General features: G+C 45.6%; 59 protein-coding genes, 1 tRNA gene, 1 pseudogene and 1 riboswitch (2 of these 62 only partly in view). Of the genes and pseudogenes, 32 read left to right on the top strand and 29 right to left on the bottom strand.

The annotated features are described in order from the left end of the window. Positions 1-92 carry the 5' end (the start) of a glycine-rich domain-containing protein gene (locus BC351_RS22165; RefSeq protein WP_079414992.1) on the bottom strand. Its footprint begins 931 nt before the window's first position, so only the first 92 of its 1023 coding nucleotides appear in the window; it begins with the start codon at positions 90-92; its stop codon lies beyond the left edge, outside the window. Positions 93-202: 110 nt separating this feature from the next. Between BC351_RS22165 and BC351_RS22160 the strand changes: the two genes are divergently transcribed. After that, entirely contained in the window at positions 203-1087 is an 885-nt protein-coding gene (locus tag BC351_RS22160; protein ID WP_079414990.1) for a TIGR01777 family oxidoreductase, read from the top strand. A 58-nt stretch (positions 1088-1145) separates the two neighbouring features. On the opposite strand, the gene BC351_RS22155 is transcribed toward BC351_RS22160, so the two are convergent. Further along, positions 1146-2636, bottom strand: coding sequence for an esterase-like activity of phytase family protein (locus BC351_RS22155; protein WP_079414988.1), 1491 nt, complete (start codon positions 2634-2636; stop codon positions 1146-1148). A gap of 171 nt (positions 2637-2807) precedes the next feature. Between BC351_RS22155 and BC351_RS22150 the strand changes: the two genes are divergently transcribed. Further along, positions 2808-3302 carry a glutathione peroxidase gene (locus BC351_RS22150; RefSeq protein WP_079414986.1) on the top strand — a complete coding sequence of 165 codons (495 nt, stop codon included), beginning with the start codon at positions 2808-2810 and terminating at the stop codon, positions 3300-3302. Positions 3303-3354: 52 nt separating this feature from the next. Here the strand turns inward: BC351_RS22150 and BC351_RS22145 are convergent, their stop codons facing one another. Together BC351_RS22145 and BC351_RS22140 are read right to left on the bottom strand one after the other, a co-directional pair. After that, positions 3355-3576 carry a DUF1450 domain-containing protein gene (locus BC351_RS22145; protein ID WP_079414984.1) on the bottom strand — a complete coding sequence of 74 codons (222 nt, stop codon included), beginning with the start codon at positions 3574-3576 and terminating at the stop codon, positions 3355-3357. After that, positions 3576-3878: a heme biosynthesis protein HemY gene (locus BC351_RS22140; RefSeq protein ID WP_079414982.1), complete on the bottom strand. Its 303-nt coding sequence runs from the start codon at positions 3876-3878 to the stop codon at positions 3576-3578. The genes BC351_RS22145 and BC351_RS22140 overlap by 1 nt, the downstream gene beginning before the upstream one ends. Positions 3879-4119: 241 nt before the next feature. Here BC351_RS22140 and BC351_RS22135 point away from each other — a divergent pair, with 241 nt between their 5' ends. From BC351_RS22135 to ytvI, 3 genes are read left to right on the top strand one after another with little or no spacing between them, the layout of a single operon-like run. Continuing rightward, complete coding sequence (locus BC351_RS22135; RefSeq protein ID WP_079414980.1) at positions 4120-4479, top strand: winged helix-turn-helix transcriptional regulator; 360 nt, start codon at positions 4120-4122, stop codon at positions 4477-4479. Positions 4480-4511: 32 nt separating this feature from the next. After that, positions 4512-5261, top strand: a complete 750-nt coding sequence (map, locus tag BC351_RS22130) for a type I methionyl aminopeptidase (protein ID WP_079414978.1) — start codon at positions 4512-4514, stop codon at positions 5259-5261. A 16-nt stretch (positions 5262-5277) separates the two neighbouring features. After that, positions 5278-6390 carry a sporulation integral membrane protein YtvI gene (gene ytvI, locus BC351_RS22125; RefSeq protein WP_079414976.1) on the top strand — a complete coding sequence of 371 codons (1113 nt, stop codon included), beginning with the start codon at positions 5278-5280 and terminating at the stop codon, positions 6388-6390. 53 nt (positions 6391-6443) lie between these two features. On the opposite strand, the gene BC351_RS22120 is transcribed toward ytvI, so the two are convergent. Then, entirely contained in the window at positions 6444-7226 is a 783-nt protein-coding gene (locus tag BC351_RS22120; RefSeq protein ID WP_158082190.1) for a helix-turn-helix domain-containing protein, read from the bottom strand. A gap of 125 nt (positions 7227-7351) precedes the next feature. Between BC351_RS22120 and BC351_RS22115 the strand changes: the two genes are divergently transcribed. The 4 genes from BC351_RS22115 (at position 7352) to BC351_RS22100 (ending at position 11411) form a co-directional block, all read left to right on the top strand. Further along, positions 7352-9601: an FAD-dependent oxidoreductase gene (locus BC351_RS22115; RefSeq protein WP_079414972.1), complete on the top strand. Its 2250-nt coding sequence runs from the start codon at positions 7352-7354 to the stop codon at positions 9599-9601. Positions 9602-9658: 57 nt separating this feature from the next. Further along, positions 9659-9738: riboswitch (ZMP/ZTP riboswitch) on the top strand. A 59-nt stretch (positions 9739-9797) separates the two neighbouring features. After that, entirely contained in the window at positions 9798-10643 is an 846-nt protein-coding gene (locus tag BC351_RS22110) for a bifunctional 5,10-methylenetetrahydrofolate dehydrogenase/5,10-methenyltetrahydrofolate cyclohydrolase (protein WP_079414970.1), read from the top strand. A 131-nt stretch (positions 10644-10774) separates the two neighbouring features. After that, on the top strand, positions 10775-10954 hold the full coding sequence (locus BC351_RS22105; RefSeq protein ID WP_079414968.1) for a hypothetical protein: 180 nt from the start codon (positions 10775-10777) through the stop codon (positions 10952-10954). A 256-nt stretch (positions 10955-11210) separates the two neighbouring features. Then, the gene (locus BC351_RS22100) at positions 11211-11411 is read left to right on the top strand and encodes a DUF2524 domain-containing protein (protein ID WP_079414966.1); all 201 of its coding nucleotides are present in this window, start codon (positions 11211-11213) and stop codon (positions 11409-11411) included. 42 nt (positions 11412-11453) lie between these two features. Here BC351_RS22100 and BC351_RS22095 read toward each other — a convergent pair whose 3' ends face one another. The 7 genes from BC351_RS22095 to BC351_RS22065 all read right to left on the bottom strand — a co-directional run bounded on the left by BC351_RS22095 (position 11454) and on the right by BC351_RS22065 (position 18638). After that, a complete protein-coding gene (locus BC351_RS22095) occupies positions 11454-11663 on the bottom strand; it encodes a hypothetical protein (protein ID WP_079414965.1) in 210 nt (69 codons plus the stop codon). Between the two features lie 91 nt (positions 11664-11754). Beyond that, positions 11755-12645 (bottom strand): M14 family metallopeptidase, encoded by an 891-nt coding sequence (locus BC351_RS22090; RefSeq protein ID WP_079414964.1) that lies wholly within the window; start codon positions 12643-12645, stop codon positions 11755-11757. 159 nt (positions 12646-12804) lie between these two features. Continuing rightward, positions 12805-13614, bottom strand: a complete 810-nt coding sequence (gene racE / locus BC351_RS22085; RefSeq protein WP_079414963.1) for a glutamate racemase — start codon at positions 13612-13614, stop codon at positions 12805-12807. Positions 13615-13724: 110 nt separating this feature from the next. Next, on the bottom strand, positions 13725-14711 hold the full coding sequence (locus tag BC351_RS22080) for a polysaccharide deacetylase family protein (RefSeq protein WP_079414962.1): 987 nt from the start codon (positions 14709-14711) through the stop codon (positions 13725-13727). Between the two features lie 85 nt (positions 14712-14796). Continuing rightward, a complete protein-coding gene (locus tag BC351_RS22075; protein WP_079414961.1) occupies positions 14797-15216 on the bottom strand; it encodes a disulfide oxidoreductase in 420 nt (139 codons plus the stop codon). A 206-nt stretch (positions 15217-15422) separates the two neighbouring features. After that, positions 15423-16583: a glucose 1-dehydrogenase gene (locus BC351_RS22070; protein WP_079414960.1), complete on the bottom strand. Its 1161-nt coding sequence runs from the start codon at positions 16581-16583 to the stop codon at positions 15423-15425. A gap of 18 nt (positions 16584-16601) precedes the next feature. Next, the gene (locus tag BC351_RS22065; RefSeq protein WP_079414959.1) at positions 16602-18638 is read right to left on the bottom strand and encodes a glycoside hydrolase family 15 protein; all 2037 of its coding nucleotides are present in this window, start codon (positions 18636-18638) and stop codon (positions 16602-16604) included. 168 nt (positions 18639-18806) lie between these two features. On the opposite strand from BC351_RS22065, the gene BC351_RS22060 reads away from it, so the two are divergent. Continuing rightward, positions 18807-19484: a helix-turn-helix domain-containing protein gene (locus tag BC351_RS22060; RefSeq protein WP_079414958.1), complete on the top strand. Its 678-nt coding sequence runs from the start codon at positions 18807-18809 to the stop codon at positions 19482-19484. A 122-nt stretch (positions 19485-19606) separates the two neighbouring features. After that, positions 19607-20722: a phosphodiester glycosidase family protein gene (locus tag BC351_RS22055; RefSeq protein WP_079414957.1), complete on the top strand. Its 1116-nt coding sequence runs from the start codon at positions 19607-19609 to the stop codon at positions 20720-20722. 45 nt (positions 20723-20767) lie between these two features. Here the strand turns inward: BC351_RS22055 and BC351_RS22050 are convergent, their stop codons facing one another. After that, the gene (locus tag BC351_RS22050) at positions 20768-21100 is read right to left on the bottom strand and encodes a YtxH domain-containing protein (RefSeq protein WP_079414956.1); all 333 of its coding nucleotides are present in this window, start codon (positions 21098-21100) and stop codon (positions 20768-20770) included. Positions 21101-21114: 14 nt separating this feature from the next. Next, positions 21115-21561, bottom strand: a complete 447-nt coding sequence (locus BC351_RS22045; RefSeq protein WP_079414955.1) for a DUF948 domain-containing protein — start codon at positions 21559-21561, stop codon at positions 21115-21117. Between the two features lie 173 nt (positions 21562-21734). Here BC351_RS22045 and BC351_RS22040 point away from each other — a divergent pair, with 173 nt between their 5' ends. Next, a complete protein-coding gene (locus BC351_RS22040; RefSeq protein WP_079414954.1) occupies positions 21735-22367 on the top strand; it encodes a bifunctional 4-hydroxy-2-oxoglutarate aldolase/2-dehydro-3-deoxy-phosphogluconate aldolase in 633 nt (210 codons plus the stop codon). Positions 22368-22508: 141 nt separating this feature from the next. Here BC351_RS22040 and BC351_RS22035 read toward each other — a convergent pair whose 3' ends face one another. The 3 genes from BC351_RS22035 to BC351_RS22025 form a co-directional block, all read right to left on the bottom strand. Then, positions 22509-24611 carry a methyl-accepting chemotaxis protein gene (locus BC351_RS22035; RefSeq protein WP_079414953.1) on the bottom strand — a complete coding sequence of 701 codons (2103 nt, stop codon included), beginning with the start codon at positions 24609-24611 and terminating at the stop codon, positions 22509-22511. A 140-nt stretch (positions 24612-24751) separates the two neighbouring features. Then, positions 24752-25384, bottom strand: a complete 633-nt coding sequence (locus BC351_RS22030; RefSeq protein WP_079414952.1) for a helix-turn-helix transcriptional regulator — start codon at positions 25382-25384, stop codon at positions 24752-24754. Between the two features lie 83 nt (positions 25385-25467). After that, positions 25468-25899 (bottom strand): DUF86 domain-containing protein, encoded by a 432-nt coding sequence (locus BC351_RS22025; RefSeq protein ID WP_079414951.1) that lies wholly within the window; start codon positions 25897-25899, stop codon positions 25468-25470. 272 nt (positions 25900-26171) lie between these two features. On the opposite strand from BC351_RS22025, the gene BC351_RS22020 reads away from it, so the two are divergent. Beyond that, the gene (locus BC351_RS22020) at positions 26172-27218 is read left to right on the top strand and encodes an acyltransferase (RefSeq protein ID WP_079414950.1); all 1047 of its coding nucleotides are present in this window, start codon (positions 26172-26174) and stop codon (positions 27216-27218) included. A gap of 13 nt (positions 27219-27231) precedes the next feature. Here the strand turns inward: BC351_RS22020 and BC351_RS22015 are convergent, their stop codons facing one another. Beyond that, entirely contained in the window at positions 27232-27897 is a 666-nt protein-coding gene (locus BC351_RS22015) for a tetratricopeptide repeat protein (RefSeq protein WP_079414949.1), read from the bottom strand. A gap of 174 nt (positions 27898-28071) precedes the next feature. Here BC351_RS22015 and BC351_RS22010 point away from each other — a divergent pair, with 174 nt between their 5' ends. Beyond that, the gene (locus BC351_RS22010) at positions 28072-28332 is read left to right on the top strand and encodes a hypothetical protein (RefSeq protein WP_079414948.1); all 261 of its coding nucleotides are present in this window, start codon (positions 28072-28074) and stop codon (positions 28330-28332) included. A 20-nt stretch (positions 28333-28352) separates the two neighbouring features. Here BC351_RS22010 and BC351_RS22005 read toward each other — a convergent pair whose 3' ends face one another. After that, complete coding sequence (locus tag BC351_RS22005; protein WP_079414947.1) at positions 28353-28739, bottom strand: hypothetical protein; 387 nt, start codon at positions 28737-28739, stop codon at positions 28353-28355. Between the two features lie 60 nt (positions 28740-28799). Beyond that, positions 28800-30620: an ABC transporter substrate-binding protein gene (locus BC351_RS22000; protein WP_158082189.1), complete on the bottom strand. Its 1821-nt coding sequence runs from the start codon at positions 30618-30620 to the stop codon at positions 28800-28802. A gap of 111 nt (positions 30621-30731) precedes the next feature. Here BC351_RS22000 and BC351_RS42365 point away from each other — a divergent pair, with 111 nt between their 5' ends. Next, positions 30732-30884 (top strand): hypothetical protein, encoded by a 153-nt coding sequence (locus BC351_RS42365; RefSeq protein WP_158082188.1) that lies wholly within the window; start codon positions 30732-30734, stop codon positions 30882-30884. Here BC351_RS42365 and BC351_RS21995 read toward each other — a convergent pair. Beyond that, on the bottom strand, positions 30862-31377 hold the full coding sequence (locus BC351_RS21995) for a VanZ family protein (RefSeq protein ID WP_079414945.1): 516 nt from the start codon (positions 31375-31377) through the stop codon (positions 30862-30864). The genes BC351_RS42365 and BC351_RS21995 overlap by 23 nt on opposite strands. A gap of 15 nt (positions 31378-31392) precedes the next feature. Beyond that, the gene (locus tag BC351_RS21990; protein ID WP_079414944.1) at positions 31393-31680 is read right to left on the bottom strand and encodes a hypothetical protein; all 288 of its coding nucleotides are present in this window, start codon (positions 31678-31680) and stop codon (positions 31393-31395) included. 210 nt (positions 31681-31890) lie between these two features. On the opposite strand from BC351_RS21990, the gene BC351_RS21985 reads away from it, so the two are divergent. The 3 genes from BC351_RS21985 (at position 31891) to BC351_RS21975 (ending at position 32866) form a co-directional block, all read left to right on the top strand. Beyond that, positions 31891-31963, top strand: a tRNA-Ala gene (locus tag BC351_RS21985). A 325-nt stretch (positions 31964-32288) separates the two neighbouring features. Continuing rightward, entirely contained in the window at positions 32289-32552 is a 264-nt protein-coding gene (locus BC351_RS21980) for a type II toxin-antitoxin system Phd/YefM family antitoxin (protein ID WP_079414943.1), read from the top strand. After that, positions 32549-32866, top strand: coding sequence for a type II toxin-antitoxin system RelE/ParE family toxin (locus tag BC351_RS21975; protein WP_079414942.1), 318 nt, complete (start codon positions 32549-32551; stop codon positions 32864-32866). Before BC351_RS21980 ends, BC351_RS21975 begins: the two co-directional genes overlap by 4 nt. A gap of 461 nt (positions 32867-33327) precedes the next feature. On the opposite strand, the gene BC351_RS21970 is transcribed toward BC351_RS21975, so the two are convergent. Next, positions 33328-34305, bottom strand: a complete 978-nt coding sequence (locus tag BC351_RS21970) for a toxin Cry1Ac domain D-VI-related protein (protein WP_079414941.1) — start codon at positions 34303-34305, stop codon at positions 33328-33330. 461 nt (positions 34306-34766) lie between these two features. On the opposite strand from BC351_RS21970, the gene BC351_RS21965 reads away from it, so the two are divergent. Next, the gene (locus tag BC351_RS21965; protein ID WP_079414940.1) at positions 34767-36029 is read left to right on the top strand and encodes a P1 family peptidase; all 1263 of its coding nucleotides are present in this window, start codon (positions 34767-34769) and stop codon (positions 36027-36029) included. 1164 nt (positions 36030-37193) lie between these two features. Here the strand turns inward: BC351_RS21965 and BC351_RS21960 are convergent. From BC351_RS21960 to BC351_RS21950, 3 genes are all read right to left on the bottom strand, one after another. Then, complete coding sequence (locus BC351_RS21960; RefSeq protein WP_079414939.1) at positions 37194-38924, bottom strand: ABC transporter ATP-binding protein; 1731 nt, start codon at positions 38922-38924, stop codon at positions 37194-37196. A 349-nt stretch (positions 38925-39273) separates the two neighbouring features. After that, on the bottom strand, positions 39274-40161 hold the full coding sequence (locus BC351_RS21955) for a fructose bisphosphate aldolase (protein ID WP_079414938.1): 888 nt from the start codon (positions 40159-40161) through the stop codon (positions 39274-39276). Positions 40162-40312: 151 nt separating this feature from the next. After that, a complete protein-coding gene (locus tag BC351_RS21950; protein WP_079414937.1) occupies positions 40313-40972 on the bottom strand; it encodes a TetR/AcrR family transcriptional regulator in 660 nt (219 codons plus the stop codon). A gap of 280 nt (positions 40973-41252) precedes the next feature. Between BC351_RS21950 and BC351_RS21945 the strand changes: the two genes are divergently transcribed. The 11 genes and pseudogenes from BC351_RS21945 to BC351_RS43540 all read left to right on the top strand — a co-directional run bounded on the left by BC351_RS21945 (position 41253) and on the right by BC351_RS43540 (position 50180). Next, on the top strand, positions 41253-42104 hold the full coding sequence (locus BC351_RS21945) for an SDR family NAD(P)-dependent oxidoreductase (RefSeq protein WP_079414936.1): 852 nt from the start codon (positions 41253-41255) through the stop codon (positions 42102-42104). 51 nt (positions 42105-42155) lie between these two features. Then, on the top strand, positions 42156-42746 hold the full coding sequence (locus BC351_RS21940) for a zinc-dependent alcohol dehydrogenase family protein (protein ID WP_244209135.1): 591 nt from the start codon (positions 42156-42158) through the stop codon (positions 42744-42746). Between the two features lie 25 nt (positions 42747-42771). Continuing rightward, positions 42772-43935: an SMP-30/gluconolactonase/LRE family protein gene (locus BC351_RS21935; protein ID WP_079414935.1), complete on the top strand. Its 1164-nt coding sequence runs from the start codon at positions 42772-42774 to the stop codon at positions 43933-43935. 236 nt (positions 43936-44171) lie between these two features. Further along, a complete protein-coding gene (locus tag BC351_RS21930; protein ID WP_079414934.1) occupies positions 44172-45662 on the top strand; it encodes an alginate lyase family protein in 1491 nt (496 codons plus the stop codon). 86 nt (positions 45663-45748) lie between these two features. After that, a complete protein-coding gene (locus tag BC351_RS21925; RefSeq protein WP_079414933.1) occupies positions 45749-46120 on the top strand; it encodes a hypothetical protein in 372 nt (123 codons plus the stop codon). An 883-nt stretch (positions 46121-47003) separates the two neighbouring features. After that, complete coding sequence (locus tag BC351_RS21920; protein WP_079414932.1) at positions 47004-47162, top strand: asparagine synthase; 159 nt, start codon at positions 47004-47006, stop codon at positions 47160-47162. A 99-nt stretch (positions 47163-47261) separates the two neighbouring features. Next, positions 47262-47765, top strand: a complete 504-nt coding sequence (locus BC351_RS44395) for a CBO0543 family protein (protein WP_079414931.1) — start codon at positions 47262-47264, stop codon at positions 47763-47765. Positions 47766-47874: 109 nt separating this feature from the next. Continuing rightward, entirely contained in the window at positions 47875-48135 is a 261-nt protein-coding gene (locus BC351_RS21910; protein ID WP_079414930.1) for a hypothetical protein, read from the top strand. 146 nt (positions 48136-48281) lie between these two features. After that, complete coding sequence (locus BC351_RS21905) at positions 48282-48803, top strand: cupin domain-containing protein (protein ID WP_079414929.1); 522 nt, start codon at positions 48282-48284, stop codon at positions 48801-48803. A gap of 117 nt (positions 48804-48920) precedes the next feature. Continuing rightward, positions 48921-49436, top strand: a pseudogene (locus BC351_RS43545) (TerD family protein); the annotation flags it as partial. Between the two features lie 15 nt (positions 49437-49451). After that, on the top strand, positions 49452-50180 hold the full coding sequence (locus tag BC351_RS43540) for a vWA domain-containing protein (RefSeq protein WP_244209137.1): 729 nt from the start codon (positions 49452-49454) through the stop codon (positions 50178-50180). Between the two features lie 71 nt (positions 50181-50251). Here the strand turns inward: BC351_RS43540 and cysI are convergent, their stop codons facing one another. The 3 genes from cysI to BC351_RS21885 all read right to left on the bottom strand — a co-directional run bounded on the left by cysI (position 50252) and on the right by BC351_RS21885 (position 55255). Then, positions 50252-51973, bottom strand: a complete 1722-nt coding sequence (gene cysI, locus BC351_RS21895) for an assimilatory sulfite reductase (NADPH) hemoprotein subunit (RefSeq protein WP_079414927.1) — start codon at positions 51971-51973, stop codon at positions 50252-50254. A gap of 37 nt (positions 51974-52010) precedes the next feature. After that, entirely contained in the window at positions 52011-53834 is a 1824-nt protein-coding gene (locus BC351_RS21890; RefSeq protein ID WP_079414926.1) for an assimilatory sulfite reductase (NADPH) flavoprotein subunit, read from the bottom strand. A gap of 248 nt (positions 53835-54082) precedes the next feature. Further along, positions 54083-55255 carry an MFS transporter gene (locus BC351_RS21885; RefSeq protein WP_079414925.1) on the bottom strand — a complete coding sequence of 391 codons (1173 nt, stop codon included), beginning with the start codon at positions 55253-55255 and terminating at the stop codon, positions 54083-54085. A 131-nt stretch (positions 55256-55386) separates the two neighbouring features. Here BC351_RS21885 and BC351_RS21880 point away from each other — a divergent pair, with 131 nt between their 5' ends. After that, entirely contained in the window at positions 55387-55725 is a 339-nt protein-coding gene (locus BC351_RS21880) for a winged helix-turn-helix transcriptional regulator (RefSeq protein ID WP_079414924.1), read from the top strand. A gap of 123 nt (positions 55726-55848) precedes the next feature. Next, on the top strand, positions 55849-57355 hold the 5' portion of the coding sequence (htpG, locus tag BC351_RS21875) for a molecular chaperone HtpG (RefSeq protein WP_079414923.1). The gene runs 374 nt beyond the window's last position; the window shows 1507 of its 1881 coding nt (coding positions 1-1507); the start codon lies at positions 55849-55851; its stop codon lies off the right edge, out of view.

Here is a 57355-nt window from a genome sequence, read left to right as displayed (position 1 = left end):
GGCAGTTCCGATGCTCGATAGCTCGGTATGGATCTGCCTAGGCGGTTGCGCCTGGGCGTTTTGGATGATTTGCGGAAAAGAAAACGAAACATGGGCATCCCTCCTTTTTTCCAATATAACACATATCTGTTAACCGTAGAATAACGTTCAATGGAAAACATTGTATGAAAGACCTATAATGCTTGTAAGGAGGTGCGGAATTATGAAGATAGCCGTAACCGGCGGAAGCGGATTTATTGGCAGAAGATTGATCGCTCATTTGCAGCTGCAAGGCCATGAATTAATAAATATTTCACGTTCTCCAAAAGCTGTCGACCCTGCTATACGCACGGTAACTTGGGATCAATTGCAGAGCTCGCCGCTGGAACTTGAAGATCTGGATGCCATCGTCAATCTTGCCGGGGAATCCATTAATCAACGTTGGACTGCTAAGGCCAAGGAACGCATTGTTCAATCTCGCATCAAAGCAGCAGAGCAGGTAGCTCAGTTAGTTGAACGGATGGCCAACAAACCGAAGGTTGTTGTCAATGCGTCCGGGATGTCGATTTATGGAACGTCAGAAACGGCATCCTTTGACGAACGAAGCCCTCATCATCAGGTCGATTTCTTGTCAGGGGTCACCCAGCAGTGGGAACAGGCAGCAGATCGAATCCAAGGAACGCGAATCGTCAAAGTGCGTGTAGGACTTGTGCTGGATGGAAAAGAAGGAGCATTTCCCAAAATGGCGATGCCCTATAAGCTTGGGGTCGGCGGCCGCATAGGCAGCGGCAAGCAATGGCTCTCCTGGATTCACATTGAAGACATGGTGCGGTTGATTGACTTTTGCATCCAGCATGAAGCGATTGTCGGGCCTGTTAATGCCACTGCCCCTCATCCGGTTACCAACAAGGAATTTGGCCAAGCACTTGGGAAAGCGATGCATCGGCCAAATGTATTCCCGCTCCCTGCCTTTGTCTTGAAGCTGATATTCGGAGAGTTGTCGACACTGCTCTTAAATGGCCAAAAGGTACTGCCTCGTGTACTGCTTGAGCATGGATTTTCCTTTAAATTCGTAACGGTTGACAAAGCACTTACCGATATCGTCTAATACATAAAACCCAGATCTGCGAGCTAAGCTCAGTGATCTGGGTTTTGCTTTGAATAGCCTATTTGGCGGTGAGGTCGTCTGAAACTTGAATCAGTTGCAACTGCGTTGGAGCCCCCGTTAAGGTTAATACCCCTTTATCATCATAGCTAATCCCAAAATCGTTGTCGTTGACAATCGCAATTGTATTCTTATCCACAACCGTCAAGCCTTCGATTTTCTCATATGGGTAACCCAACTTCGCAATATCAACGATCAGCTCTTTGCTGACAGGCTGAATGCCTTGATCTTTGAGCTGCTGAATAGAGAGACTTTCCAGGTTGTTGCTGATCTCTTTGCCTAAAATATTCGTAGCTTTAGAGAAATCGGATTTGTAGATACGTTTCAGCTGCGCATCAGCGCCTGCGTTTTTATCCCGCTCATCGACGAGAAGCACATCACTGGACAGCGCGGACAAGTCACTGATAACGATATCCTTTTGGTTTACTTTTACAAATATACCGGCTTGCTCTGCCACGTACACGTATTCACCAACGATTTGCTTGGTGGCAATATCCATTTTGAGAATACGCAGATTCCGGGAAGCCTCGCCTGTTTTCTTATCCGGGTTCGCCATTGGACTTTGAATGGACGTATATAGGAACTTGCCATCAGGAGATATGGTTATACCCTCGAAACCACGATTGGAAATACGTTTATTGTAAACCTCTGGAAGAGTGTCAAAAATCGGAATTTGGGCACCCGCTTGCACTAATTTCTCCTTAGAGCCCTTGGGAACATAACGGCCCAGAATTGTGCCATCGCGTTTAACTTGAAGAATAGAAGGACGGTACTCGTCCGAAATCCAGAAAGTATCATCTGAAGGGCTATAAGCGATGCCTTCCAAATCCAAACCATCCGGGTCATACGGAAGCTTCGTTACACCTTTCTCATCATAAGGAACTTCATCGGGTCCAACCAAGTTTGGCAAGCCTGTTATGTATTTGCTATTGGTGACTTTGTCGAGTTTCCCATCTGGAAGTGAGAGTTTAATCGTTTCCAGAATTTCAATAGCTCCGTTCGAAATCTTGAATTTATATAAGCGAGGTGTATAGTTCTGGATAGGGAATGTACGTAATTTATCTTTGCCAACTTCACCGTTTGGACCACGATCCGCAAGGGTATAAAAAATATCAGGCGCATCTTTCGGTAAATGAACGAGTCCTGAAAAGCCGCCTTCTTGAATACCTTTTTCGAGAACTGGAGCATTCTTCCATTCGAATTTACCAGTAACTTTGGGAATATCTTTTAGAGCAATCGTTTGATTCCATTCATTCCATTCAACTTGCTTCTCCAATGCCTCGCCAATGGTGCGAAGCGGAACGTAGGTGCTGCCATCAATAACGACAGGATCTTTATCGAGTGTAAGTGTTTTGCCGCCAGAGGTCAGTTGAAATTTGACAGCAACAGCCTCGAGCGCTGCCGGGCCTGCCGACACCACCGTTGTTGTGGAGACTGCACCAAGTGCAGCCAATACGATAAGCAATCGTTTCCTTCTAAAGAATCTTTTCATCTTAACCCTCCGTTATCTATTCAGCGTTTACTACGATTAGCATATAGCTTTTTTATTCGCTGGATGTTAATGGAAAATCAATCTTTTGTAAAATTTAAAATAGTCTTTGCAATCCCTTGAAAAGTTGTGTACAATTAATTTGCACAAAATAAATAAGAGAAGGTGATCCTTTTGAACGTTCATCAATTTTCAGCTCGGACCAACCGCGGCGAAGAAAAGTCTCTTGCCGACTACAAAGGTCAAGTGCTCCTTATTGTTAATACGGCAACGAAATGCGGACTCGCGCCTCAATTCAAAGGACTCCAAGAGCTCCATGACACCTATAAAGATCAGGGCTTCAGCGTGCTTGGCTTTCCATGCAATCAATTCAAGGATCAAGAGCCCGGTGATGACGCTCAGGTTGAGCAAACTTGCCAACTTAACTTCGGCGTTAACTTTCCACTCTTCTCCAAAATCAATGTAAACGGCCCTGACGCTCATCCGTTATATCGTTTCCTTAAACAGCAAGCCTCCGGCTTATTTGGCTCAGGAATTAAATGGAATTTCACGAAGTTTCTCGTCGACCAAGACGGCAAAGTGCTGAAACGCTTCTCTCCTACGACTTCGCCCAGCAAAATTGAAGGTCAAATCCGCAAATTGCTGGAGAAATCAGCCGTTCACGCCTAAAAAAGCAACAACGAAAAAAAGCATCCTGTCCATTAATGGAAGGATGCTTTTGCTATTTCACATATTTTTTGGCTTTTTCGATGACTTCATCTTCAGTTGCCGCAGTCACATAGCGGCCGTTAATAAAAATAAAGGCAAATCGGGAACAGGGGCCGCAATAGGATTTGCACGCTACTTTGACCTCAGTCTCCGGAGCAATGACGCCAATTTTGGAAATGGCGGACTTGACTTTCATGTGTTTGCATTTATCACAAATGCGAATATCATTACGCATTAGTGATCTCCGTGGTTCCCCTTGCTTGGGTTCGTAATCATGAAGCCTTCTTCTGGTGTGTAGAAGTAGTCAATGCGGATACCATCCAGCAACGGCTCATTTTTGTCCAAAATTACATCAATTCCTTTATCCGTGCTGACAAGGACGTCATTGTCTGTTTTATCGTCAAGACCCAAACCGTAGTGAGCGTGATCACCGTGGGAATGTGTCACTTGTACACGAACCAATAACCCTTTGTTTTCTTCTTTATCAAGCTCCAATTGAAGTACTTTTGCTGCATTGCGAGAAATTTTGACGTTCATATGTACACATCTCCTGAAACTATAATTTTATTTCTTATTGTAAAGAATCTAGGGCACGAAATCAACCTTTGTCCTAGGATCTATCTAGAATAACAATAGAATGGAACAATAACCGCAACTCTTGCTAATTCGTGGCACGAACTTTAAAATACATAGTAGTGAAAACAAATGACACTAAATACAGGCAGGTAACTTACTTACCCAGATGTTAGTGTTGCCAAAAATGAAAGGAAGCGATCTTATGTCAACCCTAGAGAATGAAAAAGTCGCTCCACTCAGCAATTATGTTCCCAAAGTACCCAAAGAGATCGAATGTTCCATTGAGCGGACACTGGAAGTTATTGGCGGCAAATGGGCATTTCTCGTGCTTCGCGAATTGTTTTGCGGGACGAAGCGATTCGGTGAGCTGCAGCGTCAAGTCACAGGCATAAGTCCCAAATCATTAACCGATATCCTTCGGCATCTTGAGGAGCATGGCGTATTGGAACGAATGGCCTACCCGACAGTTCCTGTTACGGTGGAATACACACTGACACCAAAAGGCGAGGATTTGCATCAAATATTAAAAGAAATGAAGCTATGGTCAGCAAAATGGACATAATGAGACCATATCGCTAGAGGAGCTGGACACACATGATTACCATCAAAACAAAAGAACAAATTGAAAAAATGGGCAGAGCCGGACGCATCTTGGCTGATTGCCACAAAGAAATTGCCAAAATGATTCGCCCTGGCATCACTTCCTGGGAAATCGATCAATTCGTTGAAGGCTTTCTGGCTAAAAATGGCGCTACCCCTGAGCAAAAAGGCTATCACGGATATCCCTACGCAACCTGTGCATCCGTCAATGATGTAATTTGCCACGGTTTCCCAAAGAAAGAACCATTAAATGACGGTGATATTGTCACCATTGATATGGTCGTGCGCATTGATGGCTGGCTGGCAGACTCGGCTTGGTCCTATGCGGTCGGCACGATTTCGCCTATTGCTGAAAAGCTGTTGAACGTAACAAAGGAATCTCTCTACAAAGGCATTGAGAAAGCGATTCCCGGCAACCGGATCGGCGATGTTTCCCACGCTATTCAAGTATACGCTGAATCCCAAGGCTTCTCTGTTGTTAGAGATTTTATCGGTCACGGGATCGGCTCAGAAATGCATGAAGAACCGCAAGTTCCTCATTATGGACCTGCTGGCAAAGGGCCGCGTATTAAAGAAGGCATGGTTTTCACGATTGAACCGATGCTTAATGTCGGCAAATTTCATTCCAAGGTCGACGCGGATGGGTGGACAGCTCGTACTTATGACGGAAGCCTTTCTGCTCAATATGAACATACCATTGCCATTACGAGTGAAGGCCCTATTATACTAACCGAACAATCATGATGCCGGAGGAACAAGCATGCTTTCTTTTTACAGGAAATATTGGAGAACAGCCTTTGACATTGCTCTCATTGTTCTAACCGTTTATCTCTTCATGCTCTTGTTCAGCTATTTGTATCGCATTGCAACTCCTATCTTTCTGGCTCTGATCATTTTTATGATGATCGAGCCGTTTGCTAGGTTTTTGCATCGAAAGGGTATGCGCAAATCAATCGCTTCGGCCATTTCAACCCTGCTCTTCGTTCTTATTATTTTGGGAGCGCTCGCAGGTGCAGTCGTTATTTTCACGAGCCAAATCATGAGCCTTGTTGATAAAGTCGATGATTATCAAGCCATATTCAACGATCAGATCGTAAATAAAATCAGTGAATTAAATGACCGCTTCCAGACCTTGCCTCCCGATGTCATTACGAAAGCCAAAGATTATGCCGGGCAGTTCGCGGGCAATGCCTCCAAATTCATCATTGCTTTCCTATCTGGATTGGTCGCTTCACTGACTACTTTCTCAACCTTCATGTTCAACTTCATCGTCGGTATTATTTTGGCCTACTTCCTCAGTATTGAAATTGATTCTTGGAAGCGCCTTGCCGGTGAAAACACACCCAAAACCTTTAAGACCGTTTTCTTTTTTCTCAAGGAAAATGTGGTCAAAGGGATCGTCTCCTACATAAAAGCACAGTCCAAATTGATCTCTTTGACGTTCATCGTTATCTTTATTGCACTGCTCGCGCTTGGCGTTAACAATGCGTTCTCCATCTCGCTCTTATCCGCCATTTTCGATGTGCTGCCGCTGCTTGGCGTTTCGACCTTGTTCATTCCTTGGATCATTTATCTGTTCATTGTTGGTCAAACAACCTTGGCGATTTGGCTTAGCGCTATCCTGCTTGTTGTCATCATGGTCAGACAAATCATGGAGCCCAAGATTACAGGTGAATCACTTGGGGTATCGGCATTTACGACGCTGGCCTTCATGATCGTTTCGCTTTCCTTGTTTGGATTTGCGGGCGTTATCTTGTCTCCAGTTCTAATCATTCTTATCAAAGCTCTACATACGCAAGGCTATTTGCAGCGCTGGATTCGCAAGCCGGAAGACGAATATGTCGAAGGCAGCCTGCCGTATAGCGGACCTTAACATGAACCAAGCCTCGGTGGCCAGATAACTGGCAGATCGAGGCTTTGGTTCGTTTATACACGATGCCTGCTGCGATAAACGGAAGGCGCCATGCCAATCTTCTGCGTAAACACACGGCTCAAATAAAATCCGTTTTCATAGCCGCACTTGGCTGCAATAGCGTCCAAGGTCAATGTGGACCCCTCCAGCAAATGACGTGCCCGCGCTAGACGAATTTCATTGAGAAATTCCGAGGGGGTTTGGGCAAAAGCCTTGCGAAACTTGCGGGTAAGCTGCACAGCGGTCAGACCTACTCTTTCCGCTACATCCAGCATAGACAGGCTTTCGTAAGCATGATCCATAATAAACCTGCGCGCATGCTCCATCAACTCATCGGTTTCAATGAGCGCTTTCTGTTGGCTGGATTGCTCTATTCGAACCATCCGAAGCAAATCCATCACCATATGCTGCTTATGCAGCGTGATTTCCTCGTCCCAGCCCTGCAGCTGCCTCAAGTAGCGATAATCCGAAGCCAATCGCTCTCTATCCTGAACCGTCAGCTTGCCTTGCCATTCACCTTCGTATTCCGAGCTGCGATCCGACAGCCATACAAACTGCAAAAAGTGAAACGACAAAGGACCGCAGGTTTTCCTTCCAAAGGGAATGCGCGGAGGACAAATCACCAAATCGCCAAAACCGGCATCCCCCTCATGTTCCCCGATCTTGTACTCGAATCGTCCTTCCTCCACCGCAAACATCGTCCAGCTCGAATATTGATCAACATCCAGCATAAACGCTGTCTTCTGGTGCCAGTACACATGAGAAATGAGCTTCATCGACATCTCATGCAAGGCCATCTTGCCGCACCTCCGAGAATATGAAATAAAGTATATGCTCATTGTAACTCTCTGCATGTTAATTGGGAATGGGATCTTATAATATGAAATCAAATACATTATATCATTCAGTGAGGTGCTCAAGCATGAAGCATGAAATCGTTTCATCGGATATAACCGTTGTTGGAGGCGGATTAGCAGGAGTCTGTGCAGCCGTTGCTGCCGCGCGACTAGGTCAAACTGTTTCACTTGTTCAAAATCGTTCCGTCCTTGGGGGAAATGCCAGCAGTGAAATCAGGGTTTGGGTATGTGGCGCTACCTCTCACGGCGTTCATCGAAATGCACGGGAAACAGGCATTATGGGAGAAATGTTTGTAGAGAATCAATACCGCAATATCGACGGCAATCCCTATATCTGGGATCTGATCGTCCTTGAGAAAGTCAAAGCTGAGAAAAACATAACTTTATATTTGAACACGGATGTCCATGAAGTTGACGCGGATGGGGATGAATCCAATCGCACCATTCGCTCCGTTACTGGCTGGATGATGGGGTCCGAAAGACGAATCCGCTTCGATAGCCGGGTGTACCTTGATTGTACGGGAGATGGCCTCGTCGGCTTCTTAGCCGGGGCGAAATTCCGGATTGGGCGGGAAGCGCAAGAAGAATTCCAAGAGGAATGGGCACCACTCGTTCCCGATGATATTACACTTGGCAGCACGCTGCTGTTCTATACGAAGGACGCTGGCCGTCCGGTTAAATATATCGCACCAAGCTTCGCCAAGGATATCACCCAGACTTCAATCCCCATGAAACGCGTCATTCGCAGCGGCGATAACGGCTGTTCTTACTGGTGGATTGAATGGGGCGGTGAACTGGATACCGTTCATGATAATGAACGGATACGCGAGGAGCTTTCCTCTGTTATTTATGGCATATGGGATTATATCAAAAATTCCGGCAAATTCGACAGTGACAACCTGACCCTTGAATGGATCGGTTCCGTTCCGGGGAAACGGGAATACCGTCGTTTCGTTGGGGACTACGTGCTGAATCAGAACGATGTCATCGCGCAGGAGCTGTTCGAAGACCGCGTCGCCTTCGGCGGCTGGTCCATTGATCTGCACCCGCCGCAAGGGATGTATGCGACAGCCAAAGGCTCCAAGCATATGCATATGGACGGCAGCTACCATATCCCGTTCCGCTCCCTCTACTCCGTCAACGTGACGAACATGTTGATGGCAGGGCGCAACATCAGCGCGTCCCACGTGGCCTTCGGCACGACGCGCGTCATGGCGACGTGTGCCGTCATCGGCGAAGCCGCAGGCACAGGAGCCGCGCTCTGCGCGGCCAAGGGCATCTCGCCCCGCGAGCTGCACGACGGCTACTTGAGCGAGCTGCAGCAAACGCTGCTGCGCCAAGATGCCGCTGTGCTTGGGCTGAAGAACGCGGACGCGGATGATCTTGCGTTAAGCGCTGTCGCAACAGCCTCCAGCACCTTAACGCAGCTTGCGCTTGAGCAATCCGCTTCGGTCATGCCGCTGGCTGCGCATATTGCCCTGCTCGTGCCGGCTGACCCATTCATAGACGGCGTTGAGCTGCTTGTAGACGCGTCGGAAGCAACCGAGCTGACTGTTGAGCTCTGGAGCACAGGGAAGCCGCAAAACTACGTCCCTGAAGCTCAGGTGACGTCTATCCAAATCCCTGTGGCACAAGGCTCCCAGCAATGGGTGAAAGCCGCGCTGGCGTGGCACCCGGATTGCGCACAGAACGCTTTTATCATTCTAAGAAGCAATCCCGCTGTTTCTGTTCATTTGTCGGCTTCGCCGCAGACTGGCGTTCTTTCCTTTAAATTTGCAGGAGACGATCAGGAATTGGCTGACTTCGGAGATATGCATCATCATCAGCCTGTCGTCGATTGGAACCAAAAAGACTTCGTTCGCAGCCCGCTCTGTTTCCGCTTGCTTTCGCCTACCTCAGCGTTCACAGCGGATAAAGCGACTGACGGCTACAAGCGCCCTTACGGAGGTCCGCATCTCTGGTCATCGGCAGCGCTAAGCACCTCAGAACCGGAATGGCTTGAAGTCAGCTGGCCTCAGCCCGTTAGCATTCAAACTGTACTTCTCACATTCAATGATGATGTGAATGAAGACCTGATCAACCTGCATCATCATCGAACCGAATTCGAAATTATTCCTGAGCTGGTCAAAGATTACAAACTGCAAGCCTTCATCAACGGAGATTGGACCACTGTCGCTGAAAAAAGCAGTAATCACACGCGCAGCCATACTCATAAACTGCCCGCAGCCGTGTCAACAGATCGTCTTCGGGTTCTGGCTGCTGCAACGAATGGCGCGAAGCGCGTCGAAATTGTAGAAATCCGTTGCTACAGTTGAACAAAACTCAAATGACTTGCCTTTTCCATAAGGCACATTTATGATAAGACTAATCGAAAGTTGATGTGTGACTGGCGAAGCATGGATACCCATGAGGAAGCACATCGATGCAGCAGCCGTACGCCTGGGCAAAGGTAAGGGGATCATCCCCTTGCCTTTTTGTGTTTTATCAACATTTGAAAGGTTGTGGAGAACGATGTATGCACAAACATTAATTTTGGATGGAAATCGCGTTGCCAATCAGATCAAAGAAGATCTAGCGGCAAGAGTTGGGCAATTAACAGCCAAAGGGATACAGCCTTGCCTGGCGACGATTCTCGTTGGAGATGACCCTTCATCGGAAACTTATGTACGTATGAAAGGCAATGCCTGCAGAAGGCTTGGAATTCATTCCAGACGCATCCATCTTGATCAATCAACTACGACAGATGAGCTGATTGCCGTGATTCAGGAACTCAACGAGGATTCACAAGTCCATGGCATTCTGCTGCAGCATCCCGTCCCTCATCATGTCGATGAAAGAGCCGCCTTTGAAGCCATTCAGCCTGAGAAGGATGTGGACGGCGTAACCATGCTCGGCTTCGCCCAAAATGCTTTTGGAATAGCCAGCTTCCCCTCCTGTACCCCGGCAGCGATCATCGCGATTCTCGATCATTATCAAATTCCGATTGCCGGCAAGCATGCCGTCGTTATTGGCCGCAGCCCTATTTTGGGAAAACCTGTGTCCCTTATGCTGCTCAATAGGAACGCAACCGTGACGATTTGCCACTCCAAAACGGAAGGACTCGAACATCTCGTTCGGCTAGCTGATATCGTCGTAGCTGCTGTCGGCAAACCTGCTTTTGTTCAAGGAGATTGGATTAAGCAAGGCGCTGTTATTCTTGATGCCGGATACAATCCAGGCAATATCGGAGATGTCGATTACGAAGCTTGTCTCCCCATCGCCAGTGCCATCACACCCGTGCCAGCCGGAGTCGGGCCGGTGACCATTGCTATGCTTTTGAAACATACGATTGACGCCGCTGAAATGACAAATCAATAGCAAGGAGATGCGACATTATTTTCCTTAAAATAGGTCTTAATAACCCTTGTTTAACCTGACATGATATGTTATATTAAAAGTGCGACAAATCAAGGTTTTCACTTCAAAAAGTTGACATAGGAGTGATGAAAATGGGCCAAAATTCCGTTCAGATTCTGCAAGGCGAAGAATTAATTCGTGTGGAAATGACTGTTAAGGAAGCGCTTGCTTTAACAGGCGCTAAATTCAATCAGAACCACAAGCTAGAAACAGATGCCATCAAGAAGGTCAAACAATCGTTAGAAGACAAGCTGCTGACTCCCAACCATTAATCTTATATACCTTTACGGCACATCGCCCTGATTGAACGATTTCCATCGTTCGCAGGGCTTTTTGTTTTATTTGTATCAAAATCAACCGAATGCTTATACTAATTCTCGCACTACCCCAACTTACATCCTAAGGAGTGAAGATCATGTCATCCGATCACAAACAGCAAGGCCAAAGCAGAAAAAATACGACAACCCGTACACAGGATCAGAAAAGCGGCAAAGGTCATAAATAACAATCATTTAGGAGGGCTAACCGATGCTTGATCAGTTGGAAAGCAATTACGATTGTGCCAACGCAGGTGCTGATTTGCACAGTTTAAAGCAAGAGCTTGAGCAGTTCCAAGGTCAAGCCGCCAACTCAGACACAGCGCAGAAAGAACAGCGCAATCGTCTCGAAAACCAGATCCGTTTCATCGAAAACAAATGTTCTATTACCCGTGAGCATAACCCGCAATGAAGAAAAGTCCATGCCTTTGCTTAGAGGGCATGGACTTTCCTATTAGTTTACTTTTCTGCGTGTCAAAATACACGGAACCCCTTTACCCAAGGCCCCTGGCTGCGACATCATGGATAAATATCGAAGTCCTCTCGTACAGGGCGTTTTGCAAACTGCGCAAGTGGACGATTCTACAAGTCTCATCGTGTACTGGACTCTGGACGAAAGCTCTTTCTTCTTGGTTACCTTGCCCTTCCCTTTAGGTGGTGCCATCTCCCACGCCTCCCAACTGTTTCCTCCCTTCAGTATATGAAGCTTGGGCTGAACGGTTCTTAGGAGGCATGGTCAAGTTCAAGCGACTTGTCTATTGATTGACAACTTGCAGGTCCATAGCTGTCAACAGAATCGGAACAAGCTCTGCGTAAAGCAAAGCGAAAGATTCCACGGGCAAAGGATTTTCTCCGCAGCCAACTTCAACCGTGAAGCCAGGCTTGCGAAAATGCTGGATGAACCAATCTTTGTACCCCGCGTCACTGTCGGAGAGCTTAACGGCTTGGTAATTGCCAGCTAAGGATAGCCGCTCGGCAAACATCTCGGACTCTGGAGGCTCATAGCCGCGGTAATTCCAATAAATTTCTCTCCCTTGTGTATGCAGCGCTACAACAATTTCAAAGGGATGAATTTCCGTGAACCTCACCATGGCTACCGCCTCCGGCTCGCTAAGTGGCGCTTCACCACCGTAGTCCCGCGGTCCAGGACCCTGCTGAGCTCGGCGTGCAGCCTCTTCCTCCCAGTAAGCCGGGAATTGGTCATTCAGATCCACACCGCGAATATTGGCCTTCCAGCTGCTGAAATCCAAGGAGCCTCCGTTCCACTCCAGCAATTGTTCCCGATGCGGATGTTCTTCGCTAACGCCATGCAGGACAAGATCAACCCCATCTGGATTCACCATAGGGACCACCCAAAGCGAATATTCAGAGAGGAGTCGTCTCACATTGCTGCCGTGCCATGCCGTTCCTCTCGCATACGAGCAAGCCAGATCCTCTACGAACTGCATGATCAGAGGAGTCGTTATCCATTCATTCGCATGAATAGCTGCATTCATATGAAGCTCCCTTGCTCCTTGACCGATTCGGAGAGCCGGAATACTTTTCCCCATCACACTCTCACCCATAACACCTACTTGAATAAAAGGATAAATCTTGCCTAACCGATGCAATTCCTCACACAGTGTCTCATACCCGTATCCTAACATGCGACCACCTCACAGCTCTGTTATCTCATCTTCGTAGGATATGAATATGCCATTTGGCTTAGAAACATGCGGTTTCAACTTAATCGCAGGCTTTTCAGCTTTTCAAGCGATTGAAAAAAAACCTGCATTTCTGCAGGTTTCAACGTTGACATGACTATTTTATATAATCGTAGGTACCTGCCAAACAACTGGAGTTATGGAAATCTGCTCTTTGAGCCAGTTTTCAGCTATTTTCTTAAATAGCTCCGGCTCGCCGCTGCAAAAAAATTGATGAATCGGCAGATGCCCCGATGTGGCAAGCAAATTGCGATGGTAGAGGATCGTGCTGATTTCTCTCGCCGTCTCATCTGCCGAAGAAATCAAGGTCACATTCGGGCCCATCACACTGGAAATAGCATCCGTCAAAAAAGGATAATGCGTACAACCCAGGATCAAGCAATCCATCGGCTTGCCGACTAGCGGTTTCAATGATTGTTCAACAACCTCCTGCGACCGATCAGCATCGAACAACCCCTTTTCCACAAAAGGAGCCAGCAAGGGGCAAGCCTCGCTATACACTTGGATGTGCGGCGAGATTAAGCGCAATGCATGCTCATAGGCTTTGCTTCGAATGGTTCCATCCGTGCCAATGACCCCGATGATCCCGCTTCTCGTATGCTTGATCGCTGCTCTAGCCCCTGGTGAAATGACCCCCAGCACAGGAATCGATACCCGTTCCCTAATATCGTCAAGGGCAACTGCTGTTGCCGTATTGCAAGCGATAACAATCATTTTGGGATTAAATTGAATTAAATAATCAACGATTTGCCTCGTGAATGTCCGCACTTCTCCGGCAGATCTAGGACCGTAAGGACTTCGCGCTGTATCTCCGAAATAAATGACTTTTTCTTGCGGCAATTGTCTCATGACTTCTTTGACAACAGTTAATCCTCCGACTCCGGAGTCCAGTACGGCTATCGCTTGCTGCACACCTATCCGCTTCCTTTGCCGCTTAATTAAATACGGAACCACATGGATAGAATATGAACGTACAAGCTGAAAGGTACCTAGGTGAAGAACTCAGATTTCTGACCTGTCGTCTACTTTTTAGGCTCAAGCTCATTCACAAGCGCAAATTCATAGCCTTTTTTCTTGATCTCTTTGCAAATGCGTGACAGCGCCTGCATATTTTCCTCAGAGCCCTGATGCATCAAAATCACATTGCCATCATGCAAATTATTCATAATGTCATTGTAAGGATCTTCTGCCCCATTCTCTCTCTTCTCCCAATCACGCATAGCCGTTGACCAGAATACGGACGTATAGCCCATGCTTGAAACCAAGCTTAAATTATGCATGTTGTAGTGTCCATAAGGAAAACGGAAGTATTTCTCGACTTCTTTTCCCGTCAATTGTTTATACAAGACTTCAAAATCCGTAATTTCTTTCCGAATTTGATCATCGCTCATCTCATTGAAATCATTGTGCGTCATCGTATGGTTGGCAATAAAATGACCATCCGCGACAAGCTTTTTTAAGTAATCAGGATTCTTCTTAATGTTGTTTCCAGAAATAAAAAAGTTAGCCTTCACACCGTTTTCCTTCAAGGATTTCAGCATCAAATCCACTTCGATCAGGGGTCCACCGGCATCAATGGTTAAATACACCTTCTTTCCGGTGCCTACCCATACGGCTTTCTGATCAGCAGTGAAGGATTTCGTTTCTTTGGGGAAATCAGGAACTTGTCCGGTTTTCTTCTTCATATAGTACCAAGAGTAAGGTACCTTCTCGGCTGAGGAAGGCTTCGGAGTAGCGCCAACTACTGCTGATTTGGGTGTTGCCGTAGGCACCGGAGTTGCCGTTGGCTTCGGCGTCTGCGTCGGATCTGGTGTGGCTTTAGGCGTCGGCGTAGGTGCCGCAGTTGGTTTAGGAGTTGGTGTTGGTGTCGGAGTTGCCGCCAAGGTTGCTTTTGGCGTTTCGGTTGGAGCTGGATTGGAAGCAGAGGAAAGCAGGCTTTTATCTGCACAACCGATCAATGTTGCGCTAAGAACGATCAGTAGTGCAGCGCTTTTGGTAATTCGCGTCATAGTAGCACCTCGTTATAGAATGAATACATCGGTATTCATTTCGACAGCACTAGACAAATTACCTGCCTATTGGAAGAATTTCGTATTATTTCGTGGCGCGATACGTCAAATATTGGAGGATGCTGATTAAAATGAATGCTGTTCCAGCAAGCATTGGAATCGTAATGAAACCAAGCCAATTCAAATAATCCACATCACAAGGCACAGGACCGCATCCCGTCGCTGATTCATGAAAAATGCCCGATTGCAGCAAGACATGGTAAATCGAAATGCATGCTCCCCACAGGGTCAATGGCAGTACATAAATCGTAAGTTTATAATCTCTGCGTACAGCTGCAATTCCTAAAATGACGGCTAAAGGATACATCAAAATTCGTTGATACCAGCATAATTTGCAAGGTAAGAAATGCATAATCTCTGAGAAATAAAGGCTTCCTAAGGTAGCAATTAGGGCAATTAGCCACGATAAGTGCATACCATTGTCTCTTAACCATTTGTTTGACATCTGAGTTCGTCCTCCCCTTCCTCCTTATTATAGAAAAATATAGAAAGGAAGTCTAACCTGACCGGCCGAAATTCAGCCTTTCAGCTGCTCGGTCGGATTCTCGTTACCCAATGTTTACGGCGAGCGAGGCTTACAAGGACGTTAAACAACTGTAACAACAGCAAAAAAGCGGCAAGCAGGCCACCCGCGCCCACCCGCCGCTATAATTATACAGAGAAGCTATAAGCTGCTTCTTCCGTCTGTTTCACGAGCTCCCGCCACTGCTCAACAGGTACGATATCAACGACTGCTTTGATCGGTATGCTGGAGAAATCCAGCTGCGGCACGGCGTCCAGCTTCATCCGATTCGTGACCAGCCGGTCCAGCCAGCCGGGATAGTTCTTCTCCATCAGCTGCAAGCGATAGATGGCTGTTTCAAAATCTTTGCGCGCAGCGTTGACGGAACCAAGCACGCATTTATTCTCCAGCACCATGCTCTGATTGAGCATGTCAGATGAAATCTCCAGCTTGCGGTCCGCTGGCGTAACCCCCAGCAGCGCCAACACGCCGTTGGGCGCCAGAACGGCCATGGCCTCGAAGGCAAGCGGGCTGAAGCCCGTGCATTCGAGAATGAGATCCAGCGGCTTGCCGAGACGCTCGGCATATGCCGTTAATGTTGCAGCAGCGCCCGCTGCGCCTGACTGCTGATACATGCCGCCGCTGTCCTTCACAAGCTGCGCTTGCAGGCTGTCCTGCGGCGACATGGACCAGACATAGACCTCAAGCCCAAGCAGCCGGCAGGTCATCGCGGCAAGCAAGCCCAGAGGCCCTGAGCCGAGAATCAGCGCTGACTTCGGCTCCCAGATCAGCCGCTGCTGCACGCGCAGCACCTGATCCCATACTTTCTCTACGATGCTTTGCGGCTCGACCAGCATCCCATGCTGGAGCAGGTCCAGTGGAACCTGCACCAAGTACCGCCCTTCTTCCTTGTAATACTCGGATAGGAAACCGTTCGCCCCTTTGATGCCGCGTTCGACATACTCCCCAGTCTGGCAGAAGTCTGAATGTCCATTGCGGCAGTTCACACAGTTTTGATTGCGGCAAGGCCTCCTCACAATCGCCGTCACCAGATCGCCTTTGCGGAAGCCGCTGTCCGTCCCAGCCTCGGTAATGACGCCAAGTGATTCATGTCCTGTGGTCAGATCATCCTCTCCTTCCGGAGGAACGCCGTATTTCTCCTTCAAGATCTCCTTGTCTGTACCATCCAGCCCCACGGCCAGCACCTTCACGATGACCTCCTGAGGATGTGAAAGAACGGGATCCGGCAGGTCTTCGATCTCGATCGTGGGATTGCCCTTACGCAGGTTTTTGACTCGAATAGCTTTCATTTCTCCCTCTCCTCCAAGCTAGTGATTGACCGGTTCGAGTACTTTGTCTTCACTTGCATCTACGCCTGATTCCACCTCTTTGGACGTCAGCTTTTTTAATTTGGACAAGTATTCCTGTGCCACCTTAATGAAAGAAGCATGCGACCAAGTCAACGGCGAAACCGACATCGGCTCTCCAGAGAACGGGTGCACTTGTTCAGCCATAACGCCAGAGGGCAGCGCATGATGGATTGCCCATCGCATCAAATTTTCAGCTTCCACAAGGTCCTGTACCGTCTTAGCCGTGGCTACCAGCCATTCCGCATACCAAAGCGTGCATATAAACCAAGGGTTCCCCGGAACCTTCGCAACATCATTGGTCACTTGATGATAATAGTCGTTCTCATAACGCGCGATCCCGCCAATATCAGTCTGTACCCACAATTTATCTTTCAATGCCTTCATTGTAGAAAGGAGTCGCGGATCCTCCAGCTGAAGCAGGCCGAAGTCAAATAGCGCATACATGCTCATATCCATGGTATAATCGGGAATATATTTATTTTCCTCATAGCTCCAATACAAGGCTCTTAGGAACCTATTCTGTTCGGGTGCAAACAGCTGCTGCTCAGCAGATTTCTTCACCAATTCTGCGATATCTGCATAATACACAGCTCGTGCTTTATCTTCGTGAAATTCGGCGAAGCGAGCGGCAGCTACCAAGCCTGCGTAGACGGAGGAAACCGTGAAAGCAAGCACACCGTAGCGCTCCTCCCAAAGGTCATAAGAGGGCAGCGGAAGTCCGGAAGCATCCCGATAATGCACGAGGAAATCGGCCGCAGGCTTCACCAATTTCTCATAATCCTCACGGGACTTATCGAGTGTGCCTGCCAGCTTATGATGGTGCCACAAGGTGTACAGCACCAGTGCAGTCTCGTCCTCTTGAATAGCAAGCTGCTTCTTCCCTTGTCCGTCTACCCAAGGATGCCAGCTTGAACCAACGGAGCTATCCGGGTTATATTTATGCATCAAGTATCCTTCCGGGGTGAGCACCTTCGAACAGAAATCGAAAAAATTCCGAGACAATTCATGATAACCGGCACGATCCAGCGCATGCGAGACTAAAGCACCGTCACGAGGCCACATATACGAATAGGTATCTTTGGCGAATTTTAAAATGTCGGAATCATTCGCTGCGATAATCGCTCCCCGATTATCCACATTCGTTCTTGTAATCAGCAGACATCTTTTATAAAATGATTCCAAATCAGGCTTCAGCAGCGATAATTGATGTGCATCCTGGTTCACCCATTTGACCCAATGCTCGTGTGTTCGCTGTAGAAACACCTGTGGGGTTGTGGTGCGAAGCACCTGTTCCAGCCGCTCTACTTCCTGCTTTGTTTTCCCGAAACAAATCCAAAACCAAGCTTCTTTCGAACTATTGGCAGGCAGTTTCAACGTCAATTCGATGATGCCATCCACAGAGCCCTGTGCGATAGGGTTCCCTCCCAGATGGCCATCTTCCGCATCACGCCATGTTCCTTCCAGCCCATGAATGCCTTTTTGTCCCGTTGCATAACCGCTTGGAGTCGGTTTCTCGTTATCCGGCGACAAGCAGGACAGTGACATATATCGGTGCCCCTTGTAGAAAAGGAGCGAGTTTAGTTCCGGATCATAATAAATGGTATCACCGACGCCATTCCCATAGATTTGCAGATCCAAATGGAAATAAAGTTTGATTTCTCGTTCGACATCTAAGTGATTTTCAACCTTCACTTTTCGCACAAATGAATTTTGCTGAACATCAACACCATCTCGAATTCCGAAATTGAGTCCAAGCCTTTCATGGCTGCACTGCACATCGGTAACAAGCGAATCCTCTAGATAAGTCAGTTTCTTAGACACCTCTGGATGGTCAATCCAGAAAAAACCTTCCTGACACCAAATGCCAAAATGTGAAAGATGATCGCTAGATTGATTCTCTTGACCTACTAAAGGGTAATACATGTCACGAATATTATAAGCAGCATCAAAATTAATAAGCACATTCCCATTTCCGATAGGTAAATCTCTTGCCATACGATCAGCCTCTTTCCAAGATGTTGCTACTAATTTACCATTTGAACCGTCTAAATATGCACGCAGGCATTTGAACAGGAAATTGAGGGAAATAGCACCAATTGGGCTTTAGACATTTTCATTTCACGCAAACTCAATTACAATAAGAAGTATATGGAGGGATTCACTATGAAGCAATTAGAAGGATTCGGTAAATTTTTGGAAAGCTTGCGAGGTAAGATGTCATTACGTGAAGCAGCCCACAAAAGCGGACTTTCACATGCCTATATTAGGGACCTTGAATTAGAGCGAAATCGTTCGACGAATGAGAAAATCAACCCTTCACCAGTCACATTAAAAAAGCTGTCGGATGCCTACAACATTTCGTACACAGACCTTATGGCCAAAGCGGGTTATCTGGAAAATGAGCAGGAACTCATGTCTGGACAAGCTGAGCTAGCTGAACAAGAGCAAGTCGCTATGTCAGATGCTATGTATATTGAAGTCACGTCCAAAGAAATTATCTTTCATACACGACTTGGCCAAATCAACAAAAGTGTGAACTCGCTGCTCGATTTCAGTCTTTTTCTGGATCAGCTTGATGAACAAGGCTTCAAAAAGATGGATACCGATTTATTCGTCAATCTGAATTTTGTGCAGAAATATGTGGAGCGGGAAGGCAAGCTCTATTTCGATCCGCTAGGTATCGGCAAATATGTCGTTATCGCGGCGATAAGACAAAAAAAATATCACGATCTGCTCATTCGCAGTGTCGCAGCCAATACAGGCAAGGCTCTCGAGTTTCATTACGACCGCAATACGGGAACGACAGATGCAGGTTTCTTTCCATTAAAATTTCCTGGCTAAAATTATATTTACAAAAAAAGGAGAAACGTTTCAGTGCAATCTGAAACCTTTTCTCCTTTCTTTTCGTCTAAGTATAGGTGTGGTTAAATTGATTTTTGGTAGAGAGGATTGGTACTGCATACATGACTGTCCAACAAACCGCTTCCCCGCCGTCTCGTCTAGCGAGCAATAAACGGAGAAGACCCAAAGGCTTGAGGTTTTTCGTATATACGATTTTAAGTTTCGCTTTCCTTGCTGTGTTATCGCTTTGTTGGTTTTTCCTGACTGCCTCAGGCTCCAATGTACGATTGATGATGGCGGATACGTTGATTACAACCCAACACCGGGATTGGGCCAAATATTTGATAGGTTCAACTGAATTGCAGAAGCGTGTTGAGGCCTATTGGAAAAGTTTCGATGAAATGGGAGATGAGAAAGATAAAGGGATTGTACAAATCCCGTCAAGTCCAAATGCCCAAACCCCTGTAACTGTTAAAAAGGAATTAGTTAAAATTGAGCCTATTTCCGGCACCAATTTCAAAGGACAGCTTGTCACCATTTCCGACCCCAAGAAGCTGCGAATTGCCGTACCTGAGAAGGTCGGCAAAGGCGAAAAAGTGTCCTCCATGGTGAAGAGAACCGGAGCGATCCTTGGTGTGAATGGCGGCGGCTTTATCGATCCCAACTGGGAAGGCAATGGATTTCAGCCAGAAGGCATCGTGATGTCCGGAGGCAAAATCTTTTACAATGACAAAGGCATGAACGGCACGGTGCAAGTTGTCGGCATTGACAAAGAAGGCAGAATGATTGCCGGCAAGTATAAAATCTCTGAGCTGGTGGACATGGGCGTTCAGGAAGCTGTTTCCTTTAGCCCGCGGTTCATCGTCAATGGTGTTGGACAAATTAAAAGCCAAGCCGATGGCTGGGGCATAGCTCCACGAACGAGTATGGCACAAACCAAAGACGGCTCTATTCTGTTCGCTATTATTGATGGCAGGCAGAAGCATAGCATTGGCGCAACCTTATATGATGTGCAGGAAATATTCCTTGAGCATGGCGCGGTAACAGCAGCGAACTTAGACGGCGGAGCTTCAACCGTACTCGTGCATAATAATGCTATTATCAATAAACCTTCCAGCGAGTATGGGGAACGTTATCTGCCCACAGCATGGCTGCTGTACGATCATCCCGAAACGGCTCCCATCAAAAATGTGTGGGAAGGCCTCGATATTCGCAAAATTGATCCATCGAAGTGGTAAATCCAAAACCTCCGACGCCAGAACGGCATCGGAGGTTTTATTGTTCTAGCGATTCCCTACAATAACCAAATCTTCAGCAGCCTCAGACGCTTGAATATCATCAAGCTCATCTTCATTTTTTGCTTCTTTCCACGAACGAACCGCGTCCACAACACCGGAAGCCGCGTCTTTCGCTTTTCCGACTACACCTTGTGTCTTTTGGCTCACTGTGCTGGCAATTTGGACGGTTTTATCACTTACCACTTGCGCTTGCCCGGCAATGTCGCTTCTTAGCTCACGACCCGATTTGGGCGCGAATAAAAGTGCAGTTGCCGCTCCAAGTACGCCGCCTACTACGGCTCCGATGAGAAGATCTTTTCCCTTTTTTTCATTGGACATGTAACATCCACTCCTTAATGGTCTGATTTGGCATTCCGATGCGCCTGCCATCTTTGCCACAGCTCGAAGCCCGTCGTTGTCCACTCCATGACGTCTTGAATACGTTTCTGGTGGGTATGTACTACCTTTTCCGCACCATGAATAGATTCATTCATCAGGTGTGTCGCTTTGCGAATAACAGAAGCGACATCCCCTATAGAGGCTCCTGCATTCTCGATGGATTGAATCGTTGGCTCAAGTGCAAGCACTTGCCTATGCACCTCTTCAGTAAGTTGCCCCGTTTGCTTCAAAAGTTGCCCTGATTGTTCCGCTGTGGCGATTACATGCTGTTTGATTTCTACAATGGCGTCATCCAAATGAACAATCGTGCGTTTCGCCGCTATTAGGATTCGTACAGCAAATCCAATAAGCAGGATGAAAGCAAGCGCTGAACTGACCAGACTGATCTCGATCCAAGACATGACGAGCACCTCCTATAAGCTTAAAAAGCGGCGTGATGCGTGTCGGCTTCTAGACGAATGCCTATGAATTACTACAGTATAAGTAGCAGCAGCTTGTTTTGACACAAAAAAACTGGAAAAATTTCAGGGACCTGTCATAATGAAAAACAAACCATACCTACTGGAGGAGAAACATGAACAGAGAGCAAGGACTTAAAGAGATTGAACGCACCCGAATCATAGCCATCGTACGCGGGGTCCAGGAGGCACATATCCAAGCAGTCGCAGAAGCGCTCCTGAAAGGCGGCGTGACCGTTATGGAAGTTACACTGAATACTCCCGGTGCCCTTCATATGATTGACTCGCTGCAGCAGCACTGGGGGTCTCAGATGTACATCGGAGCTGGAACTGTACTCGATCTGGAAGATGCGAAGAAAGCCGTTCAAGCTGGTGCTTCCTTTCTGGTCACCCCGAACATGGACGAGGATGTTATTCGTTGGTCCAGCGAGCAAGGCATCCCGATTTTCCCTGGGGCTATGACACCGACAGAAATCGTTAAGGCCTGGAAAGCAGGCGCAACCGCTGTTAAAATCTTTCCAAGCGGGAGCCTTGGTCTCACTTATATCAAAGAATTAATGGGGCCTCTGGACCACATTCCGATGATTGCTGTGGGCGGTGTTACGGAGGATAATATTAAGCAATTTCTGGATATCGGCTGTTACGGCTTAGGCATCGGCGGCTCACTCATCAACCTGAAGGAAATTGAAGCAGGTCGTTTCGAGTGGATCACGAATAAAGCGGCAAGCTTGCTCGCGGCATCCAAATAGAGGCAGGCGAGTTTAGTAGATACTTCCTTGCTTGCTGACACGAACTCATATATATTGCTGCCTCGCTTGAGGCAGCTTAGTCACAAAAAGGCTGTCTCCCAAGTAGAAAACGACTTGAGAGCAGCCTTTTTATCTGCATGCTTAAACCTTAAAGCGGGAAAGCAAATCAACAAGCTCCTGTACAAGGTTGCCTAAGGCTTCGGCGGAAGCGCCGATTTCCTCCATCGTAGCCAACTGCTCTTCTGAAGCGGCAGCCACATTCTGAGCATTGCTTGAGGAGCTTCTGGCGATGCTTGCCAACTGCTCCACAGTAGCCAAAACCTCTTCCGCACTTGCTGACATTTGCTCCGAAGCTGCTGAAACTTCCTGAATTTGTCGGTGCACTTGATCCATTTCTGTTGTAATTGCAGCGAAGATGTGTCCGCTTTCCGTTACAGCTTGGACGCCTCTGTTCACTTCGTGCGTGCCCTGATCCATGCTCTTCACAGCTAGCTTCGTATCCTCACGGATTTCGCTGATGAGCTCGACGATTTCATGCGAAGCCGCGTTCGATTGTTCTGCAAGCTTGCGAACTTCAGCTGCAACTACAGCAAAGCCTTTTCCGTGCTCCCCAGCTCTAGATGCTTCAATCGCCGCATTCAAAGCGAGCAAGTTGGTTTGTTTGCTTATCGTCGAAATGATGCCTATGATATTTCCGATGGCTTCTGAGCGATCGCCTAGGCGGCGGATGACTTGCGAAGATTCATCAACTCTGTCTCTGAGCACCGTCATCTGACGAACAGCCATCTGAATATTCTCATTCCCTGCTGCTGTTTTCACTCTCACTTCATCTGTAGAATCAGAAACGTGAGCCGTCGATTCAGCAATTCGCTGTACGCCTATCGCCATTTCCGTCATCGCGCGCGAGGTTTCTTGCGCATCGTTCAATTGTGTTTCGGATCCGGCAGCCATCTCCTGAATCGAGATCGTGATCGTTTCCGCCGCTCGGCTTGTTTGCTCGGCACTTGCCGTAAGCTGCTCCGAGGTGGCTCCAACCGACATGGCATGCTCAGTGACCGTGTTGATCATAGCACGCAGCTTGTCGACCATTGTGTTGAACTGTTCGGACATCATTCCGAATTCGTCCTTGCTATGGACGGTCAGTTTCTCGGTAAATTCTCCTTCTGCCAGTTTAACGGAAAGGTGGCTTACCGCACGAATAGGACGAAGCACCAGCATTCGAATAATGAAGTACAGAATGACGGCAAGTAGAATCAATGCCGAAATAGCAATGACTAAGGATAGCGTGAGTTCATCATAAAAAACATTCAGAATCATCTTCTTGGCAAAGATTGTTTCCATAAACCAGGTCTGATCAGAGTCCTTCAGAACAATCGGCGTGAATAAATGGAGGTCTTGGCCGCTGCTTCCCTCCATATATACGGATAATTTACCCTGTTTGACACCATCCAACACGGATGCAGCTGCCGGGTTTTCATTATAGTTTTTGGTTACTTTATCCGGTGAGGTGCCATGAGCAACGTAATTGCCCGCTGACGAAATCATGGTTGCATAGCCGCCCAGCGGCTTCAGTTGTTCAATTTGTTTCTGCAGCTCGCTAAGTGCTATATCTGCGCCTATGATCCCCACGAAATTTCCCTGCTTATCCAAAATCGGCATAATTAACGACGTTATCAAAACATTTTTTCCACTGATCGGATACAGATAAGGCTCAATCCATGTATTTTTTTTCGTTTTCTTGGCGATTTGGTAGTAGTCCCCTGCACCGTCTTTCTCATAATCAAGCAGCGGCTGCACGTCGATTTTATTATCAACTTTAACAACATAAGGAATAAAACGGCCCGTGCTGTCATCGTACGGCTGTTTCTTTATATTCGCCGCATCTTTTTTATCAAAAGCATTAGGTTCCCAAAGCGTATACAAACCCAGAATATTATCATGCATCCCTAGCTCAGTAGTTAGCATTCTTACGACGGCTTCACGTGTCAGTGACTTCGTCATGCTTGCATCCAAAACCACTCCGCGAAGTGCCGATAAAGTAGAGATCGTTCCATCTACTTCTTGTTGAAAACCTGTTGATACACCTTCAGAAGCATGATTCGCCTCCGCCTCTCCTTGGCTTAGGCTCGTACTGTAGATTTGTTTGAGATTCACGCCAATCAAACTTCCAAATGCCAATAAAAGCACCAGACCAATGCCCATCCCCAATTTAAAGGACAACTTCCGGTTACGCAGCCACATCATGCTAATCGCCCTCTCTCTAATAAACCATTTTTAACTTTTATCGACATTTCGACAATATTTTTGAATAGTTGTGCACAAATCAGTTTGGAAATGACAATAAAAAATAGCCGCCTACGAGAGCATAACACTCAGGTAGATGGCTATTTATTTTGGGAGATGATATATAAACATTTGTTGCCGCCTTTGGCTAAACATTCCGTTCGCTCCACATTGGCATCAAGCAAATTTTGAAATAAGGCTAATTCACATCTGCATGCTTGTTGAAACACGTTAGCCACTTGTGTGATGGGGCAGTTATGCTCACTGAACACAAACTCGCCTTCTTCCACTTGTGACCAATCCACCATATAGCCATTCTCATTCTGAATGAGTGCTAGCTCGGCTACCCGTTCTTCCAAGCTTTTGTCCTGCATTCTTGATGCGTAGCGGGACTGAAGTTTGTCTTGCCTGCCTTCGAAAAGGCGATCAATCTTCTCATTCCCTTCGCCTTCGAGCAGTTCATCCAATAAGTCTATGGTAAGCTGCATGTATTTCTTGGGAAATAATTCATCTGCGAGCGGGGCTAAGGTGTATACGTTTGTCGGTCTACCCATCGCCTGCCGGACAAGCTTTGTTTCAAGCAAATTATCCTTCTCTAAGGCATGAATATGGCGTCTGACAGCCATCTCCGTAATCCCGAGCTGCTTGGACATGTCATGAACACTTAATGGTCCCTGCGTTTTGAGCATAGAAAGAATCACTTTTCGTGTGGATGTTTCAAGTGCTGCATTCATTTGCTCACCTGCCTTCGGACTGTTGTTAAGTCTCATTTTACAGCAACATGCCCAATAAGTAAATTAAGAAACAACTATGTATGTTATTCCAGTTCACTCTTGATAAATGCCCGAACACTTGCAGCAAATTCCTCAAAAGCCGCCGGGATGATCCGAATTAACGGATTTAATTCCTGCCGATTCCATTCCACGTACTCCTGGACTAGCGGCTTTCTAAGCTTCACCAGTTGCAGTAGAGTTTCCTTCAATGGCTCTGAATAAGCGCCTTCTCCGTGCACAATTTCCACAATATCCTCATAGCTGCTAGCATCACGTAGAATAAAAGCATCAATCAGCAGACTTCCGATATCCGTCACCGTTTCAATAGCCAGGTGCAGAACACGTTCTTGCGCAAGCTGCCATACAAGATTATTGGTGCCTTGATCCCACTGATGCACCAATTGGCTGCTCGCCTCAGCCAGCGCAGACAGGAACTGAATTCTTTGATCAATTTGTTCATGATTAATAAAATACATAGGGCTATCTCCGTCCTCTTTTTCGCCATTTCGTCCAAATCATCATTGCAAAAAAAGTAATAATGACCAAAAATATTAGCAATACCGCCTGCATGACATATTCATAACTCACGTTCGTTCACCCTCTTGATCTCGCTTGTTTCAATCTCCTATCAGTTTATCGCGGGAGCTATTAAGCGTCAAGCAAGCGAGGTCCACTGTGATCTATTGTTGTTTCTCTCATTTCTTTCATGTTACAGTGAAAAAAGTGAAAAAAGGAGATTCTACAACTTATGTTATCCAGACCCAAGCTACCTGAAATCGACAATGTGCGTGCGTTGGCTATTATTGCCGTTCTTCTTATTCATGGAACCTCAAACGCAACTCTGCTGCCAATCGGCACCGCTTCGCAAGCTTTATTTCTCATTTTGAACAAAACCAGCTTATTCACCGTTCCCTTGTTCATCTGGATTAGCGGTCTCGTCCTATTCTACACCTATTTCGACCGCTGGGAGCCGGGCATGGCAATTGCCTTCTGGACCAAGCGCGTGCGAAAAATCCTGATTCCCTATGTTGGTTGGTCATTGTTCTACTACCTGTTCAATCAATTCATGTTTCATGGAAAAATCCATGTTGACCCTGTTTACTTCATCAAACTATTGGTATCCGGGAATGCCAGCTATCATCTTTATTATATGATTATTATCGTGCAGTTCTACCTGTTGTTTCCATTGTTGATGACGGCCGCAAAGCGATTCCCCCGATTCCGCCAAAGTCTGATTCCACTTGGGATTATCCTTCAAATCTCAGGGTACAGCTTCCATCATTGGGTGCATCCTCTTCACGAATACACGTCTTTGTTCATCAGTTACTCGGCGTTATTCGCATGCGGGGCTTATGTCGGGATTCACTATTCCGCGGCAGTTTCTTGGTCCAATCGCTATCGTGGCTGGCTTTGGAGCATCATGCTGATAGCCGGAGCCAGTTATGCCTCAATGCTGCTTCTTCACCAATATAGCCTGATTTCCCTTGAAAATACATGGTACGAGCTGGCGCTTCTAGTCTATTGCTTAGCCATCCCGCTTTGCGTCTTGCAATGGGCTCGCAGACTCGTCTCTAAGGGCTCGTCGTTGAGCCGATTGATGTCGGCCTTGGGCGCCGCGTCTTTCGGGATCTATCTCTTGCATCCCGCGCTCTTAACCCTCTGGGATCGTCTAGCGCCTGAGCAAGGGACGATCCTGCTCTATGACCTTCACACGATCTCGTCCGTTGCGATCGGACTGTTTGGTTCTTGGCTGCTCGTTAGGTTGTATACCAATAAGAAGAACCTGAGGCGCTGACCTCAGGTTCTTCTTATTGGAACCGCGCCAAAAGCGCCCAACGCCGCTGCTGTCTGCGGCTGTAGCGCGGCAGGCCGCGATAAATATCCAGCGCCTCCCGATAGGCTCGCTTCGCGTCTTCCGTGCGGCCCATCTGCTTATAGAGCTGGCCTAGCCTGTAGTAAGCTTCGACCGATGAAGAGTGCAGGTCGCGGAACTGCTCGATGAAGCTGGCAGCTCTCTCCGGTTCCCTAGGAGCCAGCGCCTCGCCGAGCCGCAAATATGCTTCGCCAAATTTGACACGCGGATTAAGCTCTACGGCTTCAAGCATCAACCTTTCGCCTTTGCTCAGATCACCCAGCTTTAAATAACACAGCCCAATTTCGTAATGCACATCAGCAGAATCTTCCATGATCGTAAGCGTTTGTTCCAAGTAGGGAAGGGCTTCCCGATACTTTTTGCGTTCAAGTAAAATTCGAGCTAATTCAAGCTTCGCAGATGTATTATGCGGATTTGCATGCAAATCGTTTCGCAATCTTGAAGCACGTCGGCTTAGCTGAAATGGCTTAAATATATTTGGCGTTAGTCCGATAAATCTTCTATCTAACAGATATAGAATCACGAGTAGAATAAGAAGTGCTAGAAACGGATTGCCAACAAGACGCCATAACAAACCAAAAGCCAAAAATTTGAGTAACACGGTAATCCCCCTTTCAACTTCCTAATACTACCATATTATGAGGGCATTGGTCATCCGATCCATAGAAAAAAGCACCGACTTTACCCGATGCTGACCTCATTAACTTTGAATAACTTACGAATCGCAGCTGTCCCCCGCATATGATATAATGAAAAGAAAAAGGGAGTTACCTTCATGAGCGATCCACGCAAAGAGCTTTGGCACAAAAGAAAACAGCTGGGCAGATCCAAATATTTAATTCTATTCGGCCTGCTCCCTTGGGGCATCGGACTAACGATAGTAACCAGTGTTATCGAAATCATCAGTTTCAGGGAGCTCAATCCGGTTTGGATTCCCATTCGTTTACTCGTCTTCTTCTTTATTGGATTCTTCGTCGCCAATGCTCGGTGGCATGCAATGGAAACCCGTTACGAACCGTATGTAAGACGACCCTAAATGGTCGTTTTTTTCATTCTCTAGTGTAAATAGGTTTGATCCTCTACATCATCTGTATGAAAGAGAGATGCCGTTCGACTGAGCTTAAAATGCTCTTCCAAATCCGTACGAATCGAGCCAACGGCTAGGATCTCTTCTTTAAATTCCTCTCGTTCCACCCACTTATTGTGAAACAGCTCCTCGGACACGTCCTGAAACGCTTCATGCAAATTGTTATCATACCAATCGATTTCACTCGACGCCTCTTTGCGGTACACATGTCGCAGGTCGAAATCATGATCGGCTGTTGCCGCAAATTCAGCAAGCAGCAAACCATGGATACCATCCGCTTTGACCTCAACATCCACGCACCGCACATCATTTCGCTCTGTGAAACGCACAATGCTGGCTTTTTTTATTTTACTCATGATCCTTACCCTCCAAATGATTTTTTCATAAAGAGAGTATTTCCCGTTTTTCAGCTTTTATCAACCGCTGGGGGCGAACCATATTTTCCGAAAATCAACCCAGCCCAAGTCATTTATACTCACTCCTTTAATCGAATCATGATAAGTCGTTTGCAAGGAGCGATGGAGAACAAATAGGAAGGACTTCTCTTCCTGCAGAATCTCAACTAGCTGATGCAGCTGGCAAATGCGCTCTTCTCTGCTCGGATTCACAAGAATTTTCTCAATTTCCTGATCGACCCAAGCCATGCGTTCTTCGCTCAAATGGGCACGGACATAGCTATTGCTTTGCTTCAGCGTCTGAATAATATGAAGATCATACTCGCTTTCCATACAAATATGATAGAAAATCAGATCCGCTTCCATGATCGTATCGAGCTTCATCATCTCCGATTTCTCACGAGTCGTCAGATGAATGTGAATGCCTGCTTTGGCACATTGCTGGCATATCCATATCGCATCTTCATTATTGTTGCTATAGATGTACATCTCTAGCACTTCACCGCTATATCCCATCTCAGCAAGCAATCGTTTGGCTTCTTCTACATCCGTCCGATAAGGAGCAGCCGCTCCAATCAAGGTAGGCAGAAAGCTGCTCGCAGGTGCCTCTCTGAAGCCGCCGAGCTCTTCAATCATCCTTTCTCGATCTAGGATAAGATCAATCGCTTGTCGAAAGAACGGATGCTGCTGAGGGCCTTCTTTACTCTGATTGAACGTGAGGAGACTGCACCCTAGAATAGACTGCTCAATCTGGTGCCATTCCGAATCCTTCCCAACTGCTCCCACGGGTTTACGGGAATTCGTATGATCACAAAGTACCTGCACCGTGTCCCAGCTTGGACCCGCTTCGGCCAAATCGTGAGGCAAAAGCCATATTTCCACTTGATCCAAATGAGGCCTGACGCCAAAATAGCTGTCAAAAGCACGCAGCTTACAAATATAATCATCATTGCGTTCCAGCCGGAAAGGCCCTGTTCCAATCGGCATCCTTCCGAAAATCTCCTCATTATCGCGGCAAATTTCCTCAGGCAAAATCGCTAAAGACGAATGTGATAATTGCTGTAAAAAGAGAACATTCGGCTGCTTCAGCTCAATCGCTATCGCACTCCGATTAAGCACAGTCATATTCTCGATGCTTTCCGTCATCCAGCCTTGGCTTGCAGCCGCACCCAGCTCCTTGATCCTGGATATGGAATAATAGACATCGGATGCCGTCATTTCTCGGCCATGATGGAACAGTACGCCTTTGCGCAAATAAAAGGTGTAGTGCAAACCGTCTTCACTAACTTCCCAGTAGTGTGCCAAATGCGGCTCAACCGTCAGCGTCTGCGGATTATTCAGAACCAAAGTGTCGAAAATCTGATTCATAAGATGGCTGTCAAAAGCAAAAAACGAATAGGCTGGATCCAAAGAGACCAGCCACTTGTACACAGGAAAACGCAGCGTATCCTTATAACGTTCCTCGTGCTCAACCGCGCGATAACCAAAAAAACTGAATAGCCAATCGATGAAAGAGTCCTGCAACGCCTCTCCCCTGCCCAATTGGTGTATCAGCTCAATCGTCCCTTTATAATCTCCCTGACTCGCTAAAGCCATTGCCTGTTTCGAAATCATATCCTCAGCAGAAACTAGAAACGTCAGCTCCGAAACGTTGCCTCTACCTCTTCCAGGCTTCCAAGAAATCCAATTTTGATCACTCATTTTTCTCAGCAAAAGCTTCACATTCCGCGTTGAACAATACAACCGATCCGCTAATTCATCTAACGTAATAGGCTGCGGCACCTGTTCAACCCCATGCTCAAAACCTGCCCGAAGCTCTAAGAAATGGCTCAACAGCTGCATAATCCAACTCCTATCCGTAAAAGGGGAAATCATTAAAGTGAATTATACACTTTTTGTTCCCCTTATTCTAGATGTAAACTTAACCTAACAGGAAAAGAAAGGAATGTGATCATGATGCAACCAACAGACTTATATGTATCGGAAAAATTAATGCAATGGCAGCAGCAGGATTTAGAAGCTGAAGCTCGCGAGCTTTGGAAGTTTAAATCCATCAAAAAAAGAAAAGTGTACATGCTGCTAACTAGCTTATTCTTCTTCGTTTAATCCATTTGCGGATCCCGACAACCACGAGGATGACCAGAACAGCGAGAACAACGCCAATGGAATCAATCGCTACATCAATCGCATGACCCGTTCGACCATCGACAAAAGTTTGATGCCATTCATCGGATGCCGCGTAAAGCACCGAAATGATTGAGGAGGTGAGCAGTGCGATGACGACTTTAACAGGCTTCGCCAAGAGCGCTAAGGACCAAAGCAGGGCTAGGATAGCGAATTCGCTAACATGCCCTGCTTTTCTTATGAAGAACTCGATTGCACCAAAGGGGTCCTCCCAAGTTACCGATTGATGATCATAAGTAAAATTCAAGTGTGGTACACTCATTTTCAACTGGTCCGCAGTGAATTTGGATTCTAAAAGCGGACGCAAGCTTTGCTGCTGATACGTTTCCGCCGACTTAAAAAAAATAAACGCCATCCAAAGGACGGCTGCAATGAGAAAAACATAAAAATATCTGCGGGAAGCTGCATGCTGCATATCCAATTTGTCCCCTTACGAATTCAATTTCTTACGAATGCTGAACAAAGCAAAAAATTCGATCACCATCAGATTTACCGCTGAAACTCCATAGAAAGCCATCCCAAACATCATGTAGAATGTATCGGAAGTCACTGATTTCCACCAGAGTGCCGCAGCAAGCGTTAACACAATATTTAAAGCTGTTGTTATCCAGAATGAGAATCCTAAGCGATTCGTTTTCCGCATGAGCCACACGCCAATCACAAACGGGATTACAAAAGCAATCCCCAAGAAAGTCCAATACAATACTGCGTTCGACACGTTCCGTCACTCCTACACGATCAACTAGTTTATTTTCTTAGCGTAGCATGAACATGCGGCTGAAAACAACGTTTACTGCTGATTGCAACAGAAACGTCAAATGACTAACGCTAGAAAAATAGGAATAATAATTTTCTTCATCAAGGGCTTGCCTGAGGCGACTAATTCATGTATAATACGAAAAGTCGACATTATTAATAACGACATCGCGGGGCCTTAGCTCAGCTGGGAGAGCGCATCGCTGGCAGCGATGAGGTCAGGGGTTCGATCCCCCTAGGCTCCATACAGAACGAAAAGAAAGAACATGTCATTGGGCATGTTCTTTCTTTTCGTTCAAGGAGCCCAGGGGAGAGAACCCCTGAGGGTTCGCCCGCGCGGACGGAGCGGATGAGTAATCTTCGAAGAATAACTTCACATACAGGAGCACGGCGGCTGAATCTACCGCAAAGGTTGTCCTCGTCGATTTTGCTTCGTCAGCCATTTAGATTAGGATTCGGACATCTCTTGATTTTGTTCTTTTAACATATAAACTAAATAAGGCTTAATGACCTTGAGCCCGTATCGTTATTTTGATAAAATAACGATATAATGTCCTAAGGAGAATTAATATGCCACATATTCGACCAAGTTCAGATCTAAGAAATCATTACAACGAAATATCCGAGTTTTGCCATAAATATGATGAACCTGTCTACATTACGAAGAATGGGCAAGGCGATTTAGCTGTAATGAGTATTGAAACATACGAGAAAATAGTTGGAAAGTTCGAACTGTATAAACTGCTGGATGATGGTATAGATGAATCGAAAAAGCAAAAGGTACGACCTTTTCATGAGGCACTTGCAGACATCGAGAAGGGAATTTCGGAGTGAGCCAAAAATATCGTTTAGTGATCACTGAGCTGGCAGAAACGGATCTGCGGAACATCGCCGACTATATCGCAAACGAATTACTGGAACCGACGACGGCGCGAAAAATGATTGCCAAAATCGCTGAAGCCGCCTTTCAATTGGAGCTAATGCCTTTTAGAAACGGTTTAGTTCGCGATGAACGATTGGCAGCATATGGCATCAGACATATACTCGTGGACTCGTACATCGTGTTCTATGTCATCTCAGAAAAAGAAGAAACCGTTACAATTATTCGGATTCTTTACGGAAAGAGACAATGGAACAGCTTGCTCTAAGCTTTTTTGTAGTGAACGGAGCGGATGAATAAACTTCAAAGAATGACTTCACGTGTAGTAGCACGGCGTCTGAATCTACCGCTAAGGTTATCTTCGTCGACTTCGTTTCGTCAGTAAGTTAAATCGAGATTCATACATCCCCCTAGGCTCCATAATGAAAAAGAAGCATCACAACCTATTGGTTGTGGTGCTTCTTTCATTTGGCGCCGTGGGGAGCGAACCCCGGGGGGTTCGCCCGCGTGGACGGAGCGGATGAATAAGCTTCGAAGAATAACTTCACGTGCAGGAGCACGGCGTCTGAATCTTCCACTAAGCTTGTTTTCGTGAACTATGAAAAAAGGCAAAAACCTGATTTCAAGAATAGCTTGATATCAGGTTTTCGCCTTTAATTTATGGAATGTGCGAGATAAGAACGATCTAGATATACCGTTTAGTATAAGTAAAGGATGTGATTGATCTAGTTATTTCTTGGAAATATCCTTATAGTAAACCACTTCTTCATTTGATATCATTTCTACTAATTTTGGCGAGGCCCAATATCGACCATTATATTTAACAACGTCGCCCGATGCCAAATACTTCAACAGTGAGACCGGATCCCCTGTGCTATATTCTGACCAATCTGTTAGATCTAAGGTACCATCAGCTTTCTTTGATGGGGAAGATGATTTGCCAGAGTTATTATTTTTTAATTTGTTTGCATCAGCTATAGCCTTAGCTTTTGCCTCAGCCTTAGCCTTAGCGGTTGCTTCGGCTTCAGCTTTTATCTTTGAATCTATATACGAATCAGTTAGTTGAATAAATGACAATAAACTTTCTTTTGCTTTATCTTGTTTAATATCATTTATTTTTGCTTTAGCATTATCAATTTCTGTTCGGGTAATGGATTCTTTTACAGTGGATTTTTCTGATGATGTAAATAAAGCATCAACCATCCTTGTTGCAGTTAAAATTTGTTCTTTTTGAGTTTCGGCATCATTAATTTTAGTCATCATTTCATTTACAAAGGAAGGCTTATCCGACTTTAGTGTATCTAACTGGTCTTTGTAGGACTTAATGTCAGCTGATTCAATAATTGCGCCATTTTTATCGAAAAGTTTATCTATATTCTGTTTTACAGAGAACATCTTCTCCACATAACTTATGTCAAAAGAAGCTTGATTGAGTAATATGGAAGCTTGGGGTGAAAGTTCTTTATTATTAATATTTAAAAATAAGTCATTTGTACTTTTTATGATATCATTGTTAACTTGATCTGCAAGATTCATTTTTTGGTTGTCATTATAAAGAGAATTTACCTTCTCTTGAATCGTTGAAATGTCTGCTATTATAGCCATTTCTTTCTTCGCTTTATCATCTTGAATTTCCCAAATGAAGAAACCCGAAATACCTCCTACTAGTAATAAAGCCACAATCGAAATGATTATTGTTTTTTTCATGCGAAATCCCCCTAGTCTTAAATAGAATTGTAATATATGCCATTTATTTGTTCAAGTTTTATTGTCAGTCTGGTTTTGTGGCGGATAAAGAAAAACCGTTGTTTAAGCACATCTGGCACTTTCCATTAACTCCGGTAGAGCAAAACTTTTGAATCTGGAAATGTCCTGCTTCATTACACGGTGAATAAATATTTTTTTCACGGAGCAGTGAAACTAACCTACGAGGGAAAGCGCATCGCTGGCAGCGATGCGGTCAGGCGTTCGCCCGCGTGGACGGAACGAATGCTGATCAGTATCGGGCATTAAAAGAGCGGCGCTCGATGCCATCCACAACTATTTTAGATGGAAAAATGTTGGTTTTTATCAGAGCACATTTATCATCACAAACATACTATTTATAGGTGAACGTCATCCAATGAGACTTAAGCAGTACCATTCTGCATGAAACCGGAGTTGAAATCATGGATAGAAAAAAATCAAAATTAACCACGAAAATCATACTTCCAGCGGATGCATGGTATGATGAGAAGCGCAAGAACGCAGACAAAGTTAATCGATCGGCGAAATATTGGGGTTTTCCAGTTCGATTGAGGAATTCAGGGATTTACCAAGGCAAAGGGGTACCTGAAAAATACAACAAAATTTTTTTCAATAGTGAGAACTATCCCGAGAAGGCAGTATATCGAGAAGATCACAGCATACTTAATCAACCGATTGGACCAAGTGCCAACAGTTTAATTGGTCAGGGAATAAAAGTTCATGCCAAAGGGAGTATTACCGATGTTCCAGGTGTCCTAGTGGGGCACGCAGAGGATAAAAGCGGTCGTACCGGTTGTACGGTTATTTTGTATCCTGAAGGCGCAGTTCCCGGCGTGGATGTCAGAGGCGGTTATCCGGGAACGGAACAGACAGATGCGATTAAGCCCGGAACTGCAACGGACCTCATACAGGGGGTTCTTCTTACGGGCGGCAGCAACTTCGGTCTTGCGGCAACAGCAGGGGTCGTGAACTGGCTTGCAGAGCATGGGTACGGTACCCCGACAGGTGTTGGACCACTCCCTACCGTGCCTGCGGCTGTTATTTTTGACCTTTATTATGCGAAAGGCTCCCCTAGGCCTGACGCACAGCTTGGCTACAAGGCAGCAAAAGCTGCCAAGGCCGGTTCCGTGGCGCAAGGCAGTGTTGGTGCGGGAGCTGGTGCGACGGTAGGGAAAATCTACGGTACGCCGATGAAGGGTGGAGTTGGAACCGCCTCTTGGCAAATCCCGGGCGGGCCTATAGTAGCCGCTATTGTAGTAGTCAATGCCCTTGGAGATATTTGGGATCATGACCATATCATAGCCGGGGCGCTCGAGCCTGATGGTAAATTCGTTAACCAAACCAGGGCAATTCTTGAAGGAATACCACCAATGCCAAGCTCGATACGAAACAGAAGCACAACAATCGCTGTAATCGCAACTACTGCCAAACTAGACAAAGCTGAGGCTGGGAGGATAGCGACACTCGCCCATGACGGAATGGCGCGGGCGATTTCCCCGGTGCATATTCAAGCTGACGGGGACACTATTTTCTGCATAGCTACCGGAACCGATACTAGCGGGCTAATTGGTAATGCTGCCGTGACCGCAGTCGGCACAGTAGCAGCGGTGGTGCTCGAACAGGCCATCGTCAGAGGAGTAAAGGCAGCCCAAGCACAAATTAAACATCAACAAAGTACGAAGTGAAATGATGTTTCAGCCCCGTATGATTTATCCGAAGCCGTATGGAAGAAATCAACTTAGTCTGCCTTCATTAAATGAGGCTTCGATCGCAGCAAACTGTTCGGTAAACATCTCAAGATCTTCATGTATCATGATCTTGAGATGTTTGATGGTTGTAAAACCGACTACGACGGGAGAGCGCAGACGGAGCGGATGAGTAGGCTTCGAAGAATCTTCACGTGCAGGAGCACGGCATCTGAATCTAACGCTAAGCTTGTCTTCGTCGATTTTGCTTCGTCAGCCATTTAATCAAAATTCAGACATCCCCTAGGCTCATAATGAAAAATAATTTCGGCAGGCTCAGCGCGGGTTCAGTGCTGTCTCCCTCCGGAGACAGCCTTTTTGGCAGGCTCAGCATGCTTTCGCGGGGATGCAGCCTGTTTCGCGCGTTGAGACTGCTTTTTCGGCAGGCTCAACGCGGGTTCAGTGCTGTCTCCCTCCGGAGACGGCCTTTTTGGCAGGCTCAGCATGCTTTCGCGGGGATGCAGCCTGTTTCCCGCGTTGAGACTGCTTTTTCGGCAGGCTCAACGCGGGTTCAGTGCTGTCTCCCTCCGGAGACAGCTTTTTTGGCAGGCTCAGCATGCTTTCGCGGGGATGCAGCCTGTTTCGCGTGTTGAGACTGCTTTTTCGGCAGGCTCAGCGGGGGTTCAGTGCTGTCTCCCTCCGGAGACAGCCTTTTTGGCAGGCTCAGCATGCTTTCGCAGGGATGCAGCCTGTTTCGCGCGTTGAGACTGCTTTTTCGGCAACCGCAACTGCAACACTACTGCCAAATTACACTGGAATAACTCCAATGTTATCGGGTTTGGGAAGAGGAAATTGCTCCTTTGACTGGAATTTATCCAGTGAAATACAAAAAACGACTTCCTAGAGGCCACAAACCCAAATACCACTGGAATAAATCCAGTGGTATCGGGTTTGGGAGATAGAAATGCTCCTTTGACTGGAGTTTATCCAGTGAAATGCAAAAAAGGCCCATCTAGAGGCCAGCATCTCTCTTCTTTCATACGAAGTAGGCTCCGCCCATACGGAAAGAACCCCTGTAGGCTCCGCCCGCGTGGAAAGAATAACTACACATGCAGAGGCTCCCCCCTTCTGCGAAAGAGAGAGCCCGTCATCATTTAAATATATTCAAAACTGCGTGGCATACAAATTTGCGTACACGCCATTTCGCGCAAGCAATTCATCATGCGTACCTTGTTCTGCAATACCGTCCTCCGTCAATACGATAATTCGCCCTGCATTGCGGATTGTAGAAAGGCGGTGGGCAATTATGATAGTTGTACGCCCTTTAGCCAGCAATTCTAACGATGCCTTAATGATTTTTTCGCTCTCGTTATCCAGTGCGCTTGTCGCCTCATCCAAAATAAGAATGGGTGGATTTTTTAAGAATACGCGAGCAATGCTTAGCCGCTGCTTCTGTCCGCCGGACAGTTTGACACCTCGCTGGCCAATCTCGGAGTCATAGCCATTTGGCAAGTTCATAATAAAATCATGGGCATTAGCGTGCTTGGCTGCTGCGATAATTTCTTCATCGCTGGCTGCTTGATTTCCATAACGGATGTTATCCATTACCGTCCCCGCAAAAAGGAAAACATCTTGCAGTACAAAACCAATTCTTTTTCTTAACGACTCTAGGTCGATATTACGGACGTTGATCCCATCTATTAATATCTCTCCGTCTATCGCATCATAAAAGCGAGGGATGAGCGAGCATAATGTCGTTTTACCCGCACCAGACGGACCCACTAAGGCAACATACTCACCTGGCTGGATACGAAGCGAAATGTTCTGTAATACTCTGTCCAAATGTTCTTCATAATAAAAGGAAACTTGTCTGAACTCGATCTCCCCGTGTATCTCCGGCAGAATTATGGCATTCGATTTGTTTTCGATTGACGGCTTCAAATTCATGACTTCCATAAAGCGCTGAAAGCCAGTGACTCCTTCTTGAAGCTGTGTGCTCATATGGTTCAGTCGTTGAATTGGCTCGATCATAAAACCGATATAAAGTAAAAAAGTAAGCAAATCCGGTAAATCTAAAGCAGCGTTGACGATACTGGCACTGCCAAAGATGATCACCGTAATCGTAATCAATTGAATAACGGTTTCAAAGCTATTGTAAAAAAGCGCCTCAGCTTTATACGTGATCTTGCGGCTTTCGAAGAAACGGGCATTTGCCTGGTCAAACTTCCCTATCTCTACGATCTCGTTGGCAAATGATTTTACATCACGGATACCCGAAAGACTATCCTCGACCTGAGCGTTTACATCCCCGATTCGCTCTTTGTTTCTTCTTATTGCCTTGTTCAACCTTTTATTAAAATACAAAGCTAAGAGGCCTAGAAACGGTAAGAAACAGAATACGGCGATCGTTAATGGCGCGTTAATAAAGAACAAAATACTAAATGCTCCTACAAAGCGGACGAGATATTTCATGTAATCTTCCGGACCATGATGGTACAGCTCGGAGAGCAGCAGCAGGTCGTTCGTTATTCGAGACATGAGCCGACCTGTCTTTTCTTTATCGTAAAAGCTATGGGGAAGCTTTTGCATGTGAGCGAATAGTTCGCTGCGCATGTCACTTTCCATGCGAGCGCCTATTTCATGGCCTTTGTAGTCCACAAAGTAATTACCGATATTCTGGATCGCGACTAAAACTAGCATTAGCCCTCCAACCCAATACACTTCATTAAGCGCAGTTGATAAATCTCCTTCCAGAACATCTTTCGTAATATACCGAACGAGCAGCGGAAACACCAAGGTCGCAACTGATGTGATTAAGGAGCAGGCCAATACTGAAATAAACATGCTTAAATACGGTTTGTAATATGAGAAAAATTTATTAACTGTAGGACGCATCGAATTTCCCCTTCTTTGTGTTATTTAAAACACATATAAGGGATATGCTGTTTATGACTAAAGAAAATGTTTCCCCTTATATGTTTGCATGGTAGAATTCATCATTTTTTTCATGTCAATTCCTCCTTGTTTTTTATAATCCCATCGTAAACCATTCCATTATTAAAACTCATGGTCTTATTTGGTTATAGTTAAACTTTCACCAAATAAACAAACTACTCCACGATCATTGTCGTGGAGTAGTTTGTTATTTGGCAATTGTTCTTAAGTTATCGTCGTTTTTTTCGTATTCGCAATCGCTCCGCTAGCCATCCAGTAGTTGCTTGGCATTTCGAATCGTTTTATCACTTTATTTGATAGAGGCTTCATAAATGTCTTCAATGGTTTTGGAAAGCAACGCGTTGAATTCATTGTCTGTTTGTTCGGCCGTTAGTCCCTGCGACAAGGCACGCGAGAAACTGGCGATCAATCCATGATTGTGTGCCAGCTTCTCATTCGCTTCCGCTTGCGTGTAGCCGCCTGACAAAGCTACAACCCGGAGAACATGTGGATCCTCCATTAAGTCGCTGTAGAAATTGTTTTGTGTCGGTATGGAAAGTTTCAACATGATTTTTACGTCTTTGCCAAGTTTGGATAGTTGATCGAAAATCTCAACTTTTAATAGTTTTTCCGATGCTTCCTTATCCGCGCTATTGATATCAACTTCCGGTTCGATGATCGGTACTAGCCCCATCTCGGCGATTTGATGACCGATGGCGAACTGTTGCTCAACGACTTTTTTGATTCCGGCAGGATTGGCTTCCTTAATAAGCGAGCGCATTTTCGTCCCGAAGATATTTCGCTCAGACGCCCGCTTCAGAAGGTCGTTTAAACCAGGAATAGGCTTCATAAGCTGAACCCCGTTTTCAAGATCGGCAAGCCCTTGATCGACTTTTAGAAAAGGCACAATGCCTTTCTTCTCCCAAAGATAATCGGCTGTAAATTGCCCGTCAATGGAACGGTCCATGGTGTTCTCAAATAAAATTGCACCCAAAATGTACTTGGAATCAAAAGCGGTACTCTTAATAATGCGCGTTCTCATCTCGTGCACCAAGGTATACATCTCATCTTCATTGGAATAGCTATCTTCCTTTATGCCATACTGCAGCAGAGCCTTAGGAGTACTTCCACCGCTTTGGTCCAAGGCCGCTATAAAGCCCTTTCCCGTTTGGATTCGATCCAATTGATTTGTATTCATGGATATGTTTCTCCTCCTATTTCATGGACTGAATTGCCTCTTGAATCTTACTTATCAATTATATCACTTCTAGTTGCAAACATACATTTTAGGCATGCAGGAGAAACAGAACCCGCAGACAGCAGTAAACAACAACTATACGAAACGTTCTTTAGGGACTCTCAACGGGCAACAACGAAGTAACAATCAGAGACAAGGTTTGCCTGTAGACCGCATAGGCTGATTGTACATCTCCTAAGTGTCCACCCATGTAAAGATGAATAACGCCGTGGAGCGAGGCCCAGACTATTCGTACAATGGATTCCGTGTCATAATGGCCAGGAATCAGTCCTTGCTCTTGGGCATGGCTGATTACGGTTATTAATTGGCGCATGGCTGTTACGGTACCTTGTACACTTGCCTCGTCCGGTTTGAAATCAGCAAAAGCACCTCCGAACATCAGCTTATAATAGCTGGCGTAACGCTGCCCGAATTGCCAAAAGCTTTCACCTAAATTCATCATATGCTGTACTGGATCAGCAGCTTGCGGCGTCGCCTCGAATTCAGCTGCCAGAAGCTTGCAGCCATCCAGATACAACTGCTGAGCCAAGCCCTCTTTATTAACAAACAAACTATAAATAATTTTTGTCGAGCAACCCATTTTCTGCGAAACTTTACGCACCGTAACGGCTTCCGGCCCCTCTTCTTGCAAAAGCATTGCCGCAGCATCAACAACGAGTTTGCGGAGATTTTCAGTATTTTGCAAGCGAGCTTCTTGGTAGGTTTTCAACACTCGCGAGTTCGCATTGGAAGAGATCTCTTGACCGCTCATAATCATCACCTTCGGTTATCGTGTTTGCATCAGGAAACCAATTTCCTGACTCTCTTGCAAGGAATTTTATATAGTTGTTACGCAGTTGTCAATGAGACATTAGATGTTCAAAGACTATATTGACTTTCTAAAAAAAGCGAGTTACAATCAAACCATTAAGAAACACTGTTACCAAATAGTACGATACTACTTATCTTTCTCTGGTAATGGAAATTTCTCTTGGTCAAATGGTAACATCGTTTCTATATTATAACATAGTATTTAAAAGGAGAATAGAACTATGAAAATTCAAGGTAAATGGGCGCTAATCACGGGAGCTTCTTCTGGTATAGGAGAACAATTCGCAAGACAACTGGCCAAACAAGGCAGTCATTTGGTACTCGTTGCCCGATCAGAGAGCAAGCTTGAGAGCCTGGCAGATGAGCTTACAAAAATGTATGGCATCAAAGCCGAAGTTATCTCTATGGACCTTTCAAAAGAAGGAGCGCCCAGCGAGTTATATCAGCAATGTCGACGTTTGAAAGTAGATATCGACATGCTTGTCAACAATGCAGGCTTTGCTACACATGGTTATTTCGAACAAGTGTCAGGTGAGCGTCAACACGAAGAAGTTATGCTCAATGTCGCCGCTGTTGTAGATATGACCCACTTGTTCTTGCCGGATATGTTACGCAATGGCTCAGGTGCAGTTATGAATGTGGCTTCAACCGCCGGATTTCAACCGCTTCCCTATATGGCCGTATATGGGGCAACGAAAGCTTTCGTTCTATCATTTACTCAAGCTTTATGGTGGGAAAACCGCGACCGCGGCATTAAATTCTTCGCACTTTGTCCCGGTTCGACGGACACCAGCTTCTTTAGTGTTGTAGGAACGGAAGAAGCTTCCGTCGGAAAGAAAGACACGCCGGAAAGAGTCGTAGAGGTAGCACTTCGCGCGTTAAAGGAAGGGAAAATGTACGTCGTTCCGGGTGTGCAGAATTATATCGGGGCGCAGTTATCGCGATTCATCACACGCAAGCAAGGTCTTCGGCTTGTTGGAGGCATGCTTCGTCCACGCGGAGGCTCCGGCAATAATAACAATTATAAGAATCTAGGTGCTCACTCTGATCTTGCAGGGAGGACAACTCGATGAAAGCTGTACAACTGACAAACGGCTTCGGCTTTGAGGGAGGAAGCCGCCACCTTGCCGATCGCGGCATTAACCGCATGGAGCATGTTAATTGAATACGGTGGTTTGCAAGCAGGCGATACCGTGCTGTTGCAAGGAACAGGCGGTGTTTCCATCTTCGGGCTTCAATTTGCTCTTATGGCTGGAGCACGAGCCATCATCACATCGAGCAGCAACGCCAAGCTAGAACGAGCAAAAGCTCTCGGTGCATGGAAAACAATTAACTATTCGGAAGTTCCCGATTGGGATAAGGCAGCGTTAGAATTGACTGGCGGCGTCGATCACGTTCTGGATGTTGGAGGAGCGGCTACGATGGTAAAATCCATAAATGCGCTTCGCATTGGAGGAACCTTGAGTATGGTCGGATTCTTATCGGGCTTGACCATTCCGGAATACGATGTCACCAGTATTTTGCAGAAAGCCGCAACTGTTCGCGGCAGTCAAGTCGGCAACCGACATCACTTTGAAAAGATGAATCGAGCGATTGCCCATCATCATTTACATCCTGTCATCGACCATGTATTTCCACTGGAACGAATTGGAGATGCATTCGCGCTCTTGGCTGAAGGAAAGCAATATTTCGGTAAAATCGTAGTTCAAATCTAACTTAAAAGACATAGGAGGCGCTTTAATGCCAAACTCACAAGTTCGCTCCGTTAAATCAACTGAAGGCGTGAATCGCCCTCAACGCTCACAGCGCAAAATAGTACGTAGATTTATGTTATCGCTGCTTATGTTGCTTCTTCTTGGAGTGATCGTTTTCTTGCTTGTGCCTTCACCGATCGAACCGGCAAAATGGTCCGTGCCAATCGCCCCCTCTTTGCAGGAACCAGGCCCATGGCAAAAGAACAATAAACTCAGCTCGGCTCAGCTCGTTACTGATGCCCCTCAATCCCCGGAATTCATTACATTCGATAAGGAAGGCCAGCTATATACAGGAGATTCGGATGGGAAAATTTATAAGGTTGCTTTCGATGCGGAGGGCAACCCGCAAAAGGCTCAAGTGTTTGCAGACACCAAAGGAACGCCCAATGGGCTTAAATTTGACGTTAATGGAAATTTGATCGTTACTGATATCAAGAAGGGACTGCTGTCTATAAACCCATCCGGGAGTATAGAGGTACTGGCCGATCAAGTGGACGGCAAGCCGATCTATTTAGCTAACGAGCTTGATATTGCCAAGGATGGCTCGATTTATTTTTCCGACACCTCGAACTATGGCCGCGTGACTTTCAGAGAAATTGCCGAGAACAAGCCGCACGGACGTTTGCTGAAGTATGATCCAATGACCAAGCAGACGACTGTCCTATTAGAAGGGCTCTATTTTGCAAATGGGGTAGCGTTGTCTAGTGAGGAAGATTATGTGCTTGTAGCTGAATCGTATCATTATCAGTTGACTAGGTACTGGCTGAAGGGCCCGAAGAAGGGGACATCTGATATTTTCGCAAGTAATCTCGCAGGCTTCCCCGACAACATTACACGAGACGATCAAGGTCGTTTCTGGGTCGGTATTTTCACGACACGCATTTCTTTTGTAGATCAGATGCACCGCAACCCTTGGTTGGCCGGTACCATGGCCAAATTGCCGGAGTCGCTGCTTAGCGGCGCAAGTGCACCGGCGAAGCATGGACTTGTTGCGGAGTTCAGTCCGCAGGGGGAACTCACTGGAAGTTGGCACGACCCAATAGGCTCAGTGTACGGCGTAACTACGGCTGTAAACCATAACGGATATTTATATATAGGAACGGCTCCTGGAGGAAGCCAAGGCGTTCATCGCGTGCTATTAACTAAATAATGCTAGAGGTGGTTACCTTCGGGTATCACCTTTTTTTCATATGGAGGATAAATTCATACTCCCCCCTTGCCATTATGACTCGCGAGCAAATGGTTGTGAAACAAAGAATTCATAAATTTACCCATATTGATATTGAAAAAACACCTGTCAGCGCCCTTTAGAAGGAGATAGTATTGACATTGCAAACGCTTTATTATTTTACAGTCATTATTATCTTTTATTAAGGGAGTGTATGAATGAGTAAAAAGTATTCTTTTAAACATGTCGCTGTCTCTTTTTTATGCGGATCATTGTTCTTCTCTGGGATTGGTCTTGCAGCTACAAACTCGGCCGACATTAGCTTGCAAAAGTTGAAATTAATCGTGAACGGGGTAAATAAAAGCGCTCCAGAAGGTTTGTACAACAATCAGGGTGACTTAGTGCCAGAAACATTGATGTACCAGAATACTACGTACGTTCCTATTCGGCTGATCGGAGAACTGCTTGGCAAAAGTGTTGAGTGGAAATCCGACAGCAGATCCATCATGATTGGAAGCAACGCCGTTGATCCAAGCAAAAACAAAGTGGTTTTGGATACTTCCAAACTGCTTACTTTAGATGCAGACACATTGAATGAAGCAAAACGCAAATACTTGGCGGGAGATTCATTTATTACACAAAGCGTAAATCAGTTGAAGAAGGATGCAGATTTGGCTATGCAAAAAGGCCCTTTTTCAATCCTAGATAAAACCACGGTCGCTCCTAGCGGTGATAAGCATGACTATGTCTCGATCGGTGTTTACTGGTGGCCGAATCCTGATACACCTGATGGAAAACCCTATATACAAAAAGACGGACAACAGAACCCAGAAGTCAATACGAATAAATTTGACAGAGATAACTTCGGCAAAACCACCTCAGGCATCCGTACCTTATCGTTAGCTTATTTCTATACCGAAAACGAAGCCTATGCTGAATACGCGGCAAAATTGCTCAAAGTTTGGTATCTGGATGCTGCTACGCGCATGAATCCGAGTTTGGACTACGGTCAATCGGTTCCAGGTGTCAATGAGGGCAGAGCAGCGGGGATTATCGAGACGTTAAATATTTTCAATACGCTTGATCCTGCCACGATTTTAAAAGGTTCGAACTATTTATCCGATCAAGACTTCAATAATTTCAAGCAATGGATTGGCGACTATATGAAGTGGCTCATGGAAAGTCCGATCGGTAATGACGAGAAGAATGCCACAAACAATCATGGCAATTGGTATGACGCACAAGTCGCCGCCTACGCCTTATTCAGCGGGAAACCCGATATTGCCAAGAAGGTAGCTGAAGAATCAAAAAAACGCATTGCTGCTCAAATTGAACCCGATGGAAGTATGCCTCGTGAGTTAAGTCGGACGCGTTCCCTGCATTATTCGACTTACAATATGGATGCTCTTACCCAAGTTGCTCGCTTGGGAAGCAAAGTCGGAGTCGATCTTTGGAATTATAAGACGGCTGACGGGCGCAGTATTCTTAAAGCGTTGGAGTTTCTGAGCCCCTACATTAGCAAGCAAAAAGCATGGGAGTTTGAGCAAATAAAAGCAGAGAACCTTTCTTCGGCAATTCCCATCATGACGACTGCGGCGAAAATTTATGGCAAACAAGAATTCCGAACTGCCGCTGAACAATTATTGAAAGAAAAAGATGCGACAGCGCGAGAGCACTTGCTGTATGGAGTTCCGATCACTTCCAAATAAATATAACACTACTAAACTAATCCCCTCACAACTTCCTTTCTAGAAGAATATGTTTATAGAAAGGTAATGAGGGGAGGTGATTGGACATGCCCTTTACAACTGGTGTCATTACGAATACGAATGTTACTGGAACAGCAGCATCCAACATTGTTGTAAACACAAGAAATATTGATCTCAGCAACACAGCTATCATAACCGTTCAAATTTTTGCTTCTGTCAACTCAACAGTCTTCCATACGGACTACGCCACTTCTTATATTGTTCTTCCAAATGCCTATGATGTACGTGAATTTTTCATTGCCGGCAATGTGGCTTATGAGGTTCAAATTAATGTGTTAAACACAACAAGTGCGATAATGTCAGTTTTCGGTTTAGATGGATTTGGAAATCTGGTAAATGATCAACGGATTCTTCAGTCAGACATGTCTTTCATTACAAGTTTAAGTCCCCCTATGTAAAGATTAGCTGAGGAGGCCGTCCCAAAAGTAAGAACTAATGACTCTTAGGACAAGGCTGCTGTTCAGAAAAATGAGTTTTTAAAAATAGAAAAGGAGTTAAGCGGCTTTCATGGCTTAACTCCTTTTCTTTTTGCGTCTACGGCCGCTTTCTTCAACAAATTATGGGCAAGCGAAAGCCACCCGACATCCTGCCCACTTTAAAGCTGTATTTCAGCCTTACAGCTGCCACTACTCAGGGAGAAACAGCACCTTTTCCCTTCCATAAGTATGTTTTCCAGTCTTATGGACATCATCTCGAGCGTCCCCCACATGGGATTCGGAGAAGCTCGATCGTGCCTATACCAAACTTACTTTTACTATTCGATTACCGGCAGCTCGGATTCGTACATCATAACCTGACATAAACTGGCTGTTCTGGCCGTTCTGCGTGTGATCTTCTTTCATGCGTATGAATATGGTGTTCCGGATCTATGTCCACAGTTTCTTTCTCTAAACCTGCAATTATGCATCTTTTTGGACCTTGGAATAGCCGTAACTATTAAATTCCTGCGTTTGTGCAGGCTTTTGAGGCTTTTTCTGGATGATCGGCTGAAAAAGATAAAAATGCCTGCACAATTGCAGGCATTTCCACGTTTTAACCGAATTCGCCCGGAAATTCCTGTATTTTCGCAGGCTTTTACACTCGGGTGAACGGATCTGATCTGGAACCACATGAAAGTAATCAACCCCATCATCTATCGACGCTTACCTACTAAAATTCAGCTTATGGGACAGCCTCTTTTTCTTTTTCCCCTCACACGAGCTTCATTATTATGGGTATATGAACATTATTTTTGAAGCATAATAAGTCGTCTTCCAAACAAAACCAAAAGGAGTGTTGTATATGCGTGAAGGTTTGATTCCTGCCGTTCTTGGAACTGTAGTTACTGCTTCTGGTTATACAATCCTTAGAGGCAAGAATAAAATTGCCGGTATGGGTATCCTTGGCTTTGGAGCTGCTCATATGATTCTTGGAGCAATCGACTTAATTGAGCATCGGTAAGTTTGGCAAGACGAACAGGGAGGCTCATGCTCGCCTCCCTCCCTTCTTAACTGTATAAGCCTTTTGGAGTAGGACGATCTGAATTCAGGAGATACTCATATGATTTTGTTTTGCAATATCGCATTGCTGCTGACTAGTATCCTCACCGGATCTCTAAAGAGATGGCAACTTTATTATAAAACCGTTCTATACTTGTCTTTTTGCAATTTGCTTTATAATGTTTTATGCAGTCACTCTTTAACTTGGTCCTTTCGCTCTGATTCTCTGCTGAATCATAAGACAACTGATTTGTTGAATACTTTTATACTACTGCCCTGCACGGCCATTCTATATTTGCATTTCTTCCCAACTTCAAAGAAAAGAAACAAATTTTATTATTATCTCGCATGGGTTGCCGGCTTTTCAGCAATTGAATACTTCTGGTACATCCTTGACCTCATCATCTACAACCATGGCTGGAGTTTTCCATGCTCTATTGCCTTTTACTTCGCTATGTTCTACGCACTGGAGCTTCACCATAGAAACGTGAGCAAAGCGCTATTGTTCTCCTTTTTCGCTATTTTATTTTTAGTTATTGCCTTTAAAATTCCAATATGGAAGTAAGACGTTCTCCGCGGCCATGCCAAGCAGTGATTACAGCGCCTTTTTTTAGCACATTATAAGCAATCTCGCATTCTATATAGAGAATCTATATAGAAACGAGGTGATAGAAATGGCTCGCGCAAAAGCTGTTCGTCAACCTGATTTGGTATTGATTACTTGGACAAGGAATCCTCTGGTTCCCGGTTCCGCACGCAGGATTACTGCAGTTCGTATTATTGGCAATACGCAACCTTGTACATTTACGTTGGTACGCAATGGATTGCTTATTAATGCCTTAAACTGTTTATTAGATCATGATATTGGCTTTAGAATCGTATTCCAGAAAAAAACATCAACAATCAGCGGATATTTGTTATTGCAACGCAATTGATCATTGTGATTGAGGGCAGCCCATGGGCTGCCCTTTTTTGCTATATGATATTGCAATCTCGTAATAGATTCGGCTGCGTTGTGAAATATCAGCGTATGGTTTATACTTCTCTTTGAAATTATACTTAATTACAAAGGAATGATAGCATGTTAACTAATACTCCCGAATACTGGATTTCTAAGCTCGAGCTCATAGCCCACCCCGAAGGGGGTTATTATAAACGGACCTATCAAGCTGAAGAACAAATTTCTGATCAGGAATTATCCGTTCAGTTCACAGGTCAACGTTTGCTTTATACCAGTATCTACTTTCTCTTGCAATCACATGATGTCTCCCATTTCCATCGGTTGAAATCGGATGAATTGTGGTATTTTCATGCCGGAAGCCCCTTAACCATTCATGTCATTCATGAAAATGGCAGCTATGAAGAAGTAAAATTAGGACTTAATTTGGAAAATGGCGAAACCCCGCAATATTTAGTTCCCAAAAATGCCATTTTCGGGTCTTCCGTTATGCTGAATAACACCTTCTCCCTAGTTGGATGTATGGTATCGCCTGGCTTTGACTTTCAGGACTTCGAACTGTTGGCACAAGATGATTTACTTCAGCAATATCCGCAGCATAAGGAGATCATCAAAAAATTAGCCTATGAGCTGCTTCCTGTGTAATGAACTATATACCTATAAAAGCCACCTATCTCTAGGTGGCTTTTATGTATTTCCAATTGCCAAAAAACTCGGTACCAAGGTATAATTTTCCAATATAAACTTTGAAGGAGAACACCTATGATACTATCAAAAGGACAAAAAGTAGATGTGACGAAAGGAACCCATCTCTCTAATCTTAGCCTCATCTTTGGCTGGACATCTGCGAATGCGGCTATGACTATTGATGCTGCATGTTTCGTATTATCCGAAAGGAGCAAATGCGAACAGGATGAAGACTTCATTTTTTATGGGAACCCAATTTCAGAAAATAGTGCCCTCTGTCACAAGCAAAGTTTGGGTGCAGATCAAGAAATGATACAAATCAACCTCTCCAAATTACCAGCAAAAGCAGCGAAATTGGCTTTCACAGTCACCATTCATGAAGGTGATCAGCATGGCTACATGATGAAAGACGTTTCAAATGCGTATGTTAGACTCGTAAACACAGATAACGATCAAGAATTATTCCGTTTTAATTTTGGCGCCGATCTATCCAAAGAGACAGCCATTGTCGCCGGCGAATTGTACAGGCACAATGGGGAGTGGAAATTCAATGCTGTAGGCAGTGGATTTTTCGGAGGCTTAGCTGCTTTGTGTACCCATTTTGGATTGGAGGTCGTCCAAGATGCCCAGCCTGAAGCAGCCGTTGCTGCTGAGATTAAACCCCCGTCTTCTATTGATTTGCGCAAGAAACTGGTACAAATCACCTTAGAAAAGAAAAACTTGAGTCATCTTGTAGCCCGAGTGGGTCTCGTACTTGATGTTACCGGTTCTATGATGCCCTTGTACAAAAATGGTACCGTTCAGGAAGTCGTTGAGCGCATACTGGCTGTTGCCTGTAAATTTGACGATAATGCCAGCTTGGATGTGTGGGTATACGATAATGAATTTAGCCGTTTATCCGCTGCTACAGAGGCTGATTTGGAGCAATATGTGCAAAAGCAGATTCTAACCAACCCGCACATTCATAAATTTGGCAGAAACAACGAGCCGCCAGTTATGAAAGATGTCATTCATAAATATACCGTTGAAGAAATTTCCTCTTTGCCTGTGTTCTTAGTATTCATTAACGATGGCGGTGTCGTGAAAGCTATTAAAAAGGTGATAACCGAAGCGGCTGTCCACCCTATTTTTTGGCAATTCGTAGGGATCGGTCATTCAGATTTTGAAGTCCTTAAGCAATTAGACACGATGGAAGGACGTATTGTAGATAATGCGAATTTCATTCATATTCATGATATTGCCTCGATTTCCGATGAAGCCTTGTATAATCTTCTTTTAAATGAATTCCCGCAATGGATTGAGGCAGCCACAAATCAAAGAATACTCAGACAATAAAGAAAACCTTCATTGCCGCTATACAACGCGGCTCTGAAGGTTTTTCGTATATGAGCAAGATTTAAATGGAATTAAGAATGGAAATCCTGACCGGAGCGAACTTCTTTGACATAACCGGCACGGATGACGAAATCGCCAAAGTGCTCGCTGTCCAGACGTTCTTTCGCATATTGATTAACAATCGGTCTCAAGGAATCGAGAATCTCAGTTTCTCCGATATTTTCTTTGTACAGCTTATTCAATCGGCTTCCGTTATGGCCGCCACCCAAATACATATTGTATTTGCCTTGCGCTTTGCCAATGAACGCGATTTCCGCCAACATCGGACGAGCGCAACCATTCGGGCACCCGGTCATACGGATAACAATTTCCTTATCACGCAGACCCGCTTCTTCCAGCATCGGTTCAATCTTGTCGATCAGCGTAGGCAAGTAACGCTCCGATTCAGCCATAGCCAGGCCACAGGTTGGGAAGGCAACGCAAGCCATAGAGCTTCTCCGCAGTGCAGAATAATGCTGCCCATCCGTTAAGCCATATTCGTTAATCAGTTCTTCAATTTTCTTTTTCTTTTGAGAGCTGACGTTTCCGATAATCAAGTTCTGATTCGCGGTAAGACGGAAGTCTCCTGTATGGATTTTGGCAATCTCACGAAGCCCTGTCATCAGGTAGAAATTGTCTTCGTCTTTCACACGGCCGTTCTGGATGAACAGGTTGTAATGCCATTTGCCGTTGCTTCCTTTGACCCAGCCATAACGATCACCATTGTTATCAAAATGGTAAGGGCGCGCTGCCTCCAGCTTCCAGCCCAAACGAGCCGTTAGCTCGCCAATGAACCAATCGATGCCGCGGTCATCAATCGTATATTTAAACCGAGCATGCTTACGTACCGAACGATCACCATAATCACGCTGAATCATAACCGTTTTCTCGGCCAAATCAATCATTTGCTCAGGCTTGATGAAGCCGATCACTTGCGCAACTTGCGGGTAAGTCAAGGTATCGCCATGACTCATCCCCATGCCGCCGCCAACAGATACGTTAAAGCCTACCAAACGTCCATTTTCTACGATAGCAATGAAGCCCAGATCCTGGGAGAAGACATCGACATCGTTGGAAGGCGGTACGGCTACACCGATTTTGAACTTACGCGGCAGGTAGACATGACCGTAGATCGGCTCTTGTTCTACGCCATCCAAGCTGTCCACGACTTTCTCGCCATCGAGCCAAATCTCATGATAAGCTTTGGTGTGAGGATCGAGATGGTTGCTCACGCGGCTAGCCCATTCGTAAACTTCGGCATGAACATCGGATTGAAACGGATTCGGATTGCACATCACGTTGCGGTTCACGTCGCCGCAAGCCGCTAATGTGCTAAGCAAGGCATCGTTCACTTCACGAATTGTTTTCTTCATATTCCATTTCAGCACACCATGCAATTGGAAAGATTGGCGCGTTGTCAGGCGAATCGTTCCGTTCGCATATTTCTGTGCTACGCGATCCATCATTAGCCATTGCTCCGGAGTAACGATTCCGCCAGCTGCACGTACGCGCAGCATGAACTGGTAAGCAGGCTCCAGCTTCTGCTTTTGACGCTCATTGCGAAGATCTCTATCGTCCTGCATGTAGCTTCCATGGAATTTCATCAAGCGATTGTCGTCTTCAGGAATCGAACCCGTGATGGCGTCTTTTAGCGTTTCTTCAAGGCTGCCTCGCAGGTAATTGCTTCTAATTTTGATCTCTTCTACATCACTGTGCGGCGCACTATTAGGTGAAAGTAAATTGTTATCTGACATTGTCGGCCTTACTCCTCTCGCGATCGCTGGGATACGCTTAGTAAACATCCCTTTGATAACGTTTTTGCTGTTGCATACGGGTTAAATATTCTGCTGCTTCTTCAGGACTGAAGCTGCCCTCTTGTTCAATGATCGTCGCTAAGGTTGCATGCACATCATGCGCCATTTTCTTTTCGTCTCCGCACACATATACGCACGCGCCTTCTTGAAGCCATTTGTAAAGCTCCGCGCTCTTCTCGAGCATTCTATGCTGTACATATACCTTCTGGTCGGTATCACGGGAAAACGCAACGTCCATACGTGTCAATACACCATTCTTAAGCCACTTCTGCCATTCGATCTGATAAAGGAAGTCAGTTGAGAAATGTTGATCGCCGTAGAAAAGCCACGATTTGCCTTCGGCTCCAATTTCCTCACGTTCGCCTAGGAAAGCTCGGAATGGAGCAACTCCCGTGCCTGGACCGATCATGATAATTGGCGTTTCCGGGTTTTCTGGAAGCTTGAAGTTCGGGTTGTTTTGAATATAAACCGGCAGCGTTTCGCCAGCCTTGATACGTTCTGCGAGTTGAACGGAGCATACTCCGTAGCGTTCTCTTCCTTGCGCTTCATAACGCACCGTGCGGACTGTCACATGTACTTCATCCGGGAATGCTTTGAAGCTGCTGGCAATGGAATACAGGCGAGCAGGCATTTTCCGAAGGATGGCTGCAAATTCAGCAGCAGGAGTCCCTTTTAAGGAATAATCCTGCACCAAGTCAAGCAGATCGCGGCCAACGAGATAAGTCTTCAGATCTTGCTCGTGTCCTGCCGCTGTCAGCTCCTGCAAACCTGTATTGGAAGTAAGCTTAGCGACTTGCTCCAATAACGGCTTGGTCAGCACGGTAATTTCGTAATTGCGAAGCAATGCCTCACGCAGCGCACGCTGTTCGCCATTTTTATTTATGGTAACAAGCTCATCGGATTTCCATCCCATAGCTTCGATTAATTCGTCTACAAGACGCGGGTGATTCTCCGGATAGATGCCGATGCAATCGCCGGGTTCATATTGAAGGTTGGAGCCTTCCAAGGAGATCTCAAGGTGTCGTGTTTCGCGATCTGACCCACGGCCATTCAAGTTTAAATTCTCAAGAACTTCCGCTTGGAATGGATTCGTTCTGGAATATTCCGATTCAGCCCCGGGAGTGACTGCCGCTCCTGCTCCAATTGCTGTGACAGCAACGGTTGAAGCTTCACTCAAAGAACTCAGAACGGAATTGATCCATTCGGCAGCAGGCTCATCGAAATCTACGTCGCAGTCGACACGAGGGGAAATGCGTTTGCCGCCCAGCTCTTCCAACCTTTTATCGAAATCCTTACCGGTTTGACAGAAGAACTCATACGAGGTGTCTCCGAGCGAGAGGACAGAAAAGCGCAAATCGTCCAATTGCGGTGCTCTTTTGCTATTTATAAACTCATAGAAAGAAATGGCGTTATCCGGCGGATCTCCTTCTCCATGAGTACTTACGAGGACAAGCAAGTTTTGAATTTTTTTCAAATTGTTAGGTTTGAAATCAGACATCGAGGAAAGGGATACTTGAAAGCCGATTTCTTCCAGCTTCTTGGTAACCTTCTTCGCTAAACCTTGTGATTTGCCGGTCTGTGATCCGAAAAGCACCGTTACCTCTTTGGAGATGACCGGAGCGTTCGCTGCTGCTGTCGCCACTGGAGCTGCTCCCACTGAAGCGGCGGCTGCTGATCCTTGGGTAGCCGCAAGATACCCATTTAGCCAGATCCGTTGTGTATCTGTTAGCGTAGGAAGTAGACGGTTAAGCAATTCTACTTGTTCCTGATTAAAAGGACTGTTTGTTACTTGAAATTCCAAGAATATCCACCTCTCATAGCCTGCATTGATATGAACCCCTAAACATACCTCAATATATTCACTCACCTGAACCTATCATGGCTGAGTGATCAGGTCAATTAGAATGAATTTATAAGATCTATCAGTAATCCTGATAAAGGACTTTCGTCCCCAAAAGATAGGCTTTGGTAGGCCTCCAGCCAGCTTATCTATCGATCCGATGTCTGTCCAGCCTATTATAACAGATCGTTATGTCTCGCTAAACCATCTTATTTGGCAGACAATTTGGCCTGGCGATTGTGCCTAGGGTAGAAACTAATCATAGCTGCAGCTAATCCCAGCAGAAGCACAACTCCTGCCAACCATGGATGATACAGCAGTGTTGAAGTCGATTTCAACAAGTAGCCTCCTGCCCCGGCTCCAGCTGCCAAACCTACATGCACGATGGAAGTATTCAAGCTAAGAACAAGGTTAGCGGATTGTGGGGCTTGCTGAATAAAGTAGCTTTGCACAGCAGGACCACTGACAAACATTGATAAAACGATAAAACCGATGAATACTAGGCTGAGCGTTCTCGACTCTGCACTAATTGGTAACAAGGCTACAGCAGAAATTTGAACAATTAAGCTTAAGGTAATCACACGGGCAGCTCCCCATTTATCAACACTGTACCCTCCCAACCTAGATCCGATGGCGCCAACAATACCAAGTACAAGCATAATAAGGCTGATTGCAGTTGCTTTGATCTCCAAGACATCTTGCATGAATGGGGTCATATAAGTAAATACAATCGAGCTTCCCGATTCTTTGAAAATCGTAATGAACAGTCCGCTTACAATGGCGAAGCTGCCTACGACTTTAAATTGTTTCATAAAAGAAATTGGCTCATCCCCTTCGACTTCCGGTACAAGTCGATAGATGACAAAGGCAATCAATGCGCTCAGCACACTCAGCATGATAAAAATAGACTGCCAATTCAACCACTTCGATATTAGGATTCCAATAGGTACGCCCAAAATCATCGCAGTGCTAAATCCAAGAACGATGGCGCCAATCGCACTGCCTAACTTCTCAGGAACAACTAGCCTAGCAACAGCACCGAAAACAGTGACGAAATAGACGCCTGCGCTCATTCCTAGCACCGCTCGGGTTATCATTAATGATACAATGGTCGTACTGAGAGCAGACAGCAAGCTTCCTATAATAAAAACAAACAGCGAGCCAAGCAATACCTTCCTACGACCGATTCGTGCTGTCAGAGCGACCAAAATGGGTGTTCCTATCGCAAAGGATAAGGAATACGCCGTAATTAATTGCCCGGCTAATGCTAAGGATATTTGCAGATCTTCAGCAATATAAGCAAGAATGCCAGACACAACCAATTCGGCCGTAGCTGTTAAAAATACCCCAATCGTAAGCACATAAATCGTTAATCGATTCATCCTTATCATCCTCCTCAACTTCTCTTGAATGTATTATAATGAAGAGGCATACTTTACGTAAGAAGGCAAATTAAATGGTCTTTATCCAAATATTTTGACTAACTATACAATAGTAAGTAGGTGAGATGAACATGGAAAACATGCAAAAAGAAGAACAAAACTCCTCTCCGATCTGTTCGGTGCTGCAAATTTTAGGAGCCAAGTGGTCTTTCTTAGTCATTGCCGAACTGGCCAAAGGCCCAAGACGTTTCCAACAACTCCATCGCGATCTGGTCATCGTTAGGACGCAATCCTTAACCGACGCTCTTCGTCATTTGGAGAAAAATGGCATCGTCCATCGCGATGTCTTTCCTACCGTGCCCGTGTCCGTAGAATATTCTTTAACGGAAAAAGGGGCAGATTTTCAATCTTCATTGAAGGAAATGGAAAAATGGGCACTTAAATGGGGAGATTCTACGCAATTCATTTGACATAATAATGTAACAATGTTATAAAATTATTGAATAGCACTCGAAGTAAGAGAGTGCTAACGCCGTTCTAGGCATGAACTTATGAACATAGTCCATCGTTCAAATTCGAAAGGAGATCTCCCCGTGGAAAAGAAACAATTTCAGGCTGAATCCAAGCGTCTATTGGAAATGATGATCAACTCCATTTACACCCAAAGAGAGATATTTCTTAGAGAGCTCATCTCCAATGCCAGCGATGCCATTGACAAAATTTATTACAAAGCTTTAACCGACGATGCGTTAGTCTTCGACAAAGATAGTTATTTCATTAAAGTGGCTGCCGACAAAGCAAACCGCACGTTAACGATACGCGATACAGGAATTGGGATGACCAAGGAAGATTTAGAAAATAATCTGGGGATCATTGCGAAGAGCGGATCACTGGCTTTCAAGAAAGAAAACGAATCCAAAGAAGGTCACAACATTATCGGACAGTTCGGTGTAGGCTTCTATTCCGCCTTCATGGTCGCTGATCTCGTAACAGTGACAAGTAGAGCCCTTGGCAGCGATGTGGCTTACAAATGGGAATCTACGGGCGCTGACGGGTATACCATCGAGACTTGTGAGAAAGATACCGTTGGTACAGAAATCGTCTTGAAGATTAAAGAAAATACCGAAGATGACAATTATGATGAATATTTGGACGAGTATCGCTTGAAGGCAATCATCAAAAAATACTCCGACTTCATTCGTTATCCAATTAAAATGGACATTGCCGGCAAACGACTGAAAGAAGGCAGTGAAAGCGAGTTCGAGGATTACGAGGAAGAGCAGCATGTGAACAGCATGGTGCCGATCTGGCGCAAAAACAAAAGCGAGCTCACGCCGGAAGATTATGAGAAGTTCTATAATGAGAAGCATTATGGCTTCGACAAGCCGCTGAAGCATATTCATGTTAGTGCCGACGGTGCTGTAGTTTATCAAGCGATCCTCTTTATCCCGGAAAATATGCCTTACGATTATTACTCCAAAGAGTTTGAGAAAGGTTTGGAGCTCTATGCGAATGGCGTTCTGATCATGAACAAATGCGCGGACCTGCTTCCTGACTACTTCAGCTTCGTGAAGGGTATGGTCGATTCCGAAAGCTTGTCCCTGAACATCTCCAGAGAGATGCTCCAGCATGACCGCCAACTGAAGCTGATCGCCAAAAATATTCAAAGCAAAATCAAAGGCCAGCTGCAAAGCTTGCTGAAGGACGAAAGAGAGAAATACGAGCAGTTCTACAAGGCTTTCGGCCGTCAACTGAAATTCGGCGTCTACAGCGACTACGGAACCCATAAGGAAGTCCTGCAAGACCTGTTGATGTTCTACTCCTCCAAGGAGAAAAAACTCGTTACGCTGGATGAATATATCGCTAGAATGCCAGAAGATCAAAAGTATATTTATTACGCTTCCGGAGAATCGATCGAACGTATTGACAAACTTCCACAAACAGAGATTGTTTCTGAAAAAGGCTATGAATACTTGTATTTCACCGATGATATCGATGAGTTCGCGATCAAAATGATTATGACCTACAAAGAAAAAGAGTTTAAATCCGTATCCAGCGGTGATCTTGGCATTGAAGCGGATGACAAAGAAACCGAAACCG

The organism is Paenibacillus ferrarius, from assembly GCF_002027705.1.
Lineage (GTDB): Bacteria > Bacillota > Bacilli > Paenibacillales > NBRC-103111 > Paenibacillus_E > Paenibacillus_E ferrarius.
The sequence above is the reverse complement of the archived record's forward strand: the minus strand, read 5'-3'. Positions and strand labels throughout refer to the sequence as shown.

What these genes read in the sequence shown, in the direction of transcription:
- BC351_RS22160 (WP_079414990.1), top strand. Translation starts at nt 203, where the DNA reads ATGAAGATAGCCGTAACCGGCGGAAGCGGATTTATTGGCAGAAGATTG.
- BC351_RS22155 (WP_079414988.1), bottom strand. Translation starts at nt 2,636, where the DNA reads ATGAAAAGATTCTTTAGAAGGAAACGATTGCTTATCGTATTGGCTGCA.
- BC351_RS22145 (WP_079414984.1), bottom strand. Translation starts at nt 3,576, where the DNA reads ATGCGTAATGATATTCGCATTTGTGATAAATGCAAACACATGAAAGTC.
- BC351_RS22140 (WP_079414982.1), bottom strand. Translation starts at nt 3,878, where the DNA reads ATGAACGTCAAAATTTCTCGCAATGCAGCAAAAGTACTTCAATTGGAG.
- BC351_RS22135 (WP_079414980.1), top strand. Translation starts at nt 4,120, where the DNA reads ATGTCAACCCTAGAGAATGAAAAAGTCGCTCCACTCAGCAATTATGTT.
- map (WP_079414978.1), top strand. Translation starts at nt 4,512, where the DNA reads ATGATTACCATCAAAACAAAAGAACAAATTGAAAAAATGGGCAGAGCC.
- ytvI (WP_079414976.1), top strand. Translation starts at nt 5,278, where the DNA reads ATGCTTTCTTTTTACAGGAAATATTGGAGAACAGCCTTTGACATTGCT.
- BC351_RS22120 (WP_158082190.1), bottom strand. Translation starts at nt 7,226, where the DNA reads ATGGCCTTGCATGAGATGTCGATGAAGCTCATTTCTCATGTGTACTGG.
- BC351_RS22115 (WP_079414972.1), top strand. Translation starts at nt 7,352, where the DNA reads ATGAAGCATGAAATCGTTTCATCGGATATAACCGTTGTTGGAGGCGGA.
- BC351_RS22110 (WP_079414970.1), top strand. Translation starts at nt 9,798, where the DNA reads ATGTATGCACAAACATTAATTTTGGATGGAAATCGCGTTGCCAATCAG.
- BC351_RS22105 (WP_079414968.1), top strand. Translation starts at nt 10,775, where the DNA reads ATGGGCCAAAATTCCGTTCAGATTCTGCAAGGCGAAGAATTAATTCGT.
- BC351_RS22100 (WP_079414966.1), top strand. Translation starts at nt 11,211, where the DNA reads ATGCTTGATCAGTTGGAAAGCAATTACGATTGTGCCAACGCAGGTGCT.
- BC351_RS22095 (WP_079414965.1), bottom strand. Translation starts at nt 11,663, where the DNA reads ATGGCACCACCTAAAGGGAAGGGCAAGGTAACCAAGAAGAAAGAGCTT.
- BC351_RS22090 (WP_079414964.1), bottom strand. Translation starts at nt 12,645, where the DNA reads ATGTTAGGATACGGGTATGAGACACTGTGTGAGGAATTGCATCGGTTA.
- BC351_RS22080 (WP_079414962.1), bottom strand. Translation starts at nt 14,711, where the DNA reads ATGACGCGAATTACCAAAAGCGCTGCACTACTGATCGTTCTTAGCGCA.
- BC351_RS22075 (WP_079414961.1), bottom strand. Translation starts at nt 15,216, where the DNA reads ATGTCAAACAAATGGTTAAGAGACAATGGTATGCACTTATCGTGGCTA.
- BC351_RS22070 (WP_079414960.1), bottom strand. Translation starts at nt 16,583, where the DNA reads ATGAAAGCTATTCGAGTCAAAAACCTGCGTAAGGGCAATCCCACGATC.
- BC351_RS22065 (WP_079414959.1), bottom strand. Translation starts at nt 18,638, where the DNA reads ATGGCAAGAGATTTACCTATCGGAAATGGGAATGTGCTTATTAATTTT.
- BC351_RS22060 (WP_079414958.1), top strand. Translation starts at nt 18,807, where the DNA reads ATGAAGCAATTAGAAGGATTCGGTAAATTTTTGGAAAGCTTGCGAGGT.
- BC351_RS22055 (WP_079414957.1), top strand. Translation starts at nt 19,607, where the DNA reads ATGACTGTCCAACAAACCGCTTCCCCGCCGTCTCGTCTAGCGAGCAAT.
- BC351_RS22050 (WP_079414956.1), bottom strand. Translation starts at nt 21,100, where the DNA reads ATGTCCAATGAAAAAAAGGGAAAAGATCTTCTCATCGGAGCCGTAGTA.
- BC351_RS22045 (WP_079414955.1), bottom strand. Translation starts at nt 21,561, where the DNA reads ATGTCTTGGATCGAGATCAGTCTGGTCAGTTCAGCGCTTGCTTTCATC.
- BC351_RS22040 (WP_079414954.1), top strand. Translation starts at nt 21,735, where the DNA reads ATGAACAGAGAGCAAGGACTTAAAGAGATTGAACGCACCCGAATCATA.
- BC351_RS22035 (WP_079414953.1), bottom strand. Translation starts at nt 24,611, where the DNA reads ATGATGTGGCTGCGTAACCGGAAGTTGTCCTTTAAATTGGGGATGGGC.
- BC351_RS22030 (WP_079414952.1), bottom strand. Translation starts at nt 25,384, where the DNA reads ATGAATGCAGCACTTGAAACATCCACACGAAAAGTGATTCTTTCTATG.
- BC351_RS22025 (WP_079414951.1), bottom strand. Translation starts at nt 25,899, where the DNA reads ATGTATTTTATTAATCATGAACAAATTGATCAAAGAATTCAGTTCCTG.
- BC351_RS22020 (WP_079414950.1), top strand. Translation starts at nt 26,172, where the DNA reads ATGTTATCCAGACCCAAGCTACCTGAAATCGACAATGTGCGTGCGTTG.
- BC351_RS22010 (WP_079414948.1), top strand. Translation starts at nt 28,072, where the DNA reads ATGAGCGATCCACGCAAAGAGCTTTGGCACAAAAGAAAACAGCTGGGC.
- BC351_RS22005 (WP_079414947.1), bottom strand. Translation starts at nt 28,739, where the DNA reads ATGAGTAAAATAAAAAAAGCCAGCATTGTGCGTTTCACAGAGCGAAAT.
- BC351_RS22000 (WP_158082189.1), bottom strand. Translation starts at nt 30,620, where the DNA reads ATGCAGCTGTTGAGCCATTTCTTAGAGCTTCGGGCAGGTTTTGAGCAT.
- BC351_RS42365 (WP_158082188.1), top strand. Translation starts at nt 30,732, where the DNA reads ATGATGCAACCAACAGACTTATATGTATCGGAAAAATTAATGCAATGG.
- BC351_RS21995 (WP_079414945.1), bottom strand. Translation starts at nt 31,377, where the DNA reads ATGCAGCATGCAGCTTCCCGCAGATATTTTTATGTTTTTCTCATTGCA.
- BC351_RS21980 (WP_079414943.1), top strand. Translation starts at nt 32,289, where the DNA reads ATGCCACATATTCGACCAAGTTCAGATCTAAGAAATCATTACAACGAA.
- BC351_RS21970 (WP_079414941.1), bottom strand. Translation starts at nt 34,305, where the DNA reads ATGAAAAAAACAATAATCATTTCGATTGTGGCTTTATTACTAGTAGGA.
- BC351_RS21965 (WP_079414940.1), top strand. Translation starts at nt 34,767, where the DNA reads ATGGATAGAAAAAAATCAAAATTAACCACGAAAATCATACTTCCAGCG.
- BC351_RS21960 (WP_079414939.1), bottom strand. Translation starts at nt 38,924, where the DNA reads ATGCGTCCTACAGTTAATAAATTTTTCTCATATTACAAACCGTATTTA.
- BC351_RS21955 (WP_079414938.1), bottom strand. Translation starts at nt 40,161, where the DNA reads ATGAATACAAATCAATTGGATCGAATCCAAACGGGAAAGGGCTTTATA.
- BC351_RS21950 (WP_079414937.1), bottom strand. Translation starts at nt 40,972, where the DNA reads ATGAGCGGTCAAGAGATCTCTTCCAATGCGAACTCGCGAGTGTTGAAA.
- BC351_RS21945 (WP_079414936.1), top strand. Translation starts at nt 41,253, where the DNA reads ATGAAAATTCAAGGTAAATGGGCGCTAATCACGGGAGCTTCTTCTGGT.
- BC351_RS21935 (WP_079414935.1), top strand. Translation starts at nt 42,772, where the DNA reads ATGCCAAACTCACAAGTTCGCTCCGTTAAATCAACTGAAGGCGTGAAT.
- BC351_RS21930 (WP_079414934.1), top strand. Translation starts at nt 44,172, where the DNA reads ATGAGTAAAAAGTATTCTTTTAAACATGTCGCTGTCTCTTTTTTATGC.
- BC351_RS21925 (WP_079414933.1), top strand. Translation starts at nt 45,749, where the DNA reads ATGCCCTTTACAACTGGTGTCATTACGAATACGAATGTTACTGGAACA.
- BC351_RS21920 (WP_079414932.1), top strand. Translation starts at nt 47,004, where the DNA reads ATGCGTGAAGGTTTGATTCCTGCCGTTCTTGGAACTGTAGTTACTGCT.
- BC351_RS44395 (WP_079414931.1), top strand. Translation starts at nt 47,262, where the DNA reads ATGATTTTGTTTTGCAATATCGCATTGCTGCTGACTAGTATCCTCACC.
- BC351_RS21910 (WP_079414930.1), top strand. Translation starts at nt 47,875, where the DNA reads ATGGCTCGCGCAAAAGCTGTTCGTCAACCTGATTTGGTATTGATTACT.
- BC351_RS21905 (WP_079414929.1), top strand. Translation starts at nt 48,282, where the DNA reads ATGTTAACTAATACTCCCGAATACTGGATTTCTAAGCTCGAGCTCATA.
- cysI (WP_079414927.1), bottom strand. Translation starts at nt 51,973, where the DNA reads ATGTCAGATAACAATTTACTTTCACCTAATAGTGCGCCGCACAGTGAT.
- BC351_RS21885 (WP_079414925.1), bottom strand. Translation starts at nt 55,255, where the DNA reads ATGAATCGATTAACGATTTATGTGCTTACGATTGGGGTATTTTTAACA.
- BC351_RS21880 (WP_079414924.1), top strand. Translation starts at nt 55,387, where the DNA reads ATGGAAAACATGCAAAAAGAAGAACAAAACTCCTCTCCGATCTGTTCG.